Here is a 57,671-nt window from a genome sequence, read left to right as displayed (position 1 = left end):
AGCGGCACCTTCGTACCGAGAGAAGCCGCCGTCATCGGGATCGTCACCGTGCAGTGCAGATCGTCCCCGCGCCGCTGGAACATCGCGTGCGGAAGCTCGTGGATCTCGACGTAGAGGTCACCGGCGGGACCGCCACCGGGCCCGACCTCGCCCTCACCGGCCAGCTGGATCCGCGTGCCGTTGTCGACACCGGCCGGGATCTTGACCGTCAGCGTCCGCCGCGACCGCACGCGCCCGTCGCCCGCGCACTCGGGGCACGGGTTCGGGACGATCGTGCCGAAGCCCTGGCACTGCGGGCAGGGGCGGGACGTCATGACCTGGCCCAGGAAGGACCGCGTGACCTGCGAGACCTCACCGCGACCGCGACACATGTCACAGGTCTGGGCGGTCGTACCCGGGGCCGCGCCCTCACCACTGCAGGTGGTGCACACGATGGCCGTGTCGACCTGGATGTCCTTCGTCGTACCGAAGGCCGCCTCGTCGAGGTCGATCTCCAGCCGGATCATCGCGTCCTGGCCCCGGCGCGTACGCGACCGCGGACCCCGCTGGGACGCCGTACCGAAGAAGGCGTCCATGATGTCCGAGAAGTTCCCGAAGCCACCCGCGCCGAAGCCGCCCGCGCCCTGGCCGCCCGCCTGGGACAGGGGGTCGCCGCCGAGGTCGTAGACCTGCTTCTTCTGCGGGTCCGAGAGCACCTCGTAGGCGGCGTTGATCTCCTTGAACCGCTCCTGGGTCTTCGGATCGGGATTGACGTCCGGATGCAGCTCGCGCGCGAGCCTCCGGAACGCCTTCTTGATCTCGTCCTGAGACGCGTCGCGGCGCACGCCGAGTACGGCGTAGTAGTCCGTGGCCACTTAAGACTCCGCCAGGATCTGTCCGACGTACCGTGCCACCGCTCGTACCGCTCCCATCGTTCCCGGATAGTCCATGCGCGTAGGTCCGACCACGCCCAGTTTCGCTACTGCCTCGCCGCCCGAACCGTAGCCGACGGAGACGACGGACGTGGAGTTGAGTCCCTCATAGGCGTTCTCATGACCGATGCGTACGGTCATGCCCGAATCCCCGGCCTCGCCAAGCAACTTGAGGAGGACGACCTGCTCCTCCAAGGCTTCCAGAACGGGCCGGATCGTGAGGGGGAAGTCATGTCCGAAGCGGGTGAGATTGGCGGTGCCGCCGATCATCAGCCGCTCCTCGTTCTCCTCGACGAGGGTCTCCAGCAGGGTGGAGAGCACCGTCGTGACCGTGCCCCGGTCCTCGACGTCGAACGCCTCCGGCAGGTCCTCGACCAGCCGGGGAACGTCGGTGAACCGGCGGCCCGCGACCTTGCTGTTGAGCCGGGCGCGCAGATCCGCGAGTGACGATTCTCCGAACGGTGCGGGGCAGTCGACCAGCCGCTGCTCCACCCGTCCCGTGTCCGTGATCAGCACGAGCATCAGCCGGGCGGGGGCCAGCGACAGCAGCTCCACATGCCGCACCGTCGACCGAGTGAGCGACGGATACTGCACGACGGCGACCTGTCGCGTCAGCTGCGCGAGCAGCCGTACGGTCCTGGCCACCACGTCGTCGAGATCGACCGCGCCGTCCAGGAAGTTCTGGATGGCGCGCCGCTCGGGCGGGGTCATGGGCTTGACGCCGGCCAGCTTGTCGACGAAGAGCCGGTACCCCTTGTCGGTGGGGATGCGGCCCGCGCTGGTGTGGGGCTGGGCGATGAAACCCTCGTCCTCCAGCGCCGCCATGTCGTTGCGGACGGTCGCCGGGGAGACCCCGAGGTTGTGCCGCTCCGTGAGCGCCTTGGAACCGACCGGCTCCTCGGTGCCCACGTAGTCCTGGACGATGGCGCGCAGCACCTGGAGCCTGCGTTCACTGAGCACCGCGCACACCTCCAGTCGCTTTCCTGTGACTCCCCGTTGGCACTCACCCCGGGCGAGTGCCAACACTCCCCGCCCAGTGTACGGCGGTGGGGTACGCCCCCGGCAAGGCCGGTCCAGCCACATCATGCCGACGTGTACCGACCTGTCCGGCGATGTCGGACCGCTTTCTACTGACGGGTACGCGACGACGCCGACCCCGACCGGGGCTCCGGCGGGGTTCCGGCCGACGAGCGCACCGGGGGTCCCGGCACCTTCCGACCGGGTGGAAGCCACCCCTGATTTCCTCGACGCCCTCCTCGTCGGCCTCCCTCGACCGGTACACCGTGAGCTACAGCTAGCGTCGGCGTATGACGGTGACTTGGGAAGAGTTCGGGTGGCAGGGATTGACGCCCCGGGTCGGACGGTGCCGACTTCCCGGCTGGGACTGCACGGTCGGGCTGGTGATCGGGGACGGAGGGGCCCTCATGATCGACGCGGGTTCGAGCCTCCGTGAGGGCGCGCGGTTGCGTGCCGAAGCGCGCCACCTGCTCGGCGGCGCCCGTGTGACACATCTCGCGCTCACGCACTCCCATTTCGACCATGTCTTCGGAGCGGCCGCGTTCGCGGGGGTCGAGATCTTCGGCGCGGTGGGCCTCGACGGCGTTCTGGCCCGCGACCGCGAGGCCCTCCGCGCGGACGCGGTGCACCACGGTCTCCCCCTCACGGACGCCACCGAGGCCGCCGACCTCCTCGTACGCCCCCGCCACCACGTCTCCGGCGAGTGGACACTCGACCTGGGCGGCGGGCTCCAGGTACTGCTGGCGAACGTCGGACCGGGCCACACGGGGCATGACTTGGCGGTCCTGGTGCCGGGCGCTCCGGGGGGTGCGGATTCTGCGGGGGCTGTGGGGGCTGCGGGGGCTGCGGGGGCTGCGGGCTTTCCGGAGGTCGTCTTCTGCGGGGATCTGGTCGAGGAGTCCGGCGAGCCCCAGGCGGGCCCTGACGCCGTGCCCTCCCGCTGGCCTGCCGCGCTCGACCGTCTCCTGGCCCTGGGCGGCGAGGACGCGCTGTACGTCCCCGGGCACGGGGCGGTGGTGGACGCGGCGTTCGTACGGGCCCAACGCGACGCGCTGGCCCGCCGCTTCGACGCGTCGTAGCCGGTCGTGGCCAGTCGTGGCCACCGGCGTGTCGCGCTGAGCACGGCGGGATTCCCGGGCGGGCTTCTCCTATCGTCATCCGAATGCGCCAGTACTCACCCGACCTGACCCCTCCCTGGAAGAAGCCCAAGCGGGCCCCCGAGGTCCCGGCCGACCCGGGCCTGGTCGTCGAGGAACCCACCACCGGCTTCTGCGGCGCGGTCATCCGCTGCGAGGCGGGCACGGTGACGTTGGAGGACCGCTTCGGCAAGCACCGCGTGTTCCCGCTGGAACCCCGGGGCTTCCTCCTGGAGGGCCGGGTGGTGACCCTGGTCCGCCCCTCGTCGGCCTCCCCCTCCCGCCCCACCCGCACGGCGTCCGGCTCGGTGGCCGTCCCCGGCGCCCGCGCCCGCGTGGCCCGCGCGGGCCGCATCTACGTCGAGGGCCGCCACGACGCCGAACTCGTCGAGCGGGTCTGGGGCGACGACCTGCGCATCGAGGGTGTGGTCGTGGAGTACCTGGAGGGCGTGGACGACCTCCCCGCGATCGTCGCCGAGTTCGCCCCCGGCCCGGACGCACGCCTCGGGGTCCTGGTCGACCACCTGGTCCCGGGCAGCAAGGAGTCACGTATCGCGGCGTCCGTGACGAGCGAGTACGCGCTGGTCGTGGGCCACCCGTACATCGACATCTGGGAGGCGGTGAAGCCGTCGTCGGTGGGCATCGCGGCGTGGCCTCGCGTGCCGCGCGGGCAGGACTGGAAGACGGGGGTGTGCCGGGCGCTGGGGTGGCCGCCGGAGAACACGGGGGCGGTGTGGCAGGCGATTCTGGGGCGGGTGGGTTCCTACAGGGACCTGGAGCCGGAGTTGCTGGGGCGGGTGGAGGAGCTGATCGACTTCGTCACCGCAACGGCCAGCGGTGAGGTCTGACGTTGGGCAACGTGCTGAATCCGCTGGTGTCGACGTCGAGTCCCAAAGCCGGCAGGGGCACCGTTTCACCGAACTTCCAGATCTTTTGCCCCTTGTAGTCAGCCTTCTCACCTACGCCCTCAGGCCTCGTCAGTACGACGCACTGCGCCATGACCGGGTCGACGATGAGGTAGACAGGCACCCCACCTGCGGCGTAGATCGATCGCTTCACACCGTAGTCACGGTCGACGCTGGTCTTGGAGACGACCTCCACGACCATGGTGATCAGCGCGGACGGCAGCAGCCGTCCCGAGGCGGGCAGAATCTCGGGTGCTACGACCACCAGGTCGGGGACAGGCTCGCTCGCCTCGCTGACGACGTCGACGTCCTGTGTCTGGAGGGCGTACCAGTGGTCAACCGGAATCTGCCTGCCCAGCAACATCACGATGACGTTGTGCACCAGGTCAGGGCTGGCCATCATCACGATTTCCCCCCGGAGAAGTTCGACCTTGACACCCTCGGGTGGCTCGAACTGCTCGAAGAACCTGGTCATCCCGCGCTCGTCCACAGCGGTCATCTCCGCAGCCTCCGGTTTCTGCCACCGTCAGTTACGGCAGCAGCCTACGAACCAGGTTAGGTACCGAACCGGCGTTCAGCAGCGATTCACCCGCCCGAGTGATCAGTCCACCAAATCCCGCACCACCGCGTCCGCCAGCAACCGCCCCCGCAGCGTCAGCACCGCGCGCCCCTCCTCGTACGGCCCCGCCTCCAACAGCCCGTCGGACAGAGCTCGGCCGGCGGCCGCCAGGCCTTCCTCCCGCAGCAAGGACAACGGGCAGCCCTCCCGCAGCCTCAGCTCCAGCAGGATCCGCTCGACCCGCCGGTCCTCCTCTGACAGCAGCTCACGCCCGGCCCCCGGAGATCGCCCGGCGGCGAGTGCGCCCGCGTACGCGCCCGGGTGTTTCACGTTCCACCAGCGGACGCCCCCGACGTGGCTGTGGGCGCCCGGTCCCGCGCCCCACCAGTCCGCGCCGCGCCAGTACAGCTCGTTGTGGAGGCAGCGGCCCGCGTCGGAGGTGGCCCAGTTGGAGACCTCGTACCAGTCGAAGCCGGCGGCGCCGAGCATCTCCTCGGCGATGAGGTAGCGGTCGGCGTGGACGTCGTCGTCGGTCATCGGGACCTCGCCCCGGCGGATGCGCCGTGCGAGCTGCGTGCCCTCCTCGACGATCAACGCGTACGCCGAGACATGGTCGGGGCCGGCGCCGAGAGCGGCTTCCAGCGAGGCCCGCCAGTCGTCGTCGGACTCCCCCGGCGTGCCGTAGATCAGGTCGAGATTGACGTGGTCGAACCCGGCCGCGCGCGCCTCCGCGACGCATGCTTCCGGACGCCCCGGCGTGTGCGTACGGTCGAGCACCCGCAGCACGTGCTGCCTCGCGCTCTGCATGCCGAAGGAGACGCGGTTGAAGCCACCGGCGCGGAGGGCTGCCAGGTAGGCGGGGTCCACGGACTCCGGGTTCGCCTCCGTCGTCACCTCCGCGTCGTCCGCGAGGCCGAACTCGTCACGGATCGCCCCCAGCATCCGTACGAGATCGTCGGCGGCCAGCAGCGTGGGCGTGCCGCCGCCGACGAAGACCGTACGGACGGGGCGCGGGTCGTCGCCGAGGACCTTGCGGGCGAGGCGGATCTCGTCGACGACCGTGTCCGCGTAGTTGTCGCGGGAGGCGAGGACGCCGCCGGTGCCGCGCAGCTCGGTCGCGGTGTAGGTGTTGAAGTCGCAGTAGCCGCAGCGGGTCGCGCAGTACGGGACGTGCAGATAGAACCCGAGGGGACGCTCGGCCGCGCCGGCCAGGGCGTGCGCGGGCAGCGCACCGTCGTCGGGGACGGGCTCACCGTCGGGGAGTGCGGAAGGCATGTCTTCCATTGTCCAGCACCGGCCGGCCCTCCCCCGACGGGCGCCCGCCCCCTACTCCGCCTGCAACACCAACAGCGCCAGATCGTCGTCCGGTGGCCGTTCCCCGAACTCGTGCACCAGCCGGCGGATCCGCTCGGCGATCAGCTGGGCGTCGAGCCCGGCGCAGCCGACGAGCGCGGCGGCGAGGCCGTCCCCGTCGTCGAACATGTGGGGCCCGCTGCGCCGCTCGGTGACCCCGTCGGTCACGCACAGCAGCGTGTCGCCGGGGCCCAGCTCGAACGTCTCGGAGACGTACTCGGTGTCCTCGATCACCCCGAGCAGCGTCTGCGGCTCGGCCACGGCCCGTACGTCGCCGTCGGGGCCGAGGAGCAGCGGCAGTGGGTGTCCGGCGGAGGCGAGGGTGCAGCGGACGCCGCCGTCGACGGGGACGAGTTCGCCGTAGAGGAGGGAGAGGAAGCGGGTCTGCGGGCCGTCGGGGTCGACGAGGCCGGGGTCGCCCGCCGTGACCAGGGCGCGGGCGGCGGCGTCCGCCGCCTCGGTCGCGTCGTCGAGGAGGAGCTGGTTGAGGCGGTCGAGTACGTCGGCGACGCCGTATCCCTCGCGGGCGAGCAGCCGCAGCCAGGGCCGGGCGAGTCCGATGACCACCGCGGCCTCGGGGCCCTTGCCCTGGACGTCGCCGATCGCGAAGCACCAGCGGCCGCGGCCCGCCGGGAACAGGTCGTAGAAGTCGCCGCTGGGTCCGCCCTTGTCGCACGGCTCGTAGACGAGCGCGCTGGACACGCCGGGGATCTCGGCGACCGCGCCCGGCAGCAGCCCGCGCTGCAGGACCCGGCTGATGGTGGCCTGACGTGCGTACTGCCGGGCCGCCCCGATGGACAGCGCGATCCGCCGGCTGAGGTCCTCGACCAGCCCGGTCACCTCGTCCGGGAACCGGAGCAGTCCGGCCCGGCCGATGACAAGGGTGCCGAGGGGCCGCCCACCGGCGATCAGCCGGTAGGCGAGCGCCGCGCCGCCTTCGCCTCGCTCCGTGGACCCGCCTTCACGCTGCACCACGGGCGCGGCATCACGCTGCACCATGGGCCCGCCTTCGCCTCGCTCCGTGGGCCCGCCTTCGCGCTGCACCACGGGCTCAGCTTCGCGCTGCACCACGGGCCGGCCTTCGCCCTTCTCCACCGGCGTGCCATCGCCCCACCCTGATGGCCTGCCTTCGTCATCCCCTGCCGACCCTCCAGCGCCTTTCCTTGCCGGCCCTCCGCCGCCTTGCTCTGCCGGCCCACCGGAGCCTTGCTCTGCCGGCCATCCGCCGCCTTGCCCTACCGACGACCCTCCGCCGCCTTGCCCTGCCGCCCTTCCTACGCCATACCCCGCCGCCCCACCGTCGCTCTTCTCCTCGGGCGCCCCGCTCTCCGTTCCGCTCCCCGAATCCGGTCCCGCCCCGGCCCCCACCCTCGCTCCCGCTCCCGCTCCCGGCCACGGCACAGGCACCGCCCGCGAGCGCACCGACTCCGGCAGCCTCGGTGGGTTCTTCTCCAGGGCTCGACGCAGTTCCTCGATCCGGTTCTCGCTGCAGTGCCAGACGCGGGCGAGGCGTGGTGCCGGGCCGAGCGAACCGTCGCCGCCGCGCCAGCCCATCCCCTCGTCCTCCAGCCACACCGCGCACCAGTCGGCCAGCCTCGGCACCAGAAGCTGTCCGGCGAGCGCGGCGACCAGATCCTCGTCCAGTTGCCCGGCGAGCAGATCGGACGCCTCGGCGAGAAAGGAGAGGGCACCCCGGTTCAGCCACTCCCGGTCGCGCTCCCCGCCGCGCCGCGGGAAAGGGGCCACGAGGTCGACCGGGCCCGGGCCATGATCGAGCCCGACCTCACCGGCGTACGCCCGCGCGCCTCCCTGCTCCCGCCCCTCCTCGGCACCGGCGTACGCCCGCGCGTCCCAGCCCTCGTCGCCCTCGCACGCCCCGGCTTCACCCCCGTACACCGCGGCCGCCGCACTCCCACCGGCACCGGCGTACGCCCCCACGTCCCCCACGTCCCGCGCATCACCGCCGTACGCCTCGATCGCGTCCTCCACCGCCATCGGCCCGTCGACCGACAGCCGGGCCCAGACGGTCTTCATGCCCGTCCGGTAGGTGATCCCCCAGGCCTCGGAGAGCGCGGCGACAAGGCGCAGGCCGCGGCCGTACTCCGCCGCCCCGTAAGGGCGTTCGACGAGGTACGGGCGTTCGGCGCCCTCGTCCCGTACCGGCCGGGAGGGATGGTGGTCGGAGACCTCGACGACCAGCCAACCGGAGTCGGTCAGGTCGTCGCGGCCGAGCCGGCACAGCAGCTCGACGTCCGTGCCCGCGTGGACGACCGCGTTGGTGACCAGCTCGCTGACCACGACGAGCACGTCCTCGACGAAGCGGGCGGAGAGGGTGGCGGCGCCGGGGAGGTCGAGTTCGGCCCACTCCGCGAGCGCGGCGCCGACGAAGCGCCGGGCGGCTCCCGGCGCGAGCGGGCCGCCGGGAAGCGACACATGCGCCACCGCACGCCGGTCGAGGCCCGCGTACACCCCCGCACCCGCGTACGCCGGTGCGTCAGGAGCACAGGACACGGTCTCCCGTTGCGTCGGAATGGCCCCCACTGAGCGGCTCCCTGAGAAGTTCGGACGAATAGGCCTCAGGCGGCACGGACAGAGTGACAGACTGACCACGCCCATAAGCGCCGAGTTACCGAAGTGGGCCACCATGAGTGAGAACAGTGCTACTCGCGTGCTCGAAGACGGTCAAAAAGACAGCCATATGGACGGACTGATCCGGGTATCCGATCTGCGCGCGCTGACCGCGGCCATGACCGCCGCTCGCGACGGCAGCTTCACGAAGGTCCCGGAGTCGGGCCCCGCGCCGGTGGCGGAGCTGTGCGCCCTCTTCAACCAGATCATCGACCGCAGCACCCACTTCGGCAGCGAAGTGCAGCGTGTGCGGAGGGAGTTGGTCCGGCACGGCCGCCTCGACGAGCGTCTTTCGGCCAGCCCGGGCCAGGGTGCCTGGGCGACCCGTGTCGACGACGTCAACCAGACACTCGACGCCCTGGTCGCCCCCGCCGCGAACGCCACGCGTGTGCTGGACGCGGTGGCCGGCGGCGACCTGACCCAGCGGGTCGACCTGCACGACGGCAACCGCCAACTCCGGGGAGACCTGCGCCGGTTGGGCCGCGCCGTGAACAAGATGGTCGACCAGCTGTCGCTGTTCACCGGCGAGGTGACCCGGGTCGCCCGCGAGGTCGGCACCGAGGGACGGCTCGGCGGGCGCGCCAAGGTGCGCGGCCTGTCGGGGAGTTGGCGGGATGTGACGGAGGCGGTCAACACCATGGCCTCCCGGCTGACCGCACAGGTGCGCGACATCGCCCTGGTGACGACTTCGGTGGCGCGCGGCGACCTGACCCGCACGGTGACCGTCGAGGCGACCGGCGAGCTGCTCGAACTGAAGCTCACCGTGAACACGATGGTCGACCAGCTGTCCGCCTTCGCCGACGAGGTCACCCGCGTGGCCCGCGAGGTCGGCACCGAGGGCCAACTCGGCGGTCGCGCCCAGGTCCGTGGCGTATCGGGCGTCTGGAAGGACCTCACCGACAACGTCAACTTCATGGCGTCGAACCTGACGTCCCAGGTCCGCAACATCGCCCAGGTCACCACCGCCGTCGCCAACGGCGACCTGAGCCAGAAGATCACGGTCGACGCGCAGGGCGAGATCCTGGAACTGAAGTCCACCATCAACACGATGGTCGACCAGCTCTCCGCCTTCGCCGACGAGGTCACCCGCGTCGCCCGCGAGGTCGGCACCGAGGGAAACCTCGGCGGCCGGGCCCAGGTCCGAGGCGTGTCCGGCGTCTGGAAGGACCTCACCGACAACGTCAACTTCATGGCGGACAACCTGACGTCCCAGGTCAGGAACATCGCCCTCGTCTCCACGGCCGTCGCCCAGGGCGACCTCGGCAAGAAGATCACCGTCGAGGCGAAGGGCGAGATCCTGGAGCTGAAATCGACCATCAACACGATGGTCGACCAACTGTCCGCCTTCGCCGACGAGGTCACCCGCGTCGCCCGCGAGGTCGGCACCGAGGGAAACCTCGGCGGCCAGGCACAGGTGCGGGGCGTGTCCGGCGTCTGGAAGGACCTCACCGACAACGTCAACTTCATGGCCCTGAACCTGACGTCCCAGGTCCGCAACATCGCCCAGGTCACCACCGCCGTCGCCAACGGCGACCTCTCCAAGAAGATCACCGTCGACGCCCGCGGCGAGATCCTGGAGCTGAAGGACACCGTCAACACGATGGTCGAGCAGCTACGCGCCTTCGCCGACGAGGTGACGAGGGTGGCCCGCGAGGTCGGCACCGACGGCGCGCTCGGCGGGCGGGCCCAGGTGCTGGGCGTGTCGGGTGTGTGGCGGGACCTCACCGACAACGTCAACTACATGGCGGACAACCTGACGTCCCAGGTCAGGAACATCGCCCAGGTGACCACAGCCGTGGCGAACGGCGACCTCTCCAAGAAGATCGACGTGGACGCGCGCGGCGAGATCCTGGAGCTGAAGACCGCCATCAACACCATGGTCGACACCCTCTCCTCCTTCTCCTCCGAGGTCACCCGGGTCGCCCGCGAGGTCGGCTCCGAGGGCCGACTCGGCGGCCAGGCAAGGGTCGAGGGCGTGTACGGCACCTGGAAGCGGCTGACGACGAACGTGAACGAACTCGCGTCGAACCTGACCACCCAGGTCCGAGCCATCGCCGAGGTCGCCTCGGCCGTGGCCCAGGGAGACATGTCCCGCTCGATCACGGTGGAGACGCAGGGCGAGGTCGCCGAGCTGAAGGACAACATCAACCTGATGGTGGCCAACCTCCGCGAGACCACCCGCGCGAAGGACTGGCTGGAGTCCAACCTCGCCCGCCTCGCCGCCCTGATGCAGGGCCACCGCGATCTGATGGAGGTCGCCGACCTGATCCTGCGCGAGCTGACCCCGCTGGTGAACGCCCAGTACGGCGCGTTCTACCTGGCCGACCCCGACGAGGACGGCACGGCCCCGCTCCCGGTGGCGCCCACCAAGGGCCTCGCCTTCATCGCGGGCTACGGCGCGGCACAGGGCGCGACCGTCGAGACCGGCGGCCTGCCCGTGCACGGTCTCGTCGCACAGGCGGCCCGTGAGAAGAAGCGGATCCTGGTGGAGGAGGCCCCGCCGGACTACATCAAGATCAACAGCGGCCTCGGCGAGGCCTCCCCGTCCAGCGTCGTCATCATCCCGATCCTCTTCGAGGACAAGCTCCTCGGCGTGATCGAGCTTGCCTCCTTCTCACGCTTCTCCGATGTCCACCTGGCGTTCTTCGACCAGTTCGTGAACACCATCGGCGTCGCCATCAACACGATCATCGCCAACTCCCGCACGGAGTCCCTCCTCGGCGAGTCCCAGCGCCTCGCCATGCAGCTCCAGGAACGCTCCGACGAACTACAGGAGCAGCAGGCGGAGTTGCAGCGCTCGAATGCCGAACTGGAGGAGAAAGCCGCCTTGTTGGCCACCTCGTCCCAGTACAAGTCGGAGTTCCTGGCGAACATGTCCCACGAACTCCGCACGCCACTGAACTCGTTGCTGATCCTGGCGCGGCTGCTCTCCGACAACCCGGACGGCCATCTCACCGACCAGGAGGTGCAGTTCGCGGCCACGATCCACCGCTCCGGCTCCGACCTCCTCCAGCTGATCAACGACATCCTGGACCTCTCGAAGATCGAGGCCGGCCGGATGGACGTACGCCCGAAGCGCCTCCCGCTGATCAAGCTCCTGGACTACGTCCACGCCACGTTCCGCCCGCTCACCCTCGACCGGGGCCTGGCCTTCGAGGTCACGGTCGGCGAGAACGTACCGCGCGAGATGTACTCGGACGAGCAGCGTCTGCAGCAGATCCTCCGCAACCTCCTCTCCAACGCGATCAAGTTCACCGCGTCAGGCCGGGTCGAGCTGACCGTCAGCCGCGTCAAGGACCCCGACCACCGCTTCACCCGCGAGGACCACGACGAGGTGATCGCCTTCGCGGTCTCCGACACCGGCATCGGCATCGCGGCCGAGAAACTCCCGGTGATCTTCGAGGCGTTCCAGCAGGCCGACGGCACCACCAACCGCAAGTACGGCGGCACCGGCCTGGGCCTGTCCATCAGCCGTGAGATCGCCGGCCTGCTGGGCGGCCGCATCATCGCCGAGAGCGTCCCCGGCAAGGGCTCCACCTTCACGCTGTACGTCCCCGTCTTCAGCCCCGGCCACGGGGTGACGGGCCCCGCCGCCGAGGAGCACGGCACCCTCGTACCCGAACAGCTGACCGCCGAGCCGTACCCGGCCGTGCACGACAGCGACGACACCTGGCCCGCGCCCACCAAGCTGGAGGCGTGGAAGGTGGGACGCGCCGGTCAAGTCCTGCCCGGCCGCCGGGTGTTGATCGTGGACGACGACATCCGCAACGTCTTCGCGCTCACCCATGTCCTGGGCCGCGTCGGCATGACCGTCCTCTACGCCGAGAACGGCCGCGAGGGCATCGAGACCCTGGAGCGGAACCCGGACGTCGAACTCGTCCTGATGGACATCATGATGCCGGAGATGGACGGCTACGAGACGATCTCCGCCATCCGCCGCTCCCCCCGCTGGGCCGGCCTGCCCATCGTCGCCCTCACCGCCAAGGCGATGCCCGGCGACCGCGAGAAGTCCATCGCCCGCGGCGCCAACGACTACGTACCGAAGCCGGTGGACGTGGACCAGCTGCTCACGGTCGTCTGCGCGGTCCTGGACCCGGAGGGCGCCGAGCAGCCGCCCGAGAAACGCACCGAAGAGAACGAGGCACCCTCACCATGACCCCTCAGGACCGGACCGACCACAGCGCGGGCATCCTCCTCGTCGACGACATGGAGGACAACCTGATCGCCCTGGAGGCCGTCCTGGCATCCCTCAACGAGCCGCTCGTACGCGCCCGTTCGGGCGAGGACGCCATGAAGGCCCTCCTCCGGCAACGCTTCGCCGTCGTCCTCCTCGACGTCCGCATGCCCGGCATGGACGGCTTCGAGACCGCCGCCCACATCAAGCGCCTCGACCAGACCAAGGACGTCCCGATCATCTTCCTCACCGGCACCGACGCCGACGCGGGCTACGCCTTCCGCGGCTACGCCACAGGAGCCGCCGACTACTTGACCAAGCCCTTCGACCCCTGGGTCCTACGAGCCAAGGTCAGCGTCTTCCTGGACCTGCACCGCAAGACCCGACAACTGGAAAACCTGCTGGCACGGCAGCGGGCACACGGGGAGCGGGTCAACTCACTCCTGTCCACGCTGGAGAAGCAACTGTCCCAAGACTCCCCGGACTTGTCGGAGGCCCGAATACAGATCCGGGACCTCCAGAAACTGATGTCAGGGGAAAACCGCACGTAACTCAGGGGCGCGGGGAACTGCGCGACAAGCCCCAGCGAACCCGCTGCTGACATGCGGCCCGCAGTTCCCCGGCTCTCAAGCGGAGCGCTACGCCTCCCGAGTCCCCGCGTACATGTCCTCAATAAGGTGCTGGTACTCCTTCTCCACCACCGGCCGCTTCAACTTCAGACTCGGCGTCAGCTCACCGTGCTCGACATCAAGATCCCGCGGCAGAAGACGGAACTTCTTGACGGTCTGCCACCGCTGCAACCCCTCGTTCAGCTGCGCGACATACCCCTCGACGAGCTCCACCGTCGCCGGCGCCGCGATGACCTCCTCGTAGGACTTCCCCTCCAGCCCGTTCTCCGCGGCCCACCCCTGGATGGACGGCTCGTCGAGCGCGATGAGCGCGGTACAGAAGTTACGGTCCGCACCGATCACCATGACGTTGGACGTGAACGGGCACAGCGCCTTGAACTGCCCCTCGATCTCGGTCGGCGCGATGTACTTGCCACCGGACGTCTTGAACAGGTCCTTCTTGCGGTCGGTGATCCGCAGATACCCGTCGGGCGACAGCTCCCCGATGTCACCGGTGTGGAACCACCCGTCGGCCTCCAGCACCTCGGCGGTCTTCTCCGGCAGCCCGTGGTACCCCTCCATGATGCCGGGGCCGCGCAGCAGGATCTCGCCGTCGTCGGCGATGCGCACCTCCGTGCCGGGCAGCGGCTTGCCCACCGTGCCCGTGCGGAAGGCCTCGCCCGGGTTGAGGAACGACGCGGCGGAGGACTCGGTGAGACCGTAGCCCTCCAGGATGGGGATGCCGGCGCCGGCGAAGAAGAAGCCGATCTCGGGCGCCAGCGCGACCGAGCCGGAGACACAGGCGCGCAGCCGGCCGCCGAACGCCTCGCGCAGCTTCTTGTAGACCAGCGCGTCGGCGACCTTGTGCTTGGCCTCCAGCCCGAACGGGACGGACGCGGTACCGGTGCGCCGGAAGTTGTCCTGGCTGACCTTGGCGTACTCGCGGGCGACCCCCGCCGCCCACTGGAAGATCTTGTACTTGGCCGGACCGCCCGCGCGCGCCTTGGCGACGACGCCGTTGTAGACCTTCTCGAAGATGCGCGGCACGGCGGCCATGTACGTCGGCTGCACGACCGGCAGATTCTCGATGATCTTGTCGACCCGGCCGTCGACGGCGGTGATGTGCCCGACCTCGATGTGTCCCGCGAGGAGCACCTTGCCCATGACGTGCGCGAGCGGCAGCCACAGGTACTGCACGTCCTCCGGTGCGAGCAGGCCGGTCGCCCCGATGGCCTTCGCCATGTACGCCCAGTTGTCGTGCGGGAGGCGGACGCCCTTGGGGCGGCCCGTGGTGCCCGAGGTGTAGATGAGGGTGGCGAGCTGGTCCTTGGTGATCGCGCCGACCTTCTCCTTGATCAGGTCGGGCTTCTTCTCCAGGTACGCGGCGCCGCGCTCCTCCAGCTCGGCGAGGGAGAGGATCCAGTCCTCCGAGAGGTCCGCGCCCTCGGGGTCGATGACCACGACATGGGTCAGCTCCGGCAGCTCGGCCTTCTTCTCGCGGGCCTTGGCGAGCTGCGCGGCGTTCTCGGCGATGAGCACCCGACTGCCGGAGTCGGACAGGATGTACGCGGATTCCTCGGCGTTCGTCTGCGGGTAGACCGTGGTGTTGGCCGCGCCCGCGCACATGATGCCGAGGTCGCACAGGATCCACTCGATCCTGGTGGCGGAGGACAGGGCGATGCGCTGTTCCGGCTGTACACCCAGCTCGACGAGCCCGGCCGCGATGGCGTTGACCCGTTCGGCCGCCTGCGCCCAGTTCAGCGACTTCCAGTCCGAGGGGCCCTGGCCGGAGGCGGGAGGCACGGGGTAGCGGAATGCCTCGGCGTCCGGCGTGGCCGCCACACGCTCCAGGAAGAGGGCCGCCATGGACGGCGGACGGTTCTCGATCAGGGTCTGTGTGTCGCTCACGACATCCTCCGGGGCACGCGACAGTACAGCTGGCTCATGGACTGTGCGGCTGGCTCAAAGCGGCTGTTGTTTAACTCGCGAGTAACCATCGAGTGGTGATCAGGGTAGAGCGCGGTTCGCCGGTTCGTAAGGGGCGGCGGGCGGTCACTTTCCACCGAGAACGACCGTACGATCACGCGCCGACGTCCCCCGGAAGACCCGCGGGCCCGCCGCGCCGAAACGCGACGAGCCCGCATTCTGCCCCAGTTTCCGTGGGTAACAGTGACTACCCCGGCGGTCGGCCACGCCCGCCGCCGATGGCTACTTCTTGCCCTTGCCGCCACCGGCGCTGTCGTCGCTGGACAGAACGGCGATGAAGGCCTCCTGCGGAACCTCCACAGAGCCCACCATCTTCATCCGCTTCTTGCCTTCCTTCTGCTTCTCCAGCAGCTTCCGCTTCCGGGAGATGTCACCGCCGTAGCACTTGGCGAGGACGTCCTTGCGGATGGCGCGGATGGTCTCGCGGGCGATGACCCGGGAGCCGATGGCGGCCTGGATGGGCACCTCGAAGGCCTGCCGCGGGATCAGCTCGCGCAGCTTGGCGACGAGCCGCACCCCGTACGCGTACGCCGCGTCCTTGTGCGTGATCGCCGAGAAGGCGTCCACCTTGTCGCCGTGCAGCAGGATGTCGACCTTGACCAGGCTGGAGGTCTGCTCGCCGGTGGGCTCGTAGTCGAGCGAGGCGTAGCCGCGGGTCTTGGACTTCAGCTGGTCGAAGAAGTCGAAGACGATCTCCGCGAGCGGCAGCGTGTACCGGATCTCGACCCGGTCCTCCGACAGATAGTCCATGCCGAGCAGGACACCGCGCCGGGTCTGGCACAGCTCCATGATCGACCCGATGAACTCGGAGGGAGCCAGGATCGTGGCGCGTACGACGGGTTCGTACACCTCCGCGATCTTGCCCTCCGGGAACTCGCTCGGGTTGGTGACGGTGTGCTCGCTGCCGTCCTCCATGACGACGCGGTACACGACGTTCGGCGCGGTGGCGATCAGATCGAGCCCGAACTCACGCTCGAGCCGCTCGCGAATGACATCGAGGTGGAGCAGCCCGAGGAAGCCGACCCGGAAGCCGAACCCCAGCGCGGCGGAGGTCTCCGGCTCGTACACCAGCGCGGCGTCGTTGAGCTGGAGCTTGTCGAGGGCGTCACGCAGCTCGGGGTAGTCCGACCCGTCCAGCGGATACAGCCCCGAGAAGACCATGGGCTTCGGATCCTTGTATCCACCCAGCGCCTCGGTCGCACCCTTGGCCAGGCTGGTGATGGTGTCACCGACCTTGGACTGCCGGACGTCCTTCACCCCGGTGATGAGGTAGCCCACCTCACCGACACCCAGTCCGTCCGCCGGGAGCATCTCGGGCGAGTTGGTCCCGATCTCCAGCAGCTCGTGCGTGGCATTGGTGGACATCATCCGGATCCGCTCACGCCTGTTGAGCTGCCCGTCGATGACACGGACGTACGTGACGACACCCCGGTACGAGTCGTACACCGAGTCGAAGATCATCGCGCGCGCGGGCGCGTCCTTGACCCCGACCGGCGCCGGAACCTCGGCGACGACCCGGTCGAGCAGCGCGTCGACGCCCACGCCCGTCTTGGCGGAGACCTTGAGAACGTCGTCGGGGTCACACCCGATGAGGTTGGCCAGTTCCTCGGAGAACTTCTCCGGCTGCGCGGCCGGCAGGTCGATCTTGTTCAGTACGGGGATGATCTTGAGGTCGTTCTCCATCGCCAGGTAGAGGTTGGCGAGAGTCTGCGCCTCGATGCCCTGGGCCGCGTCGACCAGGAGGACGGTCCCCTCACAGGCCGCCAACGACCGCGACACCTCGTACGTGAAGTCGACGTGCCCGGGGGTGTCGATCATGTTGAGGATGTGCGTGTTGCCCGGATCGGTGGTCGGCGCCCAGGGCAGACGCACCGCCTGGGACTTGATCGTGATACCGCGCTCACGCTCGATGTCCATGCGGTCGAGGTACTGAGCACGCATCTGCCGCTGGTCGACCACACCGGTCAGCTGGAGCATCCGGTCGGCGAGCGTGGACTTGCCGTGGTCGATGTGCGCGATGATGCAGAAATTGCGGATCTGAGCCGGGTCGGTACGGCTCGGCTCGGGCACATGGCTAGGGATCGCGGGCACGCAGGGTCCTGATTCTTGAGGCGTCCGCAGCCGTCTGCGGTCTCGGGTCGGATCGGATCTAGCGGGTCTATACGTAAGCACCATGGTCCCACGGGCGGAGAGCGGCGACCGGTTTGGGCCGACCCGTGGGTGGCTGGTAGCGTGGATGGCTGTGTCTCATGCCCTCTCAGCACGAGACACAACCCAAGAAAATCACCGGTTCGGGACCCGTGCGGCCCCGCACCAGAACCTGTAGAGGCTCATTCGTGGCGAACATCAAGTCCCAGATCAAGCGGAACAAGACGAACGAGAAGGCGCGCCTTCGCAACAAGGCCGTCAAGTCGTCGCTCAAGACCGCGATCCGCAAGGCCCGTGAGGCCGCTGCCGCGGGTGACGTCGAGAAGGCCACCGAGTACCAGCGCGCTGCCGCGCGTCAGCTCGACAAGGCTGTCTCGAAGGGCGTCATCCACAAGAACCAGGCCGCCAACAAGAAGTCGGCGCTTGCTTCCAAGGTCGCCACCCTCAAGGGCTGAGCTCCTTCTTTGATCTGACCGCCGGCTGGACCCAGAGCGGGCCCTCTCTCATCCGCTCCCACCCGGCACCCCCGGACCCGTACGCGGCCTGCGTTCGCCACGCGGGTACAGGTCCACCATCGTGAACCGGAAGCCCCGCCTCACCACCCTTCCCCAGGGTGGACGGCGGGGCTTCGGCGTTGTGCCAGGCCTTCCCGACGCAGAAGGACAGCCACCCGCATTGGAGGACAGGCCCGAAGGGCCGTCCTCCAGGGGCGCGGGGAACTGCGCGACAAGCCACGACGCACCTGAACATGCCCACTCAGTCCAGACGCGCCAGTCATCCCCCAGCGGGGGTCTGGGGGCGGCAGCCCCCAGGGCAGTCCGGGGTCGAAGGGGCAGCGCCCCTGGGGGAAGGGACGGGTAGGGGCGGCGGGGGCGAGAAAACTCAGCCCCTCCGAGACCGAGCCGCCCGCGCAATCACCACGACCGCCTTCTCCAACGCGTACTCGGGATCATCCCCCCCACCCTTCACCCCGGCATCAGCCTCGGCGACCGCCCGCAACGCCACGGCCACCCCATCCGGCGTCCACCCCCGCATCTGCTGCCGCACCCGATCGATCTTCCACGGCGGCATCCCCAACTCCCGCGCAAGATCCCCCGGCCGCCCACCCCGCGCCGACGACAGCTTCCCGATCGCCCGCACCCCCTGAGCCAACGCACTGGTGATCAACACCGGCGCCACCCCCGTCGCCAACGACCACCTCAGCGCCTCCAGCGCCTCCGCCGCGCGCCCCTCAACGGCCCGATCGGCCACCTCGAAGCTCGACGCCTCGGCCCGCCCGGTGTAGTACCGCCCGACCACCGCCTCGTCGATCGTCCCCTCGACATCCGCGACCAGTTGTGCCGCCGCGGACGCGAGCTCCCGCAGATCACTCCCGATCGAGTCGACGAGCGCCTGACACGCCTCAGCCGTGGCGGACCGCCCGAGCGCCCGAAACTCCCCCCGCACGAACGCCAGCCGATCCCCCGGCTTCGTCATCTTCGGACACGCCACCTCCCGCGCCCCCGCCTTGCGCGCGGCGTCCAGCAGCCCCTTCCCCTTGGCCCCACCCGCGTGCACCAGCACGAGGGTGATCTCCTCGGCGGGAGCCCCCAGATACGCCTTCACATCCTTGATCGTGTCGGCGGAGAGATCCTGCGCATTCCGTACGACCACGACCTTCCGCTCTGCGAAGAGCGACGGACTCGTCAGCTCGGCGAGCGTGCCGGGCTGCACCTGCTCCGAGGTCAGGTCACGTACGTCCGTGTCGGCGTCGGCGGCCTTCGCGGCGGCCACCACCTCCCGCACGGCCCGGTCGAGCAGAAGGTCCTCCTGGCCCACGGCAAGCGTCACGGGGGCGAGAGGGTCGTCATGCGCAGTGTTCTTGGCCATCGCCCACAGCATCCCACGGCCCACTGACAACGAAGCCCGGACGCCCGTGGGCCCTACTCAGCCGCGGGCAGTCGTGCCGCGTCAGCGCCGGGTTGCACGACCTACCGCCCCGCACCATCCCCCGAGCACACACGAACCCCGGCCCGGCTCGCGCGACCTCTACGGTTCCTCCCGCCACCCCTCCCACTCCCCCGCGAACTCGTCCAACACCACCGGATCAAGCCGCCCTCGCTCGTCCCGCAGCACCAACAGCCACTGCGCGTCCTCGGCGTCGTCCTCGCCCGCCAGCGCGTCCCGCACCAGCTGGGGCTCCTCATCCAGCCCGAACCGCTCCCGAAGCGCCTCCGCCGCCTCCTCCGCGGCGTCACGGTCGGGCAGCACCAGCACATGTCTCACATCACTCACGGCGCCATTTTCCGTCACACCGGCCCCACTCCACGCACTCCGGCCCGTCCAGCGCCCTCACCCCACACCCCCTCCCGGCCTGTCTAGCGCACCCTCCTCCCCTCCCCCACCTCCGGCACCCGCCCCAGCTCCATCCCGAACTGCTCCCGATACGCCGCCAGCACCTCCCCATCCGTCGCCAGCTCGGTCACCTCCCGGTCGCCCGCCGCCGAGGTGACCGTGAGGGTGCGGCCGCTGAGGGTGATGCGTCCGCCGCCCTCGGCGACCCGGGAGCAGACGAGGGACTGGGTGAAGTGCGAGGCCGGCGAGGTGCTGTGCCACCAGGCCCCGGCCACGAAGTCTCCAAGCGCTCTCGGCCGCAGTTCCAGCCGGTACTGGGGCTTGCCGTCCCGCAGTACGTCCAGGTCCCCGAACTCCCGCCCCCCGCTCTCCCGATCCGCCTCGACCACCCGGAACGTCCCGCCCGGATCCTCCTGCTCCCCCCGCTCCTCGAACTCCAGCGGATAGTGACTGTTCGCCCCGAACCCGACGTCGGCCAGCCAGTCGCCCCCGTCCACCGTCCGCACCCGCAGCGCGAGATGGTCGTACGGGATGCCCAGCCGCCCTTCCTCGCCGTACACCCGCGCCGCGAGCAGCGTCACGTCGTACCCCAGTGCCGCGAGCAACGCCCCGAACAGGCCGTTCAGTTCGAAGCAGAAGCCACCCCTACGCTCCCCGACCACCTTGTCGAGCAGCTGTTTCTCCTCCAGGACGATCTCCTCTCCGAGGTGGATCGACAGGTTCTCGAACGGCACCGCCCGCAGATGGCGCAGATGCAGTTCGCGCAGGACGTCGAGGGTGGGCCAGGCCGGATGCTCGGCCCCGAGACGGCGGAGGTAGGCGTCAAGCTCTGCGGTATCCATGAGGTCAGTCTCTCGCCACCAGCAACTCCTTCGCCGTACCCGCGACAGCGATCGCGCCGTCCACGTCCGTACGCAGCACCGCGGCACCCCCGGCCCGCAGCGCCGCGACCGTACTGGGGGCCGGGTGGCCATACGGGTTGTCCGCGCCCACAGAGATGAGCGCCAGCCGTGGGGCCATCGCCCGTATCAGGCCCGGGTCCTGGTAGGCCGACCCGTGATGGGCGACCTTCACCACGTCCACAGCCCCCAGCGCCGCGGCCTCGGGGGATCTCGACAGCTCCCGCTGGGCAGGGGGTTCCAGGTCGCCCAGGAGCAGCAGGGTCAGGCCGGCCGAGCGGACGAGCATGGTCACGCTGGCGTCGTTCGGCCCGTCCGGTGCGGACGCGTCGCCCGGCGGCCACAGCACCCGCCACGCGAGGCTCCCGGTGCGCCGCTCCTCCCCGGCCACGGCCCGTGTCACCGGAATCCGCCGGGCCGCCGCCTCCCTGTGTACGAACTCGGCCTGGTCGGCGGGCTCCGCGAACCCCGTCGTCGCGATCGCCCCCACCGACCGCCCCCGCAGCACTCCCGGGAGCCCCGCCACATGGTCGGCGTGAAAGTGGGTGAGGACGACGAGCGGGACCTCGGTGATGCCGAGTGTCGTCAGACAACGGTCGACGAGCACCGGATCGGGACCGGCGTCCACGACCACCCCGGCACCGTCGCCCGCCGCGAGGACCGTCGCGTCGCCCTGGCCGACATCGCACATCACAAACCGCCAGCCCGGCGGCGGCCACCCCGTGATCACCCTGGTCAGCGGTGGTGGCTGCACCACGACCAGCAGAAACACCACCACACAGACCCCGACCAGCCATGGGTGGCTCACGAGCCGCCGCCCGACGAACACGACGACGACGGTGACGAGAGCGAGCAACAGCGCGCCCGTCCAACTGCCCGGCCAGTCCACTCCCGCGCCGGGCAGCGACGCCCCCGTGCGGGCGATGTCCGCGATCCAGCCGGCGGGCCAGCTCGCGCACCAGGCAAGGCACTCGGCCACGGGCATCGCCACCGGGGCCGTCGCCAGCGTGGCGAACCCCAGCACCGTGGCCGGGGCCACCGCGAACTCCGCCAGCAGATTGCACGGCACCGCCACCAGGCTCACCTTGGCCGACAGTACGGCCACGACCGGCGCGCACACCGCCTGCGCGGCTCCCGCCGCCGCCAGCGCCTCCGCCGGACGCGGTGGCACCCGGCGTCGCTGGAGTGCCGCACTCCAGCGCGGGGCGAGGGTGAGCAGGGCGCCGGTCGCGAGGACGGACAGCAGAAAGCCGTAACTGCGGGCCAGCCAGGGGTCGTAGAGCACCAGCAGCAGCACCGCCGTCGCCAGCGCGGGGATGAGGGATCTGCGGCGGCCCGTCGCGATGGCCAGCAGCGCGATCGAACCGCAGGCCGCGGCCCGCACCACACTCGGGTCCGGCCGGCACACGATCACGAAGCCGATGGTCAGCGCACCGCCGACCAGCGCGGTCGCCCGCAACGGAATCCCGAGCCGGGGCGCGAGCCCCCGCCGCTCGGCCCGCTGGGCCAGCCCCGGCGGCCCGATGAACAGGGCCAACAGGATCGTGAAGTTGGCTCCGCTGACAGCGAGAAGGTGAGTGAGGTCGGTCGCCTTGAACGCCTCGTCCAACTCGGCCGGCACCCTCGACGTGTCCCCGACGACGAACCCCGGCAGCAACGCCCGCGCGTCCGCGTCCAGCCCGTCGGTCGCCTCCCGCAGCCCCGCGCGCAACCGCCCCGCGAGCCGCTGCACCGCACTCGCCTCCCCCACCACCTCCGGCACCCCACCGCCCCGCACCCGCAGTACGGCCGCCACGCGGTCTCCCCCGACCATGGTCGGCACGACCTGCGCCACCACCCGCACCCGGGTCGACGGCAACAGCGAGAGCCAGGGCGAACGGCCACCCGTGCCGGGACCTCCGCCGCTATCCCCACCTGCACTCTCGCCGTGCCCCGCGCCCAGCCCCGCATCACCACCACCGTCACGGTCACCGCCACCGCCTGCGGCCGGACCCGCGTCGGCGCCGGCGCCCACATGAGACCGCCTCTCCACGTCGACGATGACCAGCACCGGAGTCCGTGTGTCCACCACCGTCCCGTCCGGGCTCGTCATGCGTCGCACCTCGGCCTGGAGGAGCACAGCGGTCGGGGCCGCGTGGTTGCCCTTGATCCGGGGGCGGGTGAGGCGTGGGTCGGAGGTGAGCTCGACATCCGCGGTCACACGGGCGTACTGCTCGGCCAGGTCAGGCACGGGACCACGCCTCAGGTCCGCCCCGTGCAGCCCGGCGGAGGCGGCGGCCGCACCGGCGCACAGCAGCAGGGCGGCGACGGACACCTTCGTCCAGCCCCCAGCTCCACGTCGTCGTCGCCACCGCCCGTGCGCAAGGCCTTGCCCGTGGCCATGGCCTTGCCCGTGGCCTTGTCCGTGCCCGTGCCCGTGCCCTTGCCCTTGCCCTTGCCCTTGCCCTTGCCCTTGCCCTTGCCGGATGACGAGCAGGGCCACGCCCGCGACCAGACAGACCACGACCACACCCGTGACCCACCCGGGCGAGGCATGCACCATCAGCGCCGCCGTCCCCCACGCGGCCAGCGCCGGTGGCACGAGACGCAAGTCCGTCGGCCCCTCCTGCCTGGGATGCGCGTCGCCGAGACGAGTGCCGGAGGCCAGATGCACGGCGGGACGTCGGGGAGCACCCTGTACCCCAACTGCCGCCGATACCTCCTCTTCCCTCACCTTCATGGCCGCACGAGGTTCCGTAGGTCGGCGAAACGGCGGTCGCCGATTCCGTTCACCTCGCGCAGTTCGTCGACCGAGCGGAAGCCGCCGTGTTGGGTGCGGTAGTCGATGATGTGCTGTGCGAGGACAGGACCGACGCCGGGCAGGGTGTCCAACTGGTCCGCGGTGGCCGTGTTGAGGGAGACGGGGGCTGTCGGCGTGGCACCGGTGCCCGCCCCGCCGGTTCCGGCGACACCACCGCCACCACCGCCCGCCCCGGCGCCCGGCACCGCACCCGCCCCGGACACCGCGGCCGGGTTGCCGACCAGGACCTGTTCGCCGTCGACGAGGAGACGGGCGCGGTTGAGACCGTCGGTGTTCGCGCCCGGCCGCACACCGCCCGCCGCCCGCAACGCGTCGGCGACGCGGGAACCGGCCGGCAACCGTTGGATCCCCGGACTGCGCACCTTCCCGCTGACATCCACCACGATCGAGGGCCCGGCCGAGGGAGCCACCGCCCCGGCCGCGGCGCCCGGCGCCACCACCTGACCACCACCGGCTGCGCCGAATGAAGCCCCCGGATCCCCTGTCCCACCCGGAGCCCCCGGCATCCCCTCCCGCACCACCTCGGGCGCGCTCACCGGCTGGGTGCGTCCCGCCCAGAAGTGCTGTGCCGCGAACACCGCCGCGGCCACCAGCACCACACTCAGTGCGACGACGCTCTTCCGCTCGATGCCGCACCGCACCTGCAACCACAACGGCAACCGCTCCCGCACGGCCGGCCCTACCCGCTCACGCCACGTACCCCTCACATCGCGGCCGACAGTGTCTTCCTCGACCTCGACCTCACGACCGGCTTCAGACCTGTCGGTGACAGCAGCACCGGCGAGAGCACCACGAGCGACAGCACGGCTGCCCGCACCACCACCGCCACCGCCACGACCACCGGCACCGGCACCGGCACCGGCACCGGCACCGGCACCGGCAGCACCCCTGGCAGCACCTCGCCCACCGGCAACACCCCCACGCGGGAGGCCAGCGTCAGCCCGGCTCCCGGACTCATCCACATCACCACCGATGGCAGGAGCACCGGCGCCCTCGACCCCACGCGCCCAGGCAACGCCGAAGCCAACCCCCGTCCTCCCCCTGGGCGCTCCTGGCGGCCCGTGCCCCAACTCGCGCGGCTCCCTGACCCTTTCGGGGAACAGTGCCTCCGCGCGCAGCCGGAGCGTCTCCGCTGAGGCCCGGCGGCGACCGGCCCTGCCCCGGGGCTGCCGTGTGCGGTGCCGGGCGCGCCCGTCCGAGGTCGGGCCCCGGCCCGGGCCGCTGGTGACTGTCGCAGTACGTGAACGTGATCGAAGTGCCATGCGCCGAGGATCGGGCAAGCCCGCCCACTCGCGATGATCTTGCTCAATTCCCGTGGATTACTGCCCAGTTGTGGATAACTTCGTCACCCACACGAGCGACGGCCCCCACGGCAGCCGAACGGCAACGTCCCCGGACGCGGTGTCGGCACCAGCACAGGTCCCCTCACCGAGGCGAGACAACCGCCCCCAACAACCCAGGCCCCGTATGCGCCCCGATCACCGCCCCGACCTCGCTCACATGCAGGTCGGCCAGCCCGGGCACCCGCTCCCGCAGCCGTTCCGCGAGCGCCGAGGCCCGCTCGGGCGCGGCGAGGTGATGGACGGCGATGTCGACCGGCGCGCCGCCCGCCCGCTCGGCGACGATCTCCTCCAGACGGGCGATCGCCTTGGACGCCGTACGGACCTTCTCCAGCATCTCGATGCGGCCGCCGTCCAGCTGCAGCAGCGGCTTGACCGCCAGCGCGGACCCGAACAGGGCCTGCGCCGCGCCGATCCGCCCGCCCCGGCGCAGGTAGTCCAGGGTGTCGACGTAGAAGAACGCGGACGTACCCGCGGCCCGCTTCTCGGCGGCCGTGACGGCCTCGTCCACCGTGCCGCCCGCCTCCGCGGACTCGGCGGCGGCCAGGGCGCAGAACCCCAGGGCCATCGCGACCATCCCGGTGTCCACCACGCGCACCGGCACGGGTGCCTCGCGCGCCGCGAGCACGGCCGCGTCGTAGGTGCCCGAGAACTCGGCGGACAGATGGAGGGAGACGATGCCCGTGGCGCCCGACTCCGCGACCCTGCGGTAGGTCTCCGCGAACAGTTCGGGGCTGGGGCGGGAGGTGGTGACGGACCGTCGCTTCTGCAGCGCCTGGGCCAGGGAACGTGCCGAGATCTCGTTGCCCTCTTCGAGCGCCTGATCGCCGAGAACCACGGTCAACGGCACCGCGATGATGCCGTGACGCTCCATCGCCGGCGGCGGCAGGTAGGCCGTTGAATCGGTGACGATCGCGACATGGCGGGACATGACCTGGAGGTTACCCGCCAAGTCCCCCTGACGGCAGCCCGGCCCCTGTCACCTGCGACCGTACGGAGCGAGCCGACCGAGCCGTTCGAGCCCACCGGCTCAAGTCGTGCTCTCCGGGCGGGGCTTCTTCTGCCACGGGTATGTCGGCCGCGCGCTCGGCGGGGTGATCGCGGGCTTCGACGGCTCCTCGCCGGTGCGGGACTCGGCGGTGCGGGACTCGGGGGTCTCCCGCCAGGTCTGCCCCGTGGAGGCGGTCGGCTCCGGCTTCGGTGCCTCGGGCCAGACCGGCGTGGGCTCGGCCTTGGGCGCCTCGGGCCAGACCGACGCGGGTTCCGTCGTCCAGTGCCGCAGCGCGCCCGCCTCGACGTCGATCTGGGCGCTGAGCGTCTCCAGGTCGTCCTCCGCGAACCTGCGGGCCCGGTCGTGCGCCGCCCAGCGCAGCGAGTCGGCGGACTTGATGATCCGCTCCGTGCGCTCGCGCAGCGCGGGCAGCCGCTGGGCCAGCTTGGCCCGGTCCGGCTCGGGCTCCAGGCGCCTGAGCTCGTCGTCCAGCTCCCGGCCGTGCTTGCTGAGCTGCGCGAAGAGGGCCAAGGACTCCTTCAGGGACTCGTCCTCGCCCACGCCCGCCTGCAAGGCCTCCTGCGTGGCCCGCATCGAGGTGCGCAACTTCAGCCGCAGGTCGGCCAGTTGGCCCACCGGGCCCGGCTGGGCGAGGCTTCTGGCGCGCAGGGTGGTGTCCTCGACGGTCCGCTTGGCCTGCGTGATCGTACGGTCCACGCCGCGCTTGGCCGCGCCGACCGCCTTCACCGTGGCGTAGGCGCCCAGTACGACGAGCAGCACGAAGAGCAGGGCGACCACTGCGATCACGGTTTCCACGGCGCGCTCCTCCTCCGACCAGCACGGCACATACTGCTGCGCTCTTCCACGGTAAACGCAGCGGGCAGGTCCCGAGTTCCATCGGAACCCTGAACCTGCCCGTAGGGGACGCCCCCGAACCGCGGCCAGGACCGCTGGGCCAGGCGGCTACGTGACGATGTTCACCAGCTTCGGCGCCCGCACGATCACCTTCCGGATCGGTGCCCCGGCCAGCGCCGCGACGACCTTCTCGTCGCCCAGGGCCACCTTCTCCAGCTCCTCCTCGGAGATCGTCGGCGGCACCTCCAGGCGGGCCTTGACCTTGCCCTTGATCTGGACGACACAGGTGACGGCCTCGTCGACGACGTAGGCGGGATCGGCGACCGGGAAGTCCTGGTGCACCACCGAATCCCCATGCCCCAGCTTGCGCCACAGCTCCTCGGCGATGTGCGGGGCCAGCGGCGCGACCAGCAGGACCAGGGCCTCGGCGACGGAGCGGGACACCGGGCCGCCCACCTTGGTCAGGTGGTTGTTCAGCTCGGTGACCTTGGCGATCGCGGTGTTGAACCGCAGGCCCTCCAGGTCCTGGCGTACGCCGTCGATGGCCTTGTGCAGCGCCCGCAGGGTGTCCTCGCCGGGCTCGGCGTCCACCACGGTCACCTCACCGGTGGCCTCGTCGACGACGTTGCGCCACAGCCGCTGCAGCAGCCGGAACTGGCCCACCACCGCGCGCGTGTCCCACGGCCGGGAGACGTCCAGCGGGCCCATCGCCATCTCGTACAGACGCAGTGTGTCGGCGCCGTACTCCTCGCAGATGAACTCCGGAGTGACCGCGTTCTTCAGGGACTTGCCCATCTTGCCCAGCAGGCGGCTGACCTTCTCGCCCTCGTAGTAGTAGGCGCCGTCGCGCTCCTCCACCTCGGCGGCCGACACCGCGAAGCCACGGCTGTCGCGGTAGACGAAGGCCTGGATCATGCCCTGGTTGAACAGCTTGTGGAACGGCTCTGCCGACGAGACATGGCCCAGGTCGAACAGGACCTTGGACCAGAAGCGCGCGTACAGCAGGTGCAGCACGGCGTGCTCGGCGCCGCCGACGTACAGGTCGACGCCGCCGTGCGGCTGGCCCTCGCGCGGGCCCATCCAGTACCGCTCGATCTCCGGGTCGACCAGCTTCTCGGAGTTGTGCGGGTCCAGGTAGCGCAGCTCGTACCAGCAGGAACCGGCCCAGTTGGGCATGGTGTTGGTCTCACGCCGGTACGGACGCGGGCCGCGGCCGTCGCCCAGGTCCAGCGTGACGTTCACCCACTCCTCGTTCCGCGACAGCGGCGTCTCGGGCTGGGTGTCGGCGTCGTCCGGCTCGAAAGTGCGCGGCGAGTAGTCCTCGACCTCGGGCAGCTCCAGCGGCAGCATCGACTCGGGCAGGGAGTGGGCGATGCCGTCCTCGTCGTAGACGATCGGGAAGGGCTCGCCCCAGTACCGCTGGCGGCTGAACAGCCAGTCGCGCAGGCGGAAGTTGACGGTGCCCTGGCCGACACCGGACCGCTCCAGCCACTCGGTGATGCGCTCCTTGGCCTCGGCGACGCCCAGGCCGTCCAGGGAGACACCCTCACCGGTGGAGTTGATGATCTTCGCGTCGTAGGACGCGAAGGCGTTCTCCCACGTCGAGGTGTCCGTGCCGCGGCCGTCGGTCGGCTCGACGATGCAGTGGACCGGCAGCTCGAAGGCGCGTGCGAACTCGAAGTCGCGCTGGTCGCCCGCCGGAACGGCCATGATCGCGCCGGTGCCGTAGCCCATCAGCACGTAGTCGGCGATGAAGACCGGGATCCGCTCGCCGTTGACCGGGTTGGTCGCGTACGAGCCGATGAAGACACCGGTCTTGTCCTTGGCCTCGGCCTGCCGCTCGACATCGGACTTCGAGGCGGCCTGCGCGCGGTAGGCGGCGACGGCCTCGGCCGGGGTCGCGTGGCCGCCGGTCCAGACGTCGTGCGTGCCCTCGGGCCAGGCGGCCGGGGTGAACTTCTCGACCAGCGGGTGCTCGGGCGCCAGCACCATGTAGGTCGCGCCGAACAGGGTGTCCGGGCGCGTGGTGAAGACCGTGATGCGCTCGCCGTCCACGGGGAAGTCGACGCGGGCGCCCTCGGAGCGGCCGATCCAGTTGCGCTGCTGCAGCTTGATGGCCTCGGGCCAGTCCAGCTCGTTCAGATCGTCCAGCAGGCGGTCGGCGTACGCCGTGATCCGCATGTTCCACTGGCGCAGCTTGGCCTTGAAGACGGGGAAGTTGCCGCGCTCGGAGCGGCCGTCGGCGGTGACCTCCTCGTTGGCCAGCACGGTGCCCAGGCCGGGGCACCAGTTGACCGGCGCGTCGGAGGCGTACGCCAGGCGGTACTCACTCAGGACGTCGGCGCGTTCGACGGCGCTCAGCGTGCTCCAGGAGCCGCCGCCGGGCACCGCGCGCTCACCGGACTCGAACTGGGAGACCAGCTCGGCGATCGGGCGGGCCTTCTTCGCCTCGTCGTCGTACCAGGAGTTGAAGATCTGCAGGAAGATCCACTGGGTCCACTTGTAGTAGTCCGGGTCGATCGTGGCGAACGACCGGCGCTTGTCGTGGCCCAGACCCAGCCGGCGCAGCTGGGACTTCATGTTGGTGATGGCGGCCTCGGTGGTGACCCGGGGGTGCTCGCCGGTGGCCACGGCGTGCTGCTCGGCGGGCAGGCCGAAGGCGTCGAAGCCCAGGGTGTGCAGGACGTTGTGGCCGGTCATCCGCTGGTAGCGGGCGAAGACGTCGGTGGCGATGTACCCCAGGGGGTGGCCGACGTGCAGGCCCGCGCCGGACGGGTACGGGAACATGTCCATGATGAACTTCTTGGGCCGGGCGGCCAGCTCGGGGTCGCCCGCCAGGTCCCCGCTCGGGTTGGCAGCGGCGTAGGTGCCCTCGGCGTCCCAGAAGTCCTGCCAGCGTGCCTCGATCTCGGCCGCGACGGCGGCCGTGTAGCGGTGCGGCGCGGCCGTCTCGGCGGCAGCGGGGTTCGTCTCGCTCATGATCCTCAAAGCTCCATCGATCGTCTCTGCCAGCGGGCTGTTCGTCCAGGAAACGAAAAATCCCCTCGCACAGGAGGGGACGCCGCGCCGATTCCGACCACGCCGTTCATCGGCGGTCGGGACTGATCAGCGCGGCTCGCTAAGCAGAAGGCGTACGGCACGCATGGGCTCAGGGTACCGCAGCCCTCACAGCCGCCGCGACGAGGTTCCGGGCCGGCGAGGGACAGGCAGCAGCGGCGTGTCAGCCACGGAATCCGGCCAAAAAAGTTGAACTTTATTCAAAACTTACTTCGCGTAACAACCACTAAGGGGCAACACAGATGTGAGATTGCCCCTTGATAACAGCGCAATAACTGAAACCTCGTACCGCTCGGTTTGGCACCACTTACAGTTCGACGACGGGACCGCTTTCCCGAACTGTTCGGAGTTGCCCCCATGAACCCTCGTCGCAGTAACAGCTCGCTGCCCCAACCAGGCCGCTCGGCCTACGGGATGGCCACGGCTGCCGCTCTGCTGCTGATACCCGTAAGTGTGCTGGTCGGAGGTGACGCGTACCGCGAGTTCCTCGACTTCGGCGCGGGCGTTCTCTCGCTCGTCTCGCTGACCTGCTCGGTGCTCTGGGGTCTCGTCGCCCAGGACCGGACCCTTCTCAGCGTGCGCCAGAGGATCATCGGCCAGGCCGTCCACCGGACGACCGCCATCGCCTCGGTCGCGTTCCTCTTCCTGCACGTGACGGTGAAGCTGGCGCTGGACCATGTCTCCGCGCTCGCCCTGTTCCCCTTCGCGCTCGGAGTGACGGGCTCGGGCGCACTCATCGGCTTCGGCGCCACCGCGGCGACCCTGATGATCTTCGTTGCCATCACCGGCGCGCTGCGCAGCAACTTCGCCTCCCCCGCACCGGTCGCGGCGCGCTGGCGCACGATGCACATGATGGCCTACCCAGCCTGGTGTTTCGCGCTCGTGCACGGACTCTACGCGGGTCGCGAAGCGAAGCCGGTCTTCGTGATCCTCTACTCCCTGGGCCTGGTCGCCGTCGCCGCCGCCCTGCTGCTGCGTGCCGCCCCGCGTGAGGTCAAGCGCCAGGTGGCCGACCGGATCACCGCGGTCCTGGGCACCGACGGCCAGCGGCCCCCCGAGGTCGACGACCTCGTGAAGTCCCGTTCGGCCCTGCAGGGCTTGGAGGAGCCCGGCGGACGACGCGAGGGCGGTCGGCGTGAAGGCGGACAGCGCGACCAGATGCGCGACACCGGCCAGTTCCCGCTGCCCGGCTTCGGCGGCGGACAGGGCACGAACCCCCCGCTGGGCGACCCGCTGGTACCCCCGCAGCGCGCGGCGGCCGCCGCGGCCGACAGTGGCCCCGGCTTCGCGGCCGCCTACCGCGCGGTGTCGATGACCCCACGCGCCCCGGAGCCCACGGCGCCCTACCTGACCCAGCAGCAGCCGCTGGACATGCAGCCCACGCAGGCCATGCCCCGGGTGGACGACGGCGTCGGCACGGGCACACGCTGGCCGGCCCCGTCCCCGCCGCCGGTCGGCGAGGCGCCCCCGTCGGCGTACGACCCGATGCAGGACACCTTCGCCGGCCAGGCGTACACGGGAGGACAGACGACATACCCGGGCCAGACCTACCAGGGCGAGACCTACGCCACGGGGACTTCCGAAACTTCCTACGGAACGGCTGAGACGAACGCCCCCTACGGCACGTACAACCCGAATGACACGTACAACAGCGGTCCCGCCACTGAAACGCTGCCCGGCTACGACTACGACCCGCCGAGCTCAGGCGAACCCTGGAACGCGCCTTCCGGAGGATTTAAGTGAACGAGGCCCTTCCCGACGTCCCCGAAGTCCGTGTGGTGGGTCTCCCCCAGCTCACTTCGGGCTTCGACCTCGTCGAGAGACTCGACCTGCCCATGCACCTGAAGGTGCATGGTCCCCTCGAACCGATGGGCGGCGAGCAGCTCGCCCAGCTGTCCGAGCGGATCAACCTGAAGGGCAGGGGAGGCGCGGGCTTCCCGTTCCACAAGAAGCTGCGCTCTGTCGCCGAGGCGGCGATCAAGCGCGGCATCCGACCCGTCGTGGTCGTCAACGGCAGCGAGGACGAACCCGCCTGCCGCAAGGACACGGTGCTGATCAACCGTGCCCCGCACCTCATCCTGGACGGCGCCCTGCTGGTCGCGGAGGCCCTGGGCGCCCGTCAGCTGGTCATCGGGGTGACACGTGAATCCACCCAGCGGTCGATGGAGGCCGCGCTCTCCGAGCGCGGTCTGAGCAACCGGCGGGGCGCGGCCATCCGCGCGAGCGTGCAGCGCAACCCCGTCCGCATGGTCACCGGCGCCGCCGCGTCGCTGATCCGTTCGATCGACGGCGGTCCGGCCATTCCGCCGGGCCGCAAGACCAGCGCGTCGCAGAGCGGAGTCGGTGGCGCGCCGACCCTGCTCTCCAACGCCGAGACCTTCGCCCAGCTCGCCATCGGCGCCCGCATCGGCTCCGAGCGGTACGGCAACACGGGCCTGTACGACGAGCCGGGCACCGTCATGCTCACGGTCTCCGGCGCGGTCGCCCGCCCGATGGTGATCGAGGCGCCCACCGGTGTGCCGCTGCGCTACATCCTGCAGCTCGCCGGCGCGCCGCCGGTCCCGCAGGGCGTGCTGACCGGCGGCTACCACGGCAAGTGGATCGACGCGGCGACGGTCAACGAGGCGGTCGTCTCGCGCAACTCGCTGGACGCGGTGGGCGGTGCCCTCGGCGCGGGCGCGATCCTGCCGATCAGCCAGGACACCTGCCCGCTCGGCGAGTCGCTCCAGGTCGCCAAGTGGCTCGCCGAGGAGAGCGCGGGACAGTGCGGTCCCTGCTACCTCGGTCTGCCGGCCGCCGCGCGCGGTATGGAGGACATCCTCAACGGCGGCGGTCCGGCCGCTCTCGAGGCGCTCAAGCAGGTCGCGAAGAACGTCAAGCGGCGCGGCGCGTGTTCGCACCCGGACGGCTCCGCGATGTTCCTGGAATCGACGGTCAAGGCGTTCACCGACGACCTCGCCGCGCATGTCCTGGGCAACGGCTGCGGCCGGCCCGTGGAAGGCGTGCTGCCGCTCTTCGAGGGCGGCCGGATGCCGACCGGCATTCCGGGCGGCGCGGCCGAGGAGGAGAGCGGCGCCAGCCGCCAGAAGATCTACGTCGACTGGACCCTCTGCCGGGGCCACGGCCTGTGCGCCGACATCCTCCCCGAGGTCTTCCAGCTCGGCGCCGACGGCTTCCCCACCGTCGCCCAGGCGAAGGTCCCCCAGTACGCCGAGGCCAAGGCCCTCCGCGCGGTGCGCCGCTGCCCCGCGCTCGCCCTGCGCCTCGAGGAGGACAACCGCGCCGCCGCCCCGTCCCGCAATCTGCCGGTCCTCTCCCAGGGCCGCGGCCGCCGGGCTCTGGGCAGCGGTCGCTGAGTACGCCGAAGGGCGGTCCACCCCATCGGGGTGACCCGCCCTTTTCGCTGCCCGTGCCACTCTCGCCGCCGACAACGCGAAGACCCCGTCCATGTGGACGGGGTCTTTCTCTGTGGAGCTAAGGAGAATTGAACTCCTGACCTCCTGCATGCCATGCAGGCGCTCTACCAACTGAGCTATAGCCCCTCGTATTGTTCCGCCCGGTTTCCCCGGCGGCGACGCCAACATTACCGGTCCCTCGCGCGCACCACCAAATCGTTTCCGACGGGTACGGATTGGAGGTGGATTTGATGGCTAATGTCGGCTTCCGTGACCGTGCTCGCGTTCCCCGGAATCCACCGCCGTGTGCCAGTCGCCCTGGGCGCGTGTCTGTTCTCCTTCGCGGGGTTCTGGATCGCCCAGCGGGCCGCGGACGTCTCGATGATCGGCCTGATGGTCTACCGGGCCGAGGGCGAGACCGTACGGGCGGGCGGCGACCTCTACGCGCTGCGGGCGACCGAAGCCGAACCGCCCACCACCCACCCGCCGTTCGCGGCCCTGCTGTAAACCCCGCTGACGCTGCCGGACCCGGCCGCCCTGCGCACGCCGGCGACGGCCGGGAACCTGGCCCTCCTCGTGGTCTTCGTGGGGCTTTGGCTGCGGATCGCCGGGCACGCGCGCGTGGAGACCGTCTGGTGGGTCGCCGCGGTGGCCGTGTGGTGCGAGCCGGTGTGGACGACCCTGCGGTACGGCCAGGTCAATCGGCTGCCGGCCGTCCTGGGTGCTGTGGGACCTGTCCCGGCGGCCCGGCCACCGCCGGGCCGGCGTCGGCATCGGTCTGGCGGCCGCCGTGAAGCTCACTCCCGGGCTGTTCGCGGTGTTCCTGTTGGCCACCGGCCTCGCGGCCCGGGCACGGCATCGCTCCGGCGGCCCCTGGCTGCGGCACGCGCGCGGGGCGGCCGTCGCGTTCACCGGCGCGACCCTGCTGGCGGCGGCCGTCCTGCCGTACGACTCCTGGCGGTTCTGGACCCGCATGGTCTTCGCGGCGGGCCGCGTCGGGCACCCCGAGGACACCGCCAACCAGCCCTGCGCGGAGTGCTGGCCCGCCTGCTGCACACCCCGGAGCCCGGCGCCTGGTGGATCGCCTCGGCGGCCGTCACAGGGGCGCTGGGCCTCGCGGTCGCGGTGGCCGCGGAGCTGCGCGGGCGGCGCGGCCGGGCGGTGGCCGCGCAGCTCGGTGACGGCGCTGCTGATCTGCCCGGTGTCGTGGTCGCACCACTGGGTGTGGTGCGTGCCGATGGTCCTCGTGACGGCCCGGCGGCGAGCGGTCGCCGTCGGCATGGCGCTGGTGTTCTGCTCGTACGCCCTGTGGTGGGTGCCACACGGGCCGGGGCGGCTCGAACTGCGACAGAACGGCGTCGAGTTGACGCTGTCCGCCCTCTACGCCGCGGCCGGTCTGCTCTTTCTGGCCCTGTCGGCCGTCGAGACGCTCAGGCCGTCACAAGACGTCGGCCGAAAGACCAAGCCGAACGATCAGGCCGTCACGAACGAATAGAAACGCTTGAGCGTGCAGTGCTCTTCGAGAAGGCGGCCGTAGATCGGCTCGCCCTCCAGCTCGCGGTACGTCTCGATCGGATCGCCTTTTATGATCAGCGCCCGTGCGCATTCCTCGCACCAGTACTGATAGTCGGCGTTGACGGGCTCCATGTCGCGGACGATGGGCGTGCCGCTGCCGCACCAGTCGCACTTCCTCCTGTGTGCACCCATCGATCAGCTCCAGCTGTGGCCGCAGGCCGTGCACACGTAGGAGATCCCTCCGTTGTCACCGAGGACTTGGGCAACGTGGAGCGAGCCGCAGGAAGGGCAGAGGAGGGTGGTCTTGCTCCGCATCACCACCGCTACGGGAAGGTCGTGGACCTCCCCGCGGATGCTCGCAGGCATCGCTTCTCCCTCCCGTCGGGCCGCGCCCCCTTCCGGCCGTTTGATTCTGCCACGGCCGGACCAATACGGTCAGCGACGCCTTCGTACCAGTCCGGACACGCGGCAGGAAAGAAGGCCGTCCGCAGAGATATACGCCTCCGGGGCCACGCGTGCTCAAGAAGGGACGCAGGTCACATACGAAAAATCCCGTTCCCTCGTGGGAACGGGATCTTCTGTACCGATCTGTGGAGCTAAGGAGAATTGAACTCCTGACCTCCTGCATGCCATGCAGGCGCTCTACCAACTGAGCTATAGCCCCTTGTGCCACGCGGCGGAGCCGCATGGTGTTTCGCCCCGCTCGGCGGGGCGAACAAGAAGAACTTTAGCCTGCGAGCAGCCGGAAAGTGAAATCCGGGTCCCGGGCCGCGTGACCAGGCCTCTTACGAGGCTCAGTCGTCGTCGCCGAGCACCGGTTCGGGCAGGGTGCCGGCGTTGTGCTCCAGGAGCCGCCAGCCGCGGGCGCCCTCGCCGAGGACGGACCAGCAGCAGTTGGAGAGGCCGCCGAGGCCCTCCCAGTGGTGGGGCTCCAGACCGAGGAGGCGCCCGATGGTGGTGCGGATGGTGCCGCCGTGGCTGACCACCACGAGGGTGCCGTTCTCCGGGAGCTTGTCGGCGTGCCGGAGCACCACGGGGGCGGCGCGGTCGGCGACCTCGGTCTCCAGCTCGCCGCCGCCGCGGCGGACCGGCTCGCCGCGCTTCCACGCGGCGTACTCCTCGCCGTGCCGGGCGATGATCTCGTCGTGCGTGAGCCCCTGCCAGACGCCCGCGTAGGTCTCGCGCAGGCCCTCGTCGTGGTTGATCTCCAGGCCGGTGAGCGCGGCCAGCTCGGCGGCCGTGTGGGCGGCACGCCGCAGGTCGGAGGCGACGATCGCGTCGGGCCTGAGGGAGGCGAGCAGCCGGGCGGCACGGCGTGCCTGACCGAGACCTGTCTCGGTCAGCTCGACGTCCGTAGTGCCCTGGAAGCGGCGCTCCACGTTCCACGAGGTCTGGCCGTGGCGCCAGAGGATGACGCGGCGGCCCCGGCCCTTTCGGTCGGCGGAGTCGATGCCCGCGGTCACCGCAGCTCTCCGCCCAGCTCGGCGGCCTCCTCGGCGGCGCGCATCTTGGCGTGCTCCGCGCCCTTGCCCCGGGTGGCCTTGGCGTCGGCGGGCAGCTCCAGCTCGGGGCAGTCCTTCCAGAGCCGCTCCAGGGCGTAGAAGACCCGCTCCTCGCTGTGCTGGACGTGGACGACGATGTCGACGTAGTCCAGCAGCACCCAGCGGGCCTCGCGGTCGCCCTCGCGGCGGACCGGCTTGGCGCCCAGCTCCTTGTTCAGCCGCTCCTCGATCTCGTCGACGATCGACTTGACCTGACGGTCGTTGGGCGCGGAGGCGAGCAGGAAGGCGTCCGTGATGGACAGCACATCGCTGACGTCGTACGCGATGACGTCGTGCGCCAGCTTGTCGGCGGCCGCCTGAGCGGCGGTGTTGATGAGCTCGAGAGAGCGGTCAGTGGCGGTCACTACCAAGGCTTTCCGTCGGCGGTCAGGAACCCTCGCGGGCTACCCCAAGGGTCTCACGCCCCGCCGACACCGCCCCACGGGTTAATCGATCAGGCCCCAAAGGCGCCGCGGCGGCGCCTCCGGGGCCTGATCCTGGTCACACGGTGCAGGCGGTCATCCCGTCGGGTCCGTCGTCTCGTAGTTCTGGCCGAGCACGACGGAGACGTCGGCGTTGGACGTGGTCTCGCCCTTCCTGACGGCGGTGGTCGGGAGGCCGAGGGTCTTGGCGACCTCGATGGCGTCCTGTTTGCGGGCCGCGTCCGAGTAGGTGACCTGGGAGGTGGCCCGGGCGGTGCCGGGGGTGCCGGCGTCGAGGAAGGTGTAGCCGCCGTTGAGGATGACCACGCGGGCCTGCTCGGTGGCGTCCTCGTCGCCGGTGGCGTTCCGGATGCCGACACGGACCGCGTCCCCGGCGTCGGGGCTCTTCGCGGCGCCGCCGAGCAGGTCCTTGACCACGCTGTCGGAGTCCTCGGCCCTGAGGGTGCCGTCCTGCTGGACGGGCAGCAGCTCGGTCTTGTGGTCGCCGCCCTTGGCGTGGTCGGCGAGCTTGGCGAGGAACGCGCCGAGATCCTCGTCGCTGAGCGAGGGGTCGAGGATCTGGGCCAGGGTCTGTACGGTGACCGTGGCGGCCTGCGCGTCGGAGGACAGCTTGCGCAGCACGCCCTGCATGACCTGCCCGAACCGCTCCAGCTGCGCGTTCTGAGACTCGCCGGAGGCCCGGTAGGTGGCGTAGGCGACGGCCATCTTGCCGCTGAGGGTCTGTCCCTTGCCCTTGTTGACGAGGGGTGCCTCGGTCTTCTTCTCGGCCTCGGGGTCGGGCACGTCCGTGTTGGTGTCGATGTCGATGTTGCCGACGAGTTCGACGAGGTTGTTGAGGTACGGGGTGTCCAGCCGCCAGGTGCCCTCGATGTCGGTGCCGAGGACGGTGTCGAGTTCGTCGCGGGTGCCGGAGGAGCCGTCGTCGTCGACGGACTTGGCGAGGGTGGTCGTCGTGCCGTCGTCACCGGTCAGGGCGAGGGCGTTGGGGATCAGGACGGTGGCGCCCTGCTTGGTGGTGGTGTTGTTCACGAGCAGCGCCGTGGAGGTGCCGCCCCCCTTGGTGTCGTGCAGATGGACGACGACCACATCGCGTTTCTGGGCGGCCGCGGACGTCGTGGTGCCGGTCCGCGTGTCCGAGGACGCCCCGGGCAGCGTGCCGTCCCACCACAGGTAGCCGACGCCGCCGGTCGCGACCAGGGCGAAGACCACGGCCAGGGCGATCAGCCGGCTCTTGGCTCGCCGCTTGGCCTCCTCACGGCGCTCGGTGCGGTTCTCGGTGAAGTTCAGCCAGTCGATGACGTCCTCGGAGTCACCGTCGGGCTCCTCGACGAAGGCGAACTGCTCGGTGCGGTACTCCCGTTCGTCGAAGTCCCGCGCCGAAGAGGTGTCACCGGCCCGGGGTCCGCTCTCCTCCACGGTCGCCGGCGGCCCCGCCTGCTGCGGGATGTACGCGGTCTGTTCGGCGACCTGGGCCGCCTGGTGACCGGTGCTCGCGGTCTGCCCGTAGGGGTCGTACGAGCCATGGGTGTCGTAGGTGGGGACGGGCGCCTGCTGACTCGTGTCGTAGGACGGCACCGGTTGCTGCTGACCGGTCCCGTACGGGTCGTAGCCGTAGCCCTGGGGCTGCTGTTGCTGCGTCCAGTACGGGTCGTACGCCTGCTGCCGGGGTACCTGTCGGTACACCGGCTGCCCGTACTCGTCGTAGCCCACGAGTTCGTACTGCTGGTCGCCCCCGTGGCCAGCGTCGTATCGGTCGTTCACCGGTGCCCCTCTCGGCTCACTCGCCGCGGTACAGCTGCCGCTTGTCGATGTAGCGCACCACGCCGTCCGGCACCAGGTACCAGACGGGATCGCCCTTGGCGACTCTCGCACGGCAGTCTGTCGACGAGATGGCGAGCGCCGGAACCTCGACCAGTGAGACCCCGCCCGCGGGCAGGCCCGGGTCGGCCAGGGTGTGACCCGGACGGGTGACCCCGATGAAGTGCGCGAGGGAGAAGAGTTCGTCGGCGTCGCGCCAGGTGAGGATCTGGGCGAGCGCGTCGGCGCCGGTGATGAAGAAGAGGTCCGACTCGGGGTTGAGCTCGTGCAGTTCGCGCAGGGTGTCGATGGTGTACGTGGGGCCCTTGCGGTCGATGTCGAGGCGGCTCACGGAGAAGTGGGGGTTCTCGGCCGTCGCGATGACCGTCATCAGATAGCGGTCCTCGGCGGCCGACACCGTGCGGTGGGACTTCTGCCACGGCTGGCCGGTCGGTACGAACACGACCTCGTCGAGACCGAACTGCGCGGCGACCTCCTGGGCCGCCACGAGGTGCCCGTGGTGGATCGGGTCAAACGTTCCGCCCATGACGCCGAGGCGTCGCCGGCCGGGCTCCGACGGGCGGCTTCCCGGTATGCCGGCGGTGCTGTCGGCCCGGCCGCCGGTGGTGTCGTGCGCCTGATCCTTCGCCTTGTCCTGCTCCGGACCGGTAGGCAATTCCTGCTCTCCCATGCATGGAGAGCCTACCGGCCCGGCCGACGCGCCCGACTCGAACGTCCTTTTGCGGGGATTAGCGATCCCGGTTGAAGCGGGTCGTGATCCACAGCAGCAGCATCAGGGCGAAGAAGGCTCCGCCGCCGGTCAGGTAGGGGTTCAGGCTCTCGTGGTTGCCGCCGTGCTCCCCGCCGCCCTCGGCGGCGAAAGTGACCAAGTCGGCAGCGGTGCTGTGGAAGCTCATCGTCGGCGTGACCTATCCGGGTGTGGGATCGGGATAAAGACTGGGGCCATCGTAAGCGGGGGGCTCCTCGGCGATCACGCCGACTCCGCCCGGGAGTGAACGCGGGCACCGCCGGGCGCGTACTTCTCGTGGGAGACAACCGTTCGCGTGCTCCGTACGTCCTTCACGTCGGCGGGCGTCACTCGTCCCGCTTGTATCCCCGCAGCAGGAACCACGCCATCAGGACGGAACCCAGGACCATCACGATGAGCACCACACGCAGCAGGTTGCCGGCTCCCTGTTCCTTCGCGGCGGCGTCCGCGGCCTCGGTGAGCCAGCCGGATGCCGACAGGTGCGGGAGATGCTCCATGAGATCGCTCCTTACGGTTGATGCCCTGCCACGGTAACTCCGCCTAGGCTGGGCCTCGCTTCGGGGGCAACATGGGCAATCAGACGCATGGGGGAAAAACATGCCGGACGACAGCCACGAGCAGAACGGGCACGAGAACGTGCCGAGCAGGCAGCGCAGGCGCTTCGAGGGGATCTCCTCGCGGGCGTACGAACACCCCGCGGACCGCTCGGCGCTGGTCGCGCTGCGCAAGCTCAGCGGCTTCGACACGGTGTTCAAGGCACTCAGCGGTCTGCTCCCGGAACGCAGCCTCCGGCTGCTGTTCCTGTCCGACTCCGTAAGGGTCTCGGACCAGCAGTTCGCCCACCTCAACGACATGCTGCGGGACGCGTGTTACATCCTGGACCTGGAGAAGGTCCCGCCGATGTACGTGAACCAGGACCCGCAGCCGAACGCGATGTGCATCGGTCTGGACGAGCCGATCATCGTCGTGACCACCGGGCTCGTCGAGCTGCTCGACGAGGAGGAGATGCGGGCCGTCATCGGCCACGAGGTGGGCCACGCGCTCTCCGGCCACGCGGTGTACCGCACGATACTGCTCTTCCTGACGAGCCTTGCCCTGAAGGTCGCCTGGATCCCGCTGGGGAACCTCGCGATCATGGCGATCGTGACCGCCCTGCGCGAGTGGTTCCGCAAGTCGGAGCTCTCCTCGGACCGCGCCGGCCTCCTGGTCGGTCAGGACCTGCAGGCCTCGATGCGCGGTCTGATGAAAATCGCCGGCGGCAACCATCTGCACGAGATGAACGTGGACGCGTTCCTCGCGCAGGCCGAGGAGTACGAGGCCGGGGGCGACCTGCGCGACTCCGTGCTCAAGATCCTCAATGTGCTGCCCCGCTCGCACCCCTTCACCACCGTGCGCGCTGCCGAGCTGAAGAAGTGGGCCGAGTCCCGCGACTTCCAGCGGATCATGGACGGGCACTACCCGCGGCGCAGCGAGGACAAGGGCACCTCGGTGACCGACTCCTTCCGCGAGTCGGCCGCGCACTACACGAGCAGCGTCAAGAACTCCAAGGACCCGCTGATGAAGCTGGTCACCGACATCGCGGGCGGCGCGGGCGACCTCGGCGGCCGGGTGCGGCGCGGCTTCGGCGGCTTCGCAGGCGGCGGCAGCGGCTCGGGGTCGACCGCCACGGACACCGAGGCTCCGACCGACACCGACACCGATACCCCGCGGGACAGGCGCCCGGACGACGAGTGACGTACGGTCACCCTCACTGATGCGACAGCGCCCGGCCCCGAGATCTGATCTCGGGGCCGGGCGCTGTCGCGTCACACCTTGGGCTGCGCACTCTCCGCGAGGGAGCCGCACAGGGCGGTGGCGGCGCCGGTGCCGTACGGGTCGGTGCCGGCGGCCGGGCCGCCCGCCTTGGCCGTCTGACCGGCGAGCAGCGGGCGCAGATGGTTCGTGGCGTCGTCGGCGCAGGCCAGTGGTCCGGCCTGGACGTAGGCGACGACGATCTCGGCCTGGTGGGTGCGCAGGTCGTCACGGTCGAAGCGGAAGTGCAGCTCGCGCCGGACGGTGAACAGCGAGGCCTCGACCGCGGCCTTGTCGCCCGGCGGCCGCAGCGCGTACACAAGGGTGTGGGCGGCGACGACCTCCAGGGTGCCGGAGTCGAGCTCGGCGGCCTGGAGCGTGCCCTGGACGCGGATCTTGCGGTCGGCGAGTGCCGCGCGGGACGGGTCGAAGCGGACCAGCCAGCCGGTGGGCGCGTGCCGCCCGTCCGCCGTCGGCTGGTCGAAGCTCTGCTCGAACTGGTCGAGCTGCTCCGAGTCGACCAGCCGCCGCACGGGCTGGACGGTGGTGCCGCCGAGGACCTCCGGGTCGAGGGCGGAGGCGACCAGGTACTCCTTGGCGATGGTCAGCGCGGAGACGATCTGGCTGTCGGTGAAGTGCTCGGTGCGCCGGGTGGCCGGCATCGTGATGCCCTCGGCGCCGATCCGGAACTGGGCGGCCGGGCTGTGCGCGTACAGCGTCTCGGGCTCCTCGGCGCCGGGTACCGCGGACTGCGGGGACAGCGGTATCACCGTCATCCGCAGCGGCTCGGTGGGCTTCCCGGCCGGGTTCTCGTACGGGTGGCGGACGCCCATGTAGATCGCGGTTCCGAAGGCGAGGGCGATCAGCAGGACGAGGACCAGGGCCTGCCGGGAGAAGCCGCGGCGCAGGGGCGGGCGGCGGCGCACGGCCGGGGCGTGGTCGGAGAGGCGCTCCTGGGCGGAGAACTCCTGGAGGCGGGCAGCGCGGACGAACGACTCGTCGAAGACGACGGATCGGTACTCGTCCTCTCCACCGCCGGGGGCGCCCTCGGGACTGCCCTCAGGTGGGTTTCCAGGCCCGCCCATACCTTCAGAGTAGGTCTCCGGGGGCCTCGGTAAACGCGGTGGTACACGACAAGTTCTGACAGGTCCCCACCAGGTTTTCGAACAGCTGTCGAACTTCCTGCCAAGGCTTGACCAGGCTTCCTGCCAAGGCTCGACCAGGCCGTCTCAGGGCGTGCGGGGCACCGCCGATGCCGACACCGCCGGCTGGGAGTAGTCCGCGGAGGCGGAGGGGCCCGTCGGGATGCCCTGTTCGACGCCGGTGGTGGCGGGGGGCAGCGGAACCTCGTCGCGGCCGGAGGAGGCGCCCCGGTAGACCGCGGTGAAGGCCAGCGCGACCATGCCGATGCCCATGACCAGGGCGAGGATCCAGGCGACGGGCCGGTGCCAGCGGGACTGCTTGCCGTAGGGCCTGCCGTACGCCCCGTCGGGGCCGTAGTGGCCCTCCAGGATCTCGGTGTCGTCGAGATCGTCCAGTTCGTCATCACGGCCGTGGCCGAAATCGGGGCCGTCGGGTCCGAAGCCGTCGTCGTAACGGTCGTCGTCGCCGCGTGCGCCTCTGGAGCGCGCCCGGCGCGCTTCGGCCTCCTGGGCCGCGGCACGGGCCTCCGCCGCTGCGAGCAGACGTTCGACCGCGGTCGGCTCGTGGACCACGGCCGCCCGTACGAAGTCCTCGTCGAAGACCACGGAGGCGAACTCTTCGTCCATACCCCCGCGGTCGCGGTCGTCGTCGGGCTCCCAGCCGTCAGGGAACGGCGTGCCCCCCACGTCCTCCGGCACGGATCCAGAGTAGACCGGGGTGGTCAATTTGGGCAGACGGTAAGGAAATTCATCCGTTTTGCCAGGTGGTCGCCAGCCCGTTCACAGGAGCGGACCGGCGTCCCACGAGGCCCGTGCCGCTCAGCGCCGTACGTGTCCGTCGCCCGTCACGATGTACTTCGTGCTGGTCAGCTCGGGCAGGCCCATCGGGCCGCGGGCGTGCAGCTTCTGCGTGGAGATGCCGATCTCGGCGCCGAAGCCGAACTGGCCGCCGTCGGTGAAACGGGTCGAGGCGTTGACGGCAACCGTCGTGGAGTCGACCAGCTGGGTGAAGCGGCGGGCGGCCTGCTGCGAGGTCGTCACGATCGCCTCGGTGTGGCCGGAGCTCCACAGCCGGATGTGTTCCACGGCCCGGTCCAGCGAGTCGACGACGGCGGCGGCGATGTCGTACGACAGGTACTCGGTCTCCCAGTCGTCCGTGGTGGCCTCGACGACCGTGGCCCGGCTCTCCTTGGCGAAGGCGAGCACGCGCTCGTCGGCGTGGACCGTGACCCCGGCGTCGGCGAGGGCGTCGAGGGCGCGGGGCAGGAACACGGGGGCGATGTCCTGGTGGACGAGGAGCGTCTCGGCGGCGTTGCAGACGCTCACGCGGTGCGCCTTGGAGTTGATCAGGATCTCGATCGCGGTGTCGAGGTCGGCATTGGCGTCGACGTAGACGTGGCAGTTGCCCGTGCCCGTCTCGATCACCGGGACGGTGGACTCCTCCACGACCGTGCGGATGAGGGAGGCGCCGCCGCGCGGGATGAGCACGTCGACCAGGCCGCGGGCGCGCATCAGCTCGCGTACGGATTCGCGGCTCTCGCCGGGGACGAGCTGGATGGAGTCGGCGGGCAGGCCCGCGCCGCCGACGGCGTCCCGCAGGACTCGTACGAGGGCGGTGTTCGACTCGAAGGCGGACGACGAGCCGCGCAGCAGGACCGCGTTGCCGGACTTCAGGCAGAGGGCCGCGGCGTCCACCGTCACGTTCGGGCGGGCCTCGTAGATGATGCCGACGACGCCGAGCGGGACGCGGACCTGGCGCAGGTCGATGCCGTTCGGGAGGGTGGAGCCGCGGACGACCTCGCCGACCGGGTCGGGCAGCGCGGCCACGTCGCGGACGTCGGCGGCGATCGCGCGGACCCGCTCCGGGGTCAGCGTCAGCCGGTCGACGATCGCTTCGCTGGTGCCGGCCTCACGGGCCCGCTCGATGTCCTTGGCGTTGGCGTCGACGATCTCACTCGTACGGACTTCCAGCGCGTCCGCGATGGCGAGCAGCGCGTCGTCCTTGTCGGCGCGCGGGAGCGGCGCGAGGTCGGCGGCGGCGGCCTTGGCACGGTAGGCGGCCCGGGTGACCGGCGTCATGGAGTCGTACGGCGAGAGCGAGGTCATGGAGAAAAGGGTAGTGCGCCCGGCGGGAGCGTCCATCGGCTGTTCCAAGACGCGAGACACACCCGCGGGCTTCCGGCGGGACGGTCAAAAGGGATGGACGCCGACGGGCGAGGCCGGCGGCGGCCCGTATCCCTCGGCGATCCGCAGGTGGTACGTCTGGCGGTCGATGACCTCCAGGCCGACGATCTCCCAGGGCGGCAGCCCGGCCGTCCGGCGGTGCTCACCCCACAGGCGCAGGGCGACGGCCGCCGCGTCGTGGAGGTCGCGGGCCTCCTCCCAGTAGCGGATCTCGGCGTGGTCGTTGGCGTAGCGGCTGGTCAGCAGGAAGGGGTGGTCGTGGGCGAGCTGTTCGAGGCCGCGCCGCACCTCCTTGAGGGGGGCCTCGGGTCCGGAGACGCTCAGCGTGACGTGCCACAGCCGGGGCAGGTCCTGCGGCTTCTCGACGCTGTCGCCCTCGTACGTGTCCGAGGCGGCGACGCTGGTGAGCGCCCGCTCCTCGCCGGCCGCACGGGAGGTACCACCACCACGGGACGCCGCGGCCCCGGGGCGCACTCGTCTCACGACGGCCTCCTTCGCAACGATTCGTGCTTCGCAATAGGTCGTGCGGAATCTCCCCGAGACAAAGTTGAGCAGGCTCAGGGGCTTCGCGTGGCGGTTTTACGGAACGCGCACTGCCGGGGCCCGCGCTTTCGCCCCTCCATGGGGCCGCTGGTCAGGGGCGCAGGAGGACGAGGTCGTCCCTGTGTACGACCTCTCGTTCGTACGCGGGACCCAGCTCGCGCGCCAGTTCCCGGGTCGAGCGGCCGATCAGCTGGGGGATCTCCTTGGCGTCGAAATTGACCAGCCCGCGTGCCACGGCCCGGCCCGTGCCGTCGCGCAGCTCGACGGGGTCGCCCGCGACGAACTCGCCCTCGACGGCCGCGATGCCGGCCGGCAGCAGCGACGTGCGGCGCTCGACGACCGCGCGCACGGCCCCGTCGTCGAGGGTGAGCGCGCCCTGCGGGGTGGAGGCGTGCTGGAGCCAGAGCAGCCGGTCGGCGGAGCGCTTGCCGGTGGGGTGGAAGTACGTGCCGGTGTCGCGGCCGGTGAGGGCATCCGCCGCGTGGACGGCGCTGGTGAGGACCACGGGGATGCCCGCTCCGGTGGCGATCGCGGCCGCCTCGACCTTGGTGACCATGCCACCGGTGCCGACACCGGCCTTGCCGGCGGAGCCGATCTCCACGTGCGCGAGGTCCGCGGGGCCCCGCACCTCGGCGATCCGTGACGTGCCGGGCTTGCTGGGGTCGCCGTCGTAGACACCGTCCACGTCGGACAGCAGGACCAGCAGGTCCGCCCGCACGAGGTGGGCGACGAGGGCGGCGAGGCGGTCGTTGTCGCCGAAGCGGATCTCGTCCGTGGCGACGGTGTCGTTCTCGTTGACGACCGGCAGCGCGCCCATCGCGAGGAGCTTGTCCAGGGTGCGGGAGGCGTTGCGGTGGTGGGCGCGGCGGCTCATGTCATCGGAGGTGAGGAGCACCTGGCCGACCCGGATGCCGTAGCGGGCGCAGGAGGCCGTGTAGCGGGCCACCAACAGGCCCTGGCCGACGCTGGCGGCCGCCTGCTGCCGGGCGAGGTCCTTGGGGCGGCGGCGCAGGCCCAGCGGCGCGAGCCCGGCGGCGATGGCGCCGGACGAGACCAGCACGATCTCCCGCTCTCCGCCGCTGCGGGCCTTGGCGAGGACGTCCACCAGGGCGTCCACCCGGTCCGCGTCGAGGCCCCCGGAGGCTGTCGTCAGTGACGAGGAACCCACCTTCACGACGATCCGGTGTGCGTCCGCCACTGCCTGCCTTGCCGCTGACACGCCCATCCCCAATGTTCGACCAGCCCGGTGTGTGCACTCTGCAATCTACGGGAGCGGCCGGGGCGGACGCGTCTCCATTTCGAGGGGCGGACGGCAGCGGATCGCGGAGGTGGACGGCGACCGCCCGCCTCTGAGCCCTTTATGGGGAGATGCCGAGACGCGCCTCAAGGTTCCATGAGTTATGTCCGACTACTGGTGATTGCTCCCGCCGAAGATTGCTCCCCGGCCTCCCTAGGTCATACGGTCAGGGATCGGCCTCCCTCAGGCCACCCCCAGACTCACCTTCCCCCCTCCGTCCGTCACACCCCTCCGCAGGAGCCCAGCCCGTGCCCTCCGCAGGCCTCGCACCCCGCCGCATCGCGCAGCTGTCAGCGCTGCTCGCGATGTTCGCGCTCTTCACGGCCCAGATCGTCTCCGCGCTGCTGCCGAACATCCCCGTGTTCGTCGCCGCCGGCGCGGCGGGCCTCGTCCTGGACACGTATCTGCAGTACCGGGACCCCGGGCTGCTCGCGCCCCTGGGCAAGGTCCGCTTCGACGCGCTGGTGCGCCAGCTGCTGCGCGACATGCTGATCCTGGTGGGGCTGCTGCGCATCGACGGCATCGACCCGCTGCGCGAGCATGCCCCGCTCCTGGTCGGCCTCTGTGTCTTCTACGTGGTGCACTTCACCTGCCAGGCCGTCTCGGTGCTGGTGCGCCGCACCCGGACGCTGCCGATCGTCACCCGCAACATCGACGCCTCCGAGCTGCGCCTGACCGCCGCCCCGCCGCGCATCCTGGCCCGCCGCCAGGCCCACCGGCTGCTGACGTTCTCCCTGCCCATCACGGCCGGCCTGGTTCTCACCGCGGCCACGCGCGACGCCACCTGGGGCGGCCTCGGCCTCGGCGTCGGTCTGACCCTCCTCGTCGCGGGCACCGCGTACCTGGCGACCTGGCTGCTGCCGAAGAAGCGGGCGAAGAGCGAGCAGCAGGTCATGGAGTGGCTGGACAAGTGGCTGGCGCGGTACCAGCCGACCACCGCGATGTACTTCTCCGGCGGTACGACCTCTGCCTACCAGGCGAACATGTGGCTCTCCACGCTCTCCCAGCTGGAGAAGCCGCTGATCGTGCTGCGTGAGCGTTTCATGGTGCAGAAGATCGACGCGACGGACGTCCCGGTCATCTGCTTCCCGAAGGTGTCGACGATGTTCTCCCTGGAGAACTCGACGCTGAAGATGATGCTGCACCCGGCCAACGCCGCGAAGACCTCCCAGGTGCTGCGCATCCCCACCGTCAAGCACGCCTTCATCAACCACGGCGAGAGCGACAAGCTCTCCTCGTGCAACCCGTACGCGAAGGCGTACGACGAGGTGTGGGTCGCCGGTCCCGCCGCGCGCGAGCGGTACGCGCTCGCCGAGGTCGGCGTCGAGGACAAGGACATCGTCGAGGTCGGCCGCCCGCAGCTGGCGCCGATCCGCCCGTACGCGGGCCCGCCGACCGGCACGTACACGACCGTCCTCTACGCCCCCACCTGGGAGGGCTGGGACGGCAACCCCGGCAACACCTCCGTGGTCCTGGCCGGCGAGAACATCGTCCGGGAGCTCCTCGCCGACGACAAGGTCCGGCTGCTCTACAAGCCGCACCCGATGACCGGCTCGGTCGACCCGCGCGCGGGGGCCGCGAACGAGCGCATCAAGGCGATGATCCGGGAGGCCAACACCAAGCGGTCCGGGACTCGCCCCGGCCCCGAGGCGGCAGCCGAACTGGCCCGCCGTACGGCTGAGTTGGACAAGCTGACCTCGACCTCCTTCCGTGCCAGCGCGGACGAGATGGAACGGATGCTGCTGCAGGGCACGCCCAGTGGGAACCGTGAGGCGGCCATCGCCGAGGCGACGCTGGCGTGGGAGAAGGCGTACTGGTCGTCGTTCCCCGAGTGGGAGCACAGAATCGTCACCGAGGCGCGGCCCGCGATCTTCGCCTGCTTCAACGTGTCCGACCTGCTGATCAGCGATGTCTCGTCGGTCGTGTCCGACTGGCTGTCCAGCGAGAAGCCGTACGCGGTCGCCAACACGTCCGGGCTGCCGGAGGCGGCGTTCCGGGTGGCCTTCCCGACGGTCTCCGCCGGTGTCGTCCTCGCGCCCAAGGCGGGCGGCGTCCCCGCCCTCCTCGACGCGGTCCGCGACCCCGAGAAGGACCAGTTCACCAAGGCCCGCGCCGAGCTCAAGGAACAGCTCCTCGGCCCCTCCGACCCGCCCTCCCTCGTCCGCTTCGGCTCCGCGGTGAAGGCGCTCTGCGCCAAGGCCGACGACCGCCGCGTACGCATGGAGTCCCGCCTCGCCACCGAGATCCCGTCGCCTCGGGAGGCGGGGGAAGAGGTGCCCGAAGCCGAGTCCAGCGACACGGAGGCGCTCCGCTAGGGAAAGCCGAAGGGCCCCGGGGGTGGTTGGCGAATTCCAGGGGTCGTTGCAACACAAGTGATCAACTGGCTGTGGCCAGGAGCTTGGCGAGGCGCTCGGCTGGGGTTTCCCAGCCGAGCGTTTTGCGTGGGCGGCTGTTGAGTTCGGCGGCGACGGTGTCGAGGTGTCCGCGGCTGTGCTGCGACAGGTCGGTGCCTTTGGGGAAGTACTGCCGTAGCAGGCCGTTGGTGTTCTCGTTCGAGCCGCGCTGCCAGGGGCTGGCCGGGTCGCAGAAGTGGACCGGGACGCCGGTGGTGACGGCGGAGGAGCCGTGGGCCAACATCTCGATGCCCTGGTCCCAGGTCAGGGACCGCATCAGGCGGGCGGGGAGGGTCTGGGCGGTTTCGGTGAGGGCGTCGCGGACGTGTTCGGCGGTGCGGCCGTGGGGAAGGTGCAGCAGCATCACGTACCGGGTGGCGCGCTCGCCGAGGGTGCCGATGGCGGAGCCGTTGTCCCTGCCGATGACCAGGTCGCCTTCCCAGTGGCCGGGCACGGCCGGTCGCCGGCCTCGGCAGGGCGTTCGCTGATCATGACCATCGGAGTGGAGAACCGCGGAACGCGCTGGTGGGGCTGTCGGTGGGGCTTGCGGCGCGCGCGTCCGGTGCGCAGGGCCCGGGTCAGTTCGCGGCGCAGTCGCCCCGGCCCTGGATGTAGAGGGCCCTGGTAGACCGTCTCGTGGGTCACGTGCATCTCCGGCCGGTCGGGGAAGCGTGTCCGCAGAGCCTGGCAGACCTGCTCGGGGCTCCAGCGCAGGTGCAGGTGGTGCCGGATGAAGTCGCGCAGCTGAGGGTTCCGGCCGATCTTGCCGGGCTTGGGGCGGGGCCGGCGGGCATCGGCGCGGGCCTGGGCGGCGTGGGGCCGGTAGGCCCAGCGGGAGGAGTCCCCGCGCAGTGGCATGCCCTTGCGGCGTATCTCCCGGCTGATCGTGGAGGGACTGCGGTCCAGCCCGGCCGCGATCTGCCGGACAGTGGCCTTCTCCCGCAGCCGGTCGGCGATGTGGATGCGCTCGGCTTCCCGCAGATACCTCGACGGGCTCTCGGGCGGTGCGACGGCAAGTACGGGCAGTGCCGCTCTGTTCTTGCCGGTCGCCGCCCGGCCGTTGCGCCACCGCTTGCCCGTCCGGTAGTTGATCCCGACGCGTTTGCAGGCTTCGGCGCTGCTCAGGCCCTGGTCCATGAGCCGGAAGTATTCCTCCCGCTCACGGACCAGACGCCTGCGGCCCTGAGACTTACCCCGGTTTCCCCGGATCTCGAAGTCCATCGCACCCCTTGAACTGGGGTGTTGCAACGACTCCTAGAACCCAAGCGTTGCTCCGGGGCCCTTTTGCCGTTCGGGTACTTGCTGCGCCCAATAGCTCGGGGGATGCGCTCGGAGGGCGACTGCGGGCGGTAGGTGGCTGATCGCGCAGTTCCCCGCGCCCCTTACGGGGCCCGACCCGCCGTACACAGGCGCCGGGCAGCGTGACCTGCACCCGACCAGCACCCGACCTGCACCAACCGCCGGGTGCCCAGGAACCCCCGGGCACCCAGAACCCGGCGCTTTAGAACGGCTCGAAGTCGTCGTACGCCTTCTCGATCTCGTCCCGCTCCGCCTGCCGGTCGCGGCGACGCGTGACGGCCGGACGGGGCGCCTCGAAGCGGTGGTCCTCGCCACGGCGGCCGAGCATCTCCGCCCCGGCCATGACGGTCGGCTCCCAGTCGAAGACGACCGCGTTCTCCTCGGGCCCGATGGCGACACCGTCACCGGAACGGGCCCCCGCCTTCATCAGCTCTTCCTCGACGCCCAGGCGGTTGAGGCGGTCGGCGAGGTAACCCACCGCCTCGTCGTTGCTGAAGTCGGTCTGACGGACCCAGCGCTCGGGCTTCTCGCCACGGACGCGGAAGAGACCGTCCTCCTCCTGGACGACCGTGAAGCCCGCGTCGTCGACGGCCTTCGGCCGGATGACGATCCGGGTCGCCTCCTCCTTCGGCTTGGCGGCCCGCGCGCTGCCGACGAGGTCGGCGAGGGCGAAGGACAGCTCCCTCAGCCCGATGTGGGCGACGGCGGACACCTCGAAGACCTGGTAGCCACGGGCCTGAAGGTCCGGGCGCACCATCTCGGCGAGGTCCTTGCCGTCGGGCACGTCGATCTTGTTGAGGACGACGATCCGGGGCCGGTTGCCGAGCCCGCCGTACTGCTTCAGCTCCTCCTCGATGATGTCGAGGTCGGAGACGGGATCGCGGTCCGATTCCAGCGTCGCCGTGTCGAGGACGTGGACGAGGACGCTGCAGCGCTCGACATGGCGGAGGAATTCGAGGCCCAGGCCCTTGCCCTGGCTGGCGCCGGGGATGAGCCCGGGGACGTCGGCGATCGTGTAGACCGTGTCACCCGCCGTGACCACGCCCAGGTTCGGGACGAGTGTCGTGAACGGATAGTCCGCGATCTTCGGCTTGGCGGCCGACAGGACCGAGATCAGCGAGGACTTGCCTGCGCTCGGGTAACCGACGAGCGCCACATCGGCGACCGTCTTCAGCTCCAGGACGATGTCACCCATGTCCCCCGGCACGCCGAGCAGCGCGAAGCCGGGCGCCTTGCGGCGGGCGGAGGCGAGGGCCGCGTTGCCGAGACCGCCCCGGCCGCCCTGCGCGGCGACGAAGGACGTGCCGTGACCGACGAGGTCGGCGAGGACGTTCCCGTGCTTGTCCAGCACGACCGTGCCGTCCGGCACGGGAAGGACGAGGTCCTGCCCGTCCTTGCCGGAGCGGTTGCCGCCCTCGCCGGGCTTGCCGTTGGTGGCCTTGCGGTGCGGGGAGTGGTGGTAGTCGAGGAGGGTCGTCACCGACTGGTCGACGGTGAGGATGACGTCGCCACCCCGGCCGCCGTTGCCGCCGTCGGGGCCGCCGAGCGGCTTGAACTTCTCACGGTGGACGGAGGCACAGCCGTGGCCTCCGTTACCCGCGGCGACATGCAGCTCGACGCGGTCCACGAAGGTGGTCATGGTGGGTGCCTCCAGATACGCGCTATGCGTGGTGTTCGGAAATGTCTTACCTGTAACACGTCAAAGGCGGACCCACTTCCCGTACGGAATCCCGTACGAGAAGTGAGGTCCGCCTCGACGAATCGCTCTACGGAAGCCTTGGCCGAAAGACCGGGCGAGTCAGCAGACTCAGGCGACCGGAACGATGTTCACGACCTTGCGCCCACGGGCGGTGCCGAACTCGACCGCACCGGCGTTCAGCGCGAACAGCGTGTCGTCCTTGCCGCGGCCGACACCCGAGCCCGGGTGGAAGTGCGTGCCGCGCTGGCGGACCAGGATCTCACCGGCGTTGACGACCTGACCGCCGAAGCGCTTCACGCCGAGCCGCTGAGCGTTGGAGTCGCGACCGTTCCGGGTGGACGATGCGCCCTTCTTGTGTGCCATCTCTCCTCAGTCCCTTACTTCGCAGCCGCGGGGATCTCAGTGACCTTGATCGCCGTGTACTGCTGGCGGTGGCCCTGACGACGGCGGTAGCCGGTCTTGTTCTTGTAGCGAAGGATGTCGATCTTGACGCCCTTGTGGTGGTCCACGACCTCGGCCTGGACCTTGATGCCGGCCAGCACCCAGGGGTCGCTGGTCACAGCGTCGCCGTCGACAACGAGCAGGGTCGAGAGCTCGACCGTGTCGCCAACCTGGGCAGTGGAAATCTTGTCAACCTCAACGATGTCGCCGACAGCAACCTTGTGCTGGCGGCCACCGCTGCGCACGATGGCGTACAAGCGGGTCTCACTCTCTCGCTCGGGAAACGGCACCCCCGCAGTCCAGCCGCCCGACATGCGAACGGCCTCTCCCACAGCGCCCGGCGCCCGGAAGGATGAGGTTTACGGGGATGTGACGCGTCTCTACCTACGGACACGCCGACAGTCAAGGTTACGGGGCTACGCCCGAAGGGGTCAAACCGAGCCCCTCGCGCACCACCCGGCCGCCCCTTGAAGATGAGGCCTACCGGATGCCCCCGCCCGGCGGTGTGACCACCCGGCAGGGGCATCAGTGGGAGCGGACCGTGGGCCCGCCCCGCTGGGCTCAGCTCTCGTCGGTCGAAGCCGTGACCGTGGCCGACGTCTGCTCGGCGGCGACCGTGGTCTTCTTCGTGGCCGCCTTCTTCGTCGTCGCCTTCTTGGCCGTGGCCTTCTTCGCGACCGTCTTCTTGGCCGCCGCCGTCTTCTTCGTGGCGGCCTTCTTCGCCGTCGCCTTCTTGGCCGTCTTCCGCGCCGCCGTCTTCTTGGCGGGCGCCTCGGACTCGGTCTCCTCGGCGGCCGGAGCGGCCTCCTCGACCGGCGCCTCGGCCGTGCCCTCGGCAGCAGCCGACGGCACCACGACCACAGCGTCCTCCGCGGGCGCGGTGGGCGCCGTCGCCTTGCGCACGGCACGCCGACGCGGACGCGCCGGAGCAGCGCTCTCGGCAGCGGCGGCCGCCTCGGGCTGCGCGGCCTGCTCGCTCACAGGCTCGGCGACCGGCTCGGCGGCCTTCTCGACCACGGGCTCGGTCGCGGGCTCCGCGACCGGCTCGGCCACCGTCACCACGGCCTCCTCGGCCGCCGCCCCGGCCGGCGCGCCCGCCGGAGCGGACACCTTCCGGGTCGCCCGACGACGCGTACGGCCCTTGGGCGCGGCCTCCTCCGTGCTCGGCACGGCGACCGGCGTCTCGACGACCGGGTCCTCCACCGCGACGGGCTCCGCCTCGGCGGCCTCCCGTGACTTCGGGGCACGGTCCTCGGAGACGGTGGTGGCCACGGCCTCGCGGGACTTCGGCGCACCCGAGGGCGCGGACGCCCGCCGGGTCGCACGGCGACGCGAACGGCCGCGCCCGACCGCCGCCTCGGCCTCGGCGACGCTGCTGTACAGCTCCTCGTCCGGCTCGAACTCCGCCACGGGCAGCGCCACCGGCTCGGCGACCTCGGCGGCCACCTCGGCCTCGACCAGCTCCGGCGTCTCCACCGGCTCGATGACCTCGGCCGCCACGTGCTCGTGGTCCAGCTCCGCACCGCCACGCCCGCGCTTACGGCGCTTGCCGCCACCGCCGGCGGCCGTCGGCTGATCCATGTGCACGATCACGCCACGCCCGTTGCAGTGGACACAGGTCTCGGAGAACGACTCCAGGAGGCCCTGCCCGACCCGCTTCCGGGTCATCTGGACCAGGCCCAGCGAGGTGACCTCGGCAACCTGGTGCTTCGTACGGTCGCGTCCCAGGCACTCGAGCAGGCGCCGCAGCACCAGGTCCCGGTTGGACTCCAGGACCATGTCGATGAAGTCGATGACGACGATGCCACCGAGGTCGCGCAGCCGCAGCTGGCGCACGATCTCCTCGGCCGCCTCCAGGTTGTTCCTGGTGACCGTCTCCTCCAGGTTGCCGCCCTGGCCGGTGAACTTACCGGTGTTGACGTCGACCACGATCATGGCCTCGGTCTTGTCGATCACCAGCGAACCACCGCTGGGCAGCCACACCTTGCGGTCCAGCGCCTTCATCAGCTGCTCGTCGATGCGGTACGTCGCGAAGACGTCGACCTCGGAGGTCCACTTCTGCAGGCGGTCGGCCAGGTCGGGCGCGACGTGCGAGACGTATCCGTGGATGGTCTCCCACGCTTCCTCGCCGCTGACGATGACCTTGGAGAAGTCCTCGTTGAAGATGTCGCGGACGACCCGGACGGTCATGTCCGGCTCGCCGTACAGCAACGACGGTGCGTTGGAGCTGCCGCCGCTCTTGGCCTTCTTCTGGATGTCCTCCCACTGCGCCTGCAGTCGCTCGACGTCACGGCGCAGCTCGTCCTCGCTCGCGCCCTCGGCGGCGGTGCGCACGATGACGCCCGCGTCCTCGGGGACGATCTTCTTGAGGATGGTCTTCAGCCGGGCCCGCTCGGTGTCGGGCAGCTTGCGGCTGATACCGGTCATCGACCCCTCGGGGACGTAGACCAGGTAGCGGCCGGGCAGGGAGACCTGGCTGGTCAGGCGCGCGCCCTTGTGCCCGATCGGGTCCTTGGTGACCTGGACGAGCACGGACTGGCCGGACTTGAGGGCCGACTCGATACGCCGCGGCCCGTTGGCCATGCCCAGCGCCTCGAAGTTGACCTCACCGGCGTACAGGACGGCGTTGCGCCCCTTGCCGATGTCGATGAAGGCTGCCTCCATCGACGGCAGCACGTTCTGCACCTTGCCGAGGTAGACGTTGCCGACGTACGAGGTCGCCTGCTCCTTGTTGACGTAGTGCTCGACGAGCACGTTGTCCTCGAGGACGCCGATCTGGGTGCGCTCGCCGCTCTGGCGGACGACCATGACGCGCTCGACGGCCTCGCGGCGGGCGAGGAACTCGGCCTCGGTGATGATCGGGACGCGACGACGCCCCTGCTCACGGCCTTCGCGACGGCGCTGCTTCTTGGCCTCCAGACGGGTCGAGCCCTTGATGGACTGCACCTCGTCGGAGAACTCGGTCTCCTTGGCGGCGCGCCGCTCACGCGGCTCACGGACCTTGACGACCGTGCGCTCGGGGTCGTCGGGCGTCGCTTCGGCCTCGGTGCCGGAGTCACCGGCACGACGACGACGGCGACGGCGCCGACGGCTGCTGCTGGAGCCGGCACCGGACTCCTCGCGCTCGTCGGCCTCGTCCTCGGCGTCCTCGTCCGCCTGCTCGGCGGTGTCCTCGGCGTCCTGCGCGGCCTGCTCGGCGGCGATCTCGTCGCCCTCGGAGGCGTCCTCGGCGGACTCGCCCCGGCGACGGCGGCGGCCACCCCGACGACGGCGACGCCGCGACCCGGTGGACTCCTCATCGCCGAACTCGTCACCCTCGGAGGTGTCCTCGGCGCCCTCTTCGGGCTCCTCGTTCTCCTCGGGCTCGTCGGCCACCACGGCGGCGGCCACGGGCTGCTCCGCTTCGGCGGGCTCCCCCCGGCGCCGACGGCGGCGGCGCGACCCGCCGGTGCTCTCCTCCTCGGCGAACCCGCCGAAGTCGGCGGTGGTCTCGGGGGTCTCCTCGACCTCCACGGTCTCGGCCTCCGCCTCGGCGGCGGCCTGCGCGGCGGCCCGCTCCGGCGTCTGGAACATCGGCTCGGTGAAGACCGGCGCCTGGAACACGGCCACAGCGGGCCGCGCCGGCCGCGCCGGTGTCTCGTCCGCGGCCGGCGCGGCGGGCTCCGAGAACCCGACGGCGGCCTTGCGCGCGGCCCGACGACGCGAACGCCGGGGCGCTGCGTCCTCGGCCTCGGCGGCCGGGGCGGCGGGCTCCTGGGCGACCTGGGCCGGCGCCGTCTCGGCTGCGGGCGCCTCGGCGACGGCCGCCTGCACGGTCTGGGGCGCGGTGGTCTCGGTGGCGACGGACTCGGCCACGTCGGCGGCCTCCCCCTCGGGCACCCCGGCGGGCGCGGTCACCCGACGCGTGGCCCGACGACGCGTACGACGCGGCGCGGCCTCCTCGGCCGCCTCCTCCACGGGCTCCTGAACTGCGGCGGGGGCAGCTTCCACGGCCTCCGCCGGAGCCTCCACGATCTCGGCGGCGGCCGGCTCAGCGACGGGTGCGGACACCCGGCGCGTGGCGCGACGGCGCGTACGCCCGGCGGGCGCGGCCTCCTCGACGGCGGCAGGCGCCTCGGCGGCGGCAGCGGCGGGTGCCTCGGCCGCGGCGGCGGTCTCGGGCGCGGCGGCGGTCTCGGGCGCGGCGGCGGTCTCGGGCGCGGCGGCGGCACTCTCCTCGGCGTCCTTGGGCGCGCCGGTGGGGGCGGACGCCCGGCGGGTCGCACGACGGCGTGTACGACCGGCGGGCGCGGCCTCCTCGACGGCGGCGGGCGCCTCGGCGGCGGCAGCGGCCGTCTCGGTGACGGCGGCGCTCTCCACGGAGGCGACCGGCGCCACGGTCTCGACGACCTCGACGACCTCGGCGTCCTTGGGCGCACCGGCGGGCGCGGAGGCCCGGCGGGTCGCACGACGGCGCGTACGACCGGCGGGCGCGGCCTCCTCGACGGCGGCGGGCGCCTCGGCGGCGGCAGCGGCGGTCTCGGCCTCGTCGGCTTCCTCGTCCACCTCGGCGTCCGGGACGACCTCAGCGGTCACAGCGGTCTCGTCCGGCACAGTCACCTCAGCCACCTCGGCGGTCTCATCGGCGGCCGCGAGGTCCTCGGACTCGGCGGCCGGTATGGCCGGCGCGGTGGTTTCCGCGGCCGCTTCGGACGCGGCGGACGGCGGTCCCGCCGGGCGGGACGCGGCACGGCGGCGACGGCGCGGCGGCAGGGTGTCGCTCGGCGTGTTGTTTTCGGAGCCCTGCGCGGGCTCTGCGGGTTCGATCTGTTCGGGCATGCGGGCGTTTCTCCCGTCAGGCTCCCGGGCGCCGCACCCGGTCCGGCATGGCCGGTGACGTCCGCGGCTCGCGTCGTGCGCGACTGCCGCCGTCCGGGGCGCGGGCGCCGCACGGGAGCTTTCTGTGTCCTGTCTCGCCGGTTCCGTACGCCATGTTGCGTACGGCCTGGCGAAAGTCTTGTGGTCGGTGCGCTGCCCGACCCAGGTGGCTCCCGGATACGAGGGCGGCGCTACGACGTCCGTCCCTACGCGGGGCCTACCGGCGCCGACGCCTTCGCGGCGGCAGCGGGTTCGGCCGTTGAGAGGGCCGGCGCTGCCTCGCGGTCGGGCGCGAGCGGGTCGGTCACCGTGCCGGTCTCTTCATCGAAAAGCCCCTGCGCCAGCCTGGTCACCGCTGCGGGGACCGGCGGCGCCAGGTCGGCCACGGCGCGGAGACCGGACAGGACGTCGTCGGGTCGTACGGCAGGCGTCACGTGCCGAACAACCAGCCGCAGTATCGCACAGGGCTGGTCCGTCGGCCTATCAGCCTGTGGACTGTGCGTCTCAGGATCGTCGAGGCTGTCGAGGCTGTCGAGGCTGTCGAGGTCGACGACGGCGGCACGGGCGTCGAAGGTCCGTATGCCGTTCTTGGTCCTGCGCTGGACCTCGACGAGGTCAGCCGCCTTGAAGGCCTCGACCGCACGCCCGGCGTCCACGGGTTCCACGCCGTCCAGGCGCAGCTCCCACACGGAGGCCGTGAGCCGGTCGGCGAGCCCGGAGGTCCGGGCCTCGACCGCGTCGATGATGTCGAGCCCGGTGGGCAGCGACTCGTCGAGCAGAATCCTGAGCTTCTCCGGGTCGCGCGCGTCGGTGAGCGCGATCTCCAGGTACTCCGCCTCACTGCCCGTGCCGGTGGGTGCGGCA

44 protein-coding genes, 2 tRNA genes and 2 pseudogenes (2 of these 48 running past the window's edge) are annotated in these 57,671 nt (G+C 70.8%); 12 read left to right on the top strand and 36 right to left on the bottom strand.

Annotated elements, in window-relative coordinates:
- On the bottom strand, positions 1-854 hold the 5' portion of the coding sequence (dnaJ, locus tag JIX56_RS31395) for a molecular chaperone DnaJ (protein WP_257545482.1). Its footprint begins 283 nt before the window's first position; 854 of the gene's 1,137 nt are visible here — the first part of the coding sequence; it begins with the start codon at positions 852-854; the stop codon falls past the left edge of the window.
- A complete protein-coding gene (gene hrcA, locus JIX56_RS31390) occupies positions 855-1,871 on the bottom strand; it encodes a heat-inducible transcriptional repressor HrcA (protein WP_257545480.1) in 1,017 nt (338 codons plus the stop codon).
- A 347-nt stretch (positions 1,872-2,218) separates the two neighbouring features.
- Here hrcA and JIX56_RS31385 point away from each other — a divergent pair, with 347 nt between their 5' ends.
- Together JIX56_RS31385 and JIX56_RS31380 are read left to right on the top strand one after the other, a co-directional pair.
- Positions 2,219-3,007, top strand: a complete 789-nt coding sequence (locus JIX56_RS31385) for an MBL fold metallo-hydrolase (RefSeq protein WP_257545478.1) — start codon at positions 2,219-2,221, stop codon at positions 3,005-3,007.
- Between the two features lie 83 nt (positions 3,008-3,090).
- Positions 3,091-3,912, top strand: coding sequence for a DUF3097 domain-containing protein (locus tag JIX56_RS31380; protein WP_257545476.1), 822 nt, complete (start codon positions 3,091-3,093; stop codon positions 3,910-3,912).
- Here JIX56_RS31380 and JIX56_RS31375 read toward each other — a convergent pair.
- The 3 genes from JIX56_RS31375 to JIX56_RS31365 form a co-directional block, all read right to left on the bottom strand.
- Complete coding sequence (locus JIX56_RS31375) at positions 3,884-4,468, bottom strand: Uma2 family endonuclease (RefSeq protein ID WP_257545474.1); 585 nt, start codon at positions 4,466-4,468, stop codon at positions 3,884-3,886. The two genes, JIX56_RS31380 and JIX56_RS31375, sit on opposite strands and share 29 nt — an antisense overlap.
- A 102-nt stretch (positions 4,469-4,570) precedes the next feature.
- Complete coding sequence (gene hemW, locus JIX56_RS31370) at positions 4,571-5,803, bottom strand: radical SAM family heme chaperone HemW (RefSeq protein WP_257545472.1); 1,233 nt, start codon at positions 5,801-5,803, stop codon at positions 4,571-4,573.
- A 51-nt stretch (positions 5,804-5,854) separates the two neighbouring features.
- Positions 5,855-8,422: an ATP-binding SpoIIE family protein phosphatase gene (locus tag JIX56_RS31365; RefSeq protein ID WP_257545470.1), complete on the bottom strand. Its 2,568-nt coding sequence runs from the start codon at positions 8,420-8,422 to the stop codon at positions 5,855-5,857.
- A 157-nt stretch (positions 8,423-8,579) separates the two neighbouring features.
- Here JIX56_RS31365 and JIX56_RS31360 point away from each other — a divergent pair, with 157 nt between their 5' ends.
- Positions 8,580-12,665 carry a HAMP domain-containing protein gene (locus JIX56_RS31360; protein ID WP_257545468.1) on the top strand — a complete coding sequence of 1,362 codons (4,086 nt, stop codon included), beginning with the start codon at positions 8,580-8,582 and terminating at the stop codon, positions 12,663-12,665.
- Positions 12,662-13,234 carry a response regulator gene (locus tag JIX56_RS31355; protein WP_257545466.1) on the top strand — a complete coding sequence of 191 codons (573 nt, stop codon included), beginning with the start codon at positions 12,662-12,664 and terminating at the stop codon, positions 13,232-13,234. The genes JIX56_RS31360 and JIX56_RS31355 overlap by 4 nt, the downstream gene beginning before the upstream one ends.
- A gap of 87 nt (positions 13,235-13,321) precedes the next feature.
- On the opposite strand, the gene JIX56_RS31350 is transcribed toward JIX56_RS31355, so the two are convergent.
- Positions 13,322-15,199, bottom strand: a complete 1,878-nt coding sequence (locus JIX56_RS31350; protein WP_257545464.1) for an AMP-dependent synthetase/ligase — start codon at positions 15,197-15,199, stop codon at positions 13,322-13,324.
- A 300-nt stretch (positions 15,200-15,499) separates the two neighbouring features.
- Positions 15,500-17,368, bottom strand: a complete 1,869-nt coding sequence (gene lepA / locus JIX56_RS31345; RefSeq protein WP_257545462.1) for a translation elongation factor 4 — start codon at positions 17,366-17,368, stop codon at positions 15,500-15,502.
- 245 nt (positions 17,369-17,613) lie between these two features.
- On the opposite strand from lepA, the gene rpsT reads away from it, so the two are divergent.
- A complete protein-coding gene (gene rpsT, locus JIX56_RS31340; protein WP_129309226.1) occupies positions 17,614-17,880 on the top strand; it encodes a 30S ribosomal protein S20 in 267 nt (88 codons plus the stop codon).
- Positions 17,881-18,307: 427 nt separating this feature from the next.
- Here the strand turns inward: rpsT and holA are convergent, their stop codons facing one another.
- The 8 genes from holA to leuS form a co-directional block, all read right to left on the bottom strand.
- Positions 18,308-19,294, bottom strand: a complete 987-nt coding sequence (gene holA, locus JIX56_RS31335; RefSeq protein WP_257545460.1) for a DNA polymerase III subunit delta — start codon at positions 19,292-19,294, stop codon at positions 18,308-18,310.
- 159 nt (positions 19,295-19,453) lie between these two features.
- Positions 19,454-19,699, bottom strand: a complete 246-nt coding sequence (locus tag JIX56_RS31330; protein ID WP_257545458.1) for a hypothetical protein — start codon at positions 19,697-19,699, stop codon at positions 19,454-19,456.
- An 83-nt stretch (positions 19,700-19,782) separates the two neighbouring features.
- On the bottom strand, positions 19,783-20,601 hold the full coding sequence (locus tag JIX56_RS31325) for an arylamine N-acetyltransferase family protein (RefSeq protein WP_257545456.1): 819 nt from the start codon (positions 20,599-20,601) through the stop codon (positions 19,783-19,785).
- Positions 20,602-20,605: 4 nt separating this feature from the next.
- Positions 20,606-23,311, bottom strand: coding sequence for a ComEC/Rec2 family competence protein (locus JIX56_RS31320; RefSeq protein WP_257545454.1), 2,706 nt, complete (start codon positions 23,309-23,311; stop codon positions 20,606-20,608).
- Positions 23,312-23,373: 62 nt separating this feature from the next.
- Positions 23,374-24,432, bottom strand: a complete 1,059-nt coding sequence (locus JIX56_RS31315) for a helix-hairpin-helix domain-containing protein (protein WP_443032073.1) — start codon at positions 24,430-24,432, stop codon at positions 23,374-23,376.
- A 451-nt stretch (positions 24,433-24,883) separates the two neighbouring features.
- On the bottom strand, positions 24,884-25,729 hold the full coding sequence (locus JIX56_RS31310) for a DegV family protein (protein ID WP_257545451.1): 846 nt from the start codon (positions 25,727-25,729) through the stop codon (positions 24,884-24,886).
- Between the two features lie 99 nt (positions 25,730-25,828).
- Entirely contained in the window at positions 25,829-26,605 is a 777-nt protein-coding gene (locus JIX56_RS31305; RefSeq protein WP_257545449.1) for a hypothetical protein, read from the bottom strand.
- Positions 26,606-26,752: 147 nt separating this feature from the next.
- Positions 26,753-29,623 (bottom strand): leucine--tRNA ligase, encoded by a 2,871-nt coding sequence (leuS, locus tag JIX56_RS31300; RefSeq protein WP_257545447.1) that lies wholly within the window; start codon positions 29,621-29,623, stop codon positions 26,753-26,755.
- Between the two features lie 492 nt (positions 29,624-30,115).
- On the opposite strand from leuS, the gene JIX56_RS31295 reads away from it, so the two are divergent.
- Both JIX56_RS31295 and JIX56_RS31290 read left to right on the top strand, forming a co-directional pair.
- Entirely contained in the window at positions 30,116-31,444 is a 1,329-nt protein-coding gene (locus tag JIX56_RS31295; RefSeq protein WP_257545445.1) for a ferric reductase-like transmembrane domain-containing protein, read from the top strand.
- Positions 31,441-33,057 (top strand): NADH-quinone oxidoreductase subunit NuoF family protein, encoded by a 1,617-nt coding sequence (locus JIX56_RS31290; protein ID WP_257545443.1) that lies wholly within the window; start codon positions 31,441-31,443, stop codon positions 33,055-33,057. Before JIX56_RS31295 ends, JIX56_RS31290 begins: the two co-directional genes overlap by 4 nt.
- A gap of 113 nt (positions 33,058-33,170) precedes the next feature.
- On the opposite strand, the gene JIX56_RS31285 is transcribed toward JIX56_RS31290, so the two are convergent.
- Positions 33,171-33,243: transfer RNA gene (locus JIX56_RS31285), tRNA-Ala, on the bottom strand.
- Between the two features lie 123 nt (positions 33,244-33,366).
- On the opposite strand from JIX56_RS31285, the gene JIX56_RS48115 reads away from it, so the two are divergent.
- From JIX56_RS48115 to JIX56_RS48105, 3 genes and pseudogenes are all read left to right on the top strand, one after another.
- Positions 33,367-33,603 carry a hypothetical protein gene (locus JIX56_RS48115; RefSeq protein ID WP_443031917.1) on the top strand — a complete coding sequence of 79 codons (237 nt, stop codon included), beginning with the start codon at positions 33,367-33,369 and terminating at the stop codon, positions 33,601-33,603.
- A gap of 6 nt (positions 33,604-33,609) precedes the next feature.
- Positions 33,610-33,777, top strand: a pseudogene (locus JIX56_RS48110) (glycosyltransferase 87 family protein); the annotation flags it as partial.
- Between the two features lie 40 nt (positions 33,778-33,817).
- Positions 33,818-34,591 (top strand): glycosyltransferase family 87 protein, encoded by a 774-nt coding sequence (locus JIX56_RS48105; protein ID WP_443031916.1) that lies wholly within the window; start codon positions 33,818-33,820, stop codon positions 34,589-34,591.
- Here JIX56_RS48105 and JIX56_RS31275 read toward each other — a convergent pair.
- The 9 genes from JIX56_RS31275 to JIX56_RS31235 all read right to left on the bottom strand — a co-directional run bounded on the left by JIX56_RS31275 (position 34,570) and on the right by JIX56_RS31235 (position 39,658).
- Entirely contained in the window at positions 34,570-34,803 is a 234-nt protein-coding gene (locus JIX56_RS31275) for a hypothetical protein (protein WP_005479297.1), read from the bottom strand. The two genes, JIX56_RS48105 and JIX56_RS31275, sit on opposite strands and share 22 nt — an antisense overlap.
- 3 nt (positions 34,804-34,806) lie before the next feature.
- Complete coding sequence (locus JIX56_RS31270) at positions 34,807-34,977, bottom strand: hypothetical protein (protein ID WP_257545441.1); 171 nt, start codon at positions 34,975-34,977, stop codon at positions 34,807-34,809.
- Positions 34,978-35,202: 225 nt separating this feature from the next.
- Positions 35,203-35,275 (bottom strand) — tRNA-Ala (locus JIX56_RS31265).
- Between the two features lie 130 nt (positions 35,276-35,405).
- A complete protein-coding gene (locus JIX56_RS31260) occupies positions 35,406-36,074 on the bottom strand; it encodes a histidine phosphatase family protein (RefSeq protein WP_257545439.1) in 669 nt (222 codons plus the stop codon).
- Positions 36,071-36,517: a ribosome silencing factor gene (gene rsfS / locus JIX56_RS31255; protein WP_257545437.1), complete on the bottom strand. Its 447-nt coding sequence runs from the start codon at positions 36,515-36,517 to the stop codon at positions 36,071-36,073. Before rsfS ends, JIX56_RS31260 begins: the two co-directional genes overlap by 4 nt.
- Before the next feature lie 153 nt (positions 36,518-36,670).
- Positions 36,671-38,356 (bottom strand): LCP family protein, encoded by a 1,686-nt coding sequence (locus JIX56_RS31250; RefSeq protein ID WP_257545435.1) that lies wholly within the window; start codon positions 38,354-38,356, stop codon positions 36,671-36,673.
- A gap of 16 nt (positions 38,357-38,372) precedes the next feature.
- The gene (nadD, locus tag JIX56_RS31245) at positions 38,373-39,083 is read right to left on the bottom strand and encodes a nicotinate-nucleotide adenylyltransferase (protein WP_257545433.1); all 711 of its coding nucleotides are present in this window, start codon (positions 39,081-39,083) and stop codon (positions 38,373-38,375) included.
- A 58-nt stretch (positions 39,084-39,141) separates the two neighbouring features.
- Positions 39,142-39,309 (bottom strand): hypothetical protein, encoded by a 168-nt coding sequence (locus JIX56_RS31240; RefSeq protein ID WP_257545431.1) that lies wholly within the window; start codon positions 39,307-39,309, stop codon positions 39,142-39,144.
- A 178-nt stretch (positions 39,310-39,487) separates the two neighbouring features.
- The gene (locus JIX56_RS31235; protein WP_257545430.1) at positions 39,488-39,658 is read right to left on the bottom strand and encodes a hypothetical protein; all 171 of its coding nucleotides are present in this window, start codon (positions 39,656-39,658) and stop codon (positions 39,488-39,490) included.
- Positions 39,659-39,758: 100 nt separating this feature from the next.
- On the opposite strand from JIX56_RS31235, the gene JIX56_RS31230 reads away from it, so the two are divergent.
- A complete protein-coding gene (locus tag JIX56_RS31230; RefSeq protein WP_257545428.1) occupies positions 39,759-40,895 on the top strand; it encodes a M48 family metallopeptidase in 1,137 nt (378 codons plus the stop codon).
- A 71-nt stretch (positions 40,896-40,966) separates the two neighbouring features.
- Here the strand turns inward: JIX56_RS31230 and JIX56_RS31225 are convergent, their stop codons facing one another.
- The 5 genes from JIX56_RS31225 to proB all read right to left on the bottom strand — a co-directional run bounded on the left by JIX56_RS31225 (position 40,967) and on the right by proB (position 46,040).
- Entirely contained in the window at positions 40,967-42,037 is a 1,071-nt protein-coding gene (locus JIX56_RS31225; RefSeq protein WP_257545426.1) for an SCO2583 family membrane protein, read from the bottom strand.
- A 144-nt stretch (positions 42,038-42,181) separates the two neighbouring features.
- Entirely contained in the window at positions 42,182-42,793 is a 612-nt protein-coding gene (locus tag JIX56_RS31220) for an SCO2584 family spore wall biosynthesis protein (protein WP_257545424.1), read from the bottom strand.
- 120 nt (positions 42,794-42,913) lie between these two features.
- Positions 42,914-44,200: a glutamate-5-semialdehyde dehydrogenase gene (locus tag JIX56_RS31215; protein WP_257545422.1), complete on the bottom strand. Its 1,287-nt coding sequence runs from the start codon at positions 44,198-44,200 to the stop codon at positions 42,914-42,916.
- 84 nt (positions 44,201-44,284) lie between these two features.
- Positions 44,285-44,752, bottom strand: coding sequence for a hypothetical protein (locus JIX56_RS31210; protein WP_257551231.1), 468 nt, complete (start codon positions 44,750-44,752; stop codon positions 44,285-44,287).
- A 160-nt stretch (positions 44,753-44,912) separates the two neighbouring features.
- Positions 44,913-46,040 (bottom strand): glutamate 5-kinase, encoded by a 1,128-nt coding sequence (gene proB, locus JIX56_RS31205; protein WP_257545420.1) that lies wholly within the window; start codon positions 46,038-46,040, stop codon positions 44,913-44,915.
- A gap of 326 nt (positions 46,041-46,366) precedes the next feature.
- On the opposite strand from proB, the gene JIX56_RS31200 reads away from it, so the two are divergent.
- Positions 46,367-48,433: a hypothetical protein gene (locus tag JIX56_RS31200; RefSeq protein ID WP_257545418.1), complete on the top strand. Its 2,067-nt coding sequence runs from the start codon at positions 46,367-46,369 to the stop codon at positions 48,431-48,433.
- 61 nt (positions 48,434-48,494) lie between these two features.
- Here the strand turns inward: JIX56_RS31200 and JIX56_RS31195 are convergent.
- The 6 genes and pseudogenes from JIX56_RS31195 to JIX56_RS31170 all read right to left on the bottom strand — a co-directional run.
- Positions 48,495-49,732, bottom strand: a pseudogene (locus JIX56_RS31195) (IS30 family transposase).
- 280 nt (positions 49,733-50,012) lie between these two features.
- Positions 50,013-51,449, bottom strand: coding sequence for a GTPase ObgE (gene obgE / locus JIX56_RS31190; protein ID WP_257545416.1), 1,437 nt, complete (start codon positions 51,447-51,449; stop codon positions 50,013-50,015).
- A gap of 168 nt (positions 51,450-51,617) precedes the next feature.
- Positions 51,618-51,872 (bottom strand): 50S ribosomal protein L27, encoded by a 255-nt coding sequence (rpmA, locus tag JIX56_RS31185; protein WP_257545414.1) that lies wholly within the window; start codon positions 51,870-51,872, stop codon positions 51,618-51,620.
- A gap of 14 nt (positions 51,873-51,886) precedes the next feature.
- Complete coding sequence (gene rplU / locus JIX56_RS31180; RefSeq protein WP_067245664.1) at positions 51,887-52,207, bottom strand: 50S ribosomal protein L21; 321 nt, start codon at positions 52,205-52,207, stop codon at positions 51,887-51,889.
- Between the two features lie 304 nt (positions 52,208-52,511).
- A complete protein-coding gene (locus JIX56_RS31175) occupies positions 52,512-56,768 on the bottom strand; it encodes an Rne/Rng family ribonuclease (protein WP_257545413.1) in 4,257 nt (1,418 codons plus the stop codon).
- A 245-nt stretch (positions 56,769-57,013) separates the two neighbouring features.
- Positions 57,014-57,671 carry the 3' portion of a TIGR03936 family radical SAM-associated protein gene (locus JIX56_RS31170; protein ID WP_257545411.1) on the bottom strand. It continues 158 nt past the right edge of the window, so only the last 658 of its 816 coding nucleotides appear in the window; its start codon lies beyond the right edge, outside the window; its stop codon occupies positions 57,014-57,016.

It is taken from the genome of Streptomyces sp. CA-210063 (assembly GCF_024612015.1).
In the GTDB taxonomy this organism is placed as follows: domain Bacteria; phylum Actinomycetota; class Actinomycetes; order Streptomycetales; family Streptomycetaceae; genus Streptomyces.
Note: the sequence above shows the minus strand (reverse complement) of the source record. Positions and strands in the feature narration are given on the sequence as shown.

Excerpts from the sequence above, each read along its gene's own strand:
- JIX56_RS31240 (WP_257545431.1), bottom strand. The coding sequence starts at position 39,309 with ATGAGCTTCCACAGCACCGCTGCCGACTTGGTCACTTTCGCCGCCGAG.
- hemW (WP_257545472.1), bottom strand. The coding sequence starts at position 5,803 with ATGCCTTCCGCACTCCCCGACGGTGAGCCCGTCCCCGACGACGGTGCG.
- JIX56_RS31325 (WP_257545456.1), bottom strand. The coding sequence starts at position 20,601 with ATGGATACCGCAGAGCTTGACGCCTACCTCCGCCGTCTCGGGGCCGAG.
- rpmA (WP_257545414.1), bottom strand. The coding sequence starts at position 51,872 with ATGGCACACAAGAAGGGCGCATCGTCCACCCGGAACGGTCGCGACTCC.
- JIX56_RS31215 (WP_257545422.1), bottom strand. The coding sequence starts at position 44,200 with ATGACCTCGCTCTCGCCGTACGACTCCATGACGCCGGTCACCCGGGCC.
- leuS (WP_257545447.1), bottom strand. The coding sequence starts at position 29,623 with ATGAGCGAGACGAACCCCGCTGCCGCCGAGACGGCCGCGCCGCACCGC.
- JIX56_RS31230 (WP_257545428.1), top strand. The coding sequence starts at position 39,759 with ATGCCGGACGACAGCCACGAGCAGAACGGGCACGAGAACGTGCCGAGC.
- JIX56_RS31235 (WP_257545430.1), bottom strand. The coding sequence starts at position 39,658 with ATGGAGCATCTCCCGCACCTGTCGGCATCCGGCTGGCTCACCGAGGCC.
- JIX56_RS31270 (WP_257545441.1), bottom strand. The coding sequence starts at position 34,977 with ATGCCTGCGAGCATCCGCGGGGAGGTCCACGACCTTCCCGTAGCGGTG.
- nadD (WP_257545433.1), bottom strand. The coding sequence starts at position 39,083 with ATGGGAGAGCAGGAATTGCCTACCGGTCCGGAGCAGGACAAGGCGAAG.
- JIX56_RS31360 (WP_257545468.1), top strand. The coding sequence starts at position 8,580 with ATGGACGGACTGATCCGGGTATCCGATCTGCGCGCGCTGACCGCGGCC.
- JIX56_RS31310 (WP_257545451.1), bottom strand. The coding sequence starts at position 25,729 with ATGTCCCGCCATGTCGCGATCGTCACCGATTCAACGGCCTACCTGCCG.
- JIX56_RS31275 (WP_005479297.1), bottom strand. The coding sequence starts at position 34,803 with ATGGGTGCACACAGGAGGAAGTGCGACTGGTGCGGCAGCGGCACGCCC.
- JIX56_RS31175 (WP_257545413.1), bottom strand. The coding sequence starts at position 56,768 with ATGCCCGAACAGATCGAACCCGCAGAGCCCGCGCAGGGCTCCGAAAAC.
- JIX56_RS31355 (WP_257545466.1), top strand. The coding sequence starts at position 12,662 with ATGACCCCTCAGGACCGGACCGACCACAGCGCGGGCATCCTCCTCGTC.
- JIX56_RS31380 (WP_257545476.1), top strand. The coding sequence starts at position 3,091 with ATGCGCCAGTACTCACCCGACCTGACCCCTCCCTGGAAGAAGCCCAAG.
- JIX56_RS31225 (WP_257545426.1), bottom strand. The coding sequence starts at position 42,037 with ATGGGCGGGCCTGGAAACCCACCTGAGGGCAGTCCCGAGGGCGCCCCC.
- JIX56_RS31385 (WP_257545478.1), top strand. The coding sequence starts at position 2,219 with ATGACGGTGACTTGGGAAGAGTTCGGGTGGCAGGGATTGACGCCCCGG.
- JIX56_RS31295 (WP_257545445.1), top strand. The coding sequence starts at position 30,116 with ATGGCCACGGCTGCCGCTCTGCTGCTGATACCCGTAAGTGTGCTGGTC.
- JIX56_RS31375 (WP_257545474.1), bottom strand. The coding sequence starts at position 4,468 with ATGACCGCTGTGGACGAGCGCGGGATGACCAGGTTCTTCGAGCAGTTC.
- obgE (WP_257545416.1), bottom strand. The coding sequence starts at position 51,449 with ATGACCACCTTCGTGGACCGCGTCGAGCTGCATGTCGCCGCGGGTAAC.
- holA (WP_257545460.1), bottom strand. The coding sequence starts at position 19,294 with ATGGCCAAGAACACTGCGCATGACGACCCTCTCGCCCCCGTGACGCTT.